70 protein-coding genes and 1 other annotated feature (2 of these 71 running past the window's edge) are annotated in these 54,771 nt (G+C 44.5%); of the genes, 49 read left to right on the top strand and 21 right to left on the bottom strand.

Going from position 1 to position 54,771, the window contains the following annotated elements:
• Positions 1–1,620, top strand: partial view of an ammonium transporter gene (locus tag AB5627_RS00645; protein ID WP_117857132.1) — the 3' portion only. It extends 153 nt beyond the left edge of the window; 1,620 of the gene's 1,773 nt are visible here — the last part of the coding sequence; the start codon falls outside the window, past its left edge; the stop codon is at positions 1,618–1,620.
• Positions 1,621–2,005: 385 nt separating this feature from the next.
• Here AB5627_RS00645 and aspS read toward each other — a convergent pair whose 3' ends face one another.
• The 7 genes from aspS to AB5627_RS00610 form a co-directional block, all read right to left on the bottom strand.
• Positions 2,006–3,784 carry an aspartate--tRNA ligase gene (gene aspS / locus AB5627_RS00640; RefSeq protein ID WP_022287020.1) on the bottom strand — a complete coding sequence of 593 codons (1,779 nt, stop codon included), beginning with the start codon at positions 3,782–3,784 and terminating at the stop codon, positions 2,006–2,008.
• 41 nt (positions 3,785–3,825) lie between these two features.
• Complete coding sequence (locus tag AB5627_RS00635) at positions 3,826–4,344, bottom strand: hypothetical protein (RefSeq protein ID WP_022287019.1); 519 nt, start codon at positions 4,342–4,344, stop codon at positions 3,826–3,828.
• Positions 4,344–4,658: a hypothetical protein gene (locus AB5627_RS00630; RefSeq protein WP_022287018.1), complete on the bottom strand. Its 315-nt coding sequence runs from the start codon at positions 4,656–4,658 to the stop codon at positions 4,344–4,346. Before AB5627_RS00630 ends, AB5627_RS00635 begins: the two co-directional genes overlap by 1 nt.
• Positions 4,659–4,661: 3 nt before the next feature.
• Positions 4,662–5,990: a histidine--tRNA ligase gene (gene hisS / locus AB5627_RS00625; RefSeq protein ID WP_333634936.1), complete on the bottom strand. Its 1,329-nt coding sequence runs from the start codon at positions 5,988–5,990 to the stop codon at positions 4,662–4,664.
• Positions 5,991–6,136: 146 nt separating this feature from the next.
• Positions 6,137–6,730, bottom strand: a complete 594-nt coding sequence (locus AB5627_RS00620; RefSeq protein ID WP_289147927.1) for a YdcF family protein — start codon at positions 6,728–6,730, stop codon at positions 6,137–6,139.
• Positions 6,731–6,877: 147 nt separating this feature from the next.
• Positions 6,878–7,085: a binding site (T-box leader), on the bottom strand.
• Between the two features lie 14 nt (positions 7,086–7,099).
• Positions 7,100–7,507 (bottom strand): methylglyoxal synthase, encoded by a 408-nt coding sequence (mgsA, locus tag AB5627_RS00615; RefSeq protein WP_022287015.1) that lies wholly within the window; start codon positions 7,505–7,507, stop codon positions 7,100–7,102.
• A 108-nt stretch (positions 7,508–7,615) separates the two neighbouring features.
• Positions 7,616–8,353 carry a P-loop NTPase gene (locus AB5627_RS00610; protein WP_022287014.1) on the bottom strand — a complete coding sequence of 246 codons (738 nt, stop codon included), beginning with the start codon at positions 8,351–8,353 and terminating at the stop codon, positions 7,616–7,618.
• Positions 8,354–8,812: 459 nt separating this feature from the next.
• Here AB5627_RS00610 and AB5627_RS00605 point away from each other — a divergent pair, with 459 nt between their 5' ends.
• The 48 genes from AB5627_RS00605 to rplQ all read left to right on the top strand — a co-directional run bounded on the left by AB5627_RS00605 (position 8,813) and on the right by rplQ (position 41,825).
• Entirely contained in the window at positions 8,813–9,268 is a 456-nt protein-coding gene (locus tag AB5627_RS00605; RefSeq protein WP_368369616.1) for a DUF4830 domain-containing protein, read from the top strand.
• 203 nt (positions 9,269–9,471) lie between these two features.
• A complete protein-coding gene (locus AB5627_RS00600; RefSeq protein ID WP_038673478.1) occupies positions 9,472–10,197 on the top strand; it encodes a pseudouridine synthase in 726 nt (241 codons plus the stop codon).
• A gap of 153 nt (positions 10,198–10,350) precedes the next feature.
• Entirely contained in the window at positions 10,351–11,493 is a 1,143-nt protein-coding gene (locus AB5627_RS00595) for an ABC transporter ATP-binding protein (protein WP_022287011.1), read from the top strand.
• Positions 11,494–11,605: 112 nt separating this feature from the next.
• Positions 11,606–12,853: an SGNH/GDSL hydrolase family protein gene (locus AB5627_RS00590; protein WP_022287010.1), complete on the top strand. Its 1,248-nt coding sequence runs from the start codon at positions 11,606–11,608 to the stop codon at positions 12,851–12,853.
• A gap of 394 nt (positions 12,854–13,247) precedes the next feature.
• Positions 13,248–14,816, top strand: a complete 1,569-nt coding sequence (cls, locus tag AB5627_RS00585) for a cardiolipin synthase (RefSeq protein ID WP_022287009.1) — start codon at positions 13,248–13,250, stop codon at positions 14,814–14,816.
• Between the two features lie 70 nt (positions 14,817–14,886).
• Positions 14,887–15,771: a YitT family protein gene (locus AB5627_RS00580; protein WP_368369615.1), complete on the top strand. Its 885-nt coding sequence runs from the start codon at positions 14,887–14,889 to the stop codon at positions 15,769–15,771.
• Between the two features lie 12 nt (positions 15,772–15,783).
• Positions 15,784–16,431 (top strand): HAD family hydrolase, encoded by a 648-nt coding sequence (locus AB5627_RS00575; protein ID WP_368369614.1) that lies wholly within the window; start codon positions 15,784–15,786, stop codon positions 16,429–16,431.
• A gap of 659 nt (positions 16,432–17,090) precedes the next feature.
• Entirely contained in the window at positions 17,091–17,240 is a 150-nt protein-coding gene (gene rpmG, locus AB5627_RS00570; protein ID WP_002848320.1) for a 50S ribosomal protein L33, read from the top strand.
• Between the two features lie 21 nt (positions 17,241–17,261).
• On the top strand, positions 17,262–17,516 hold the full coding sequence (gene secE, locus AB5627_RS00565; protein WP_022287006.1) for a preprotein translocase subunit SecE: 255 nt from the start codon (positions 17,262–17,264) through the stop codon (positions 17,514–17,516).
• A gap of 44 nt (positions 17,517–17,560) precedes the next feature.
• On the top strand, positions 17,561–18,091 hold the full coding sequence (gene nusG / locus AB5627_RS00560) for a transcription termination/antitermination protein NusG (RefSeq protein ID WP_038672647.1): 531 nt from the start codon (positions 17,561–17,563) through the stop codon (positions 18,089–18,091).
• Positions 18,092–18,230: 139 nt separating this feature from the next.
• Complete coding sequence (rplK, locus tag AB5627_RS00555; RefSeq protein ID WP_022287004.1) at positions 18,231–18,656, top strand: 50S ribosomal protein L11; 426 nt, start codon at positions 18,231–18,233, stop codon at positions 18,654–18,656.
• 104 nt (positions 18,657–18,760) lie between these two features.
• Positions 18,761–19,456 carry a 50S ribosomal protein L1 gene (gene rplA / locus AB5627_RS00550; RefSeq protein WP_022287003.1) on the top strand — a complete coding sequence of 232 codons (696 nt, stop codon included), beginning with the start codon at positions 18,761–18,763 and terminating at the stop codon, positions 19,454–19,456.
• A 229-nt stretch (positions 19,457–19,685) separates the two neighbouring features.
• Positions 19,686–21,896 carry an alpha-galactosidase gene (locus AB5627_RS00545; RefSeq protein WP_288177739.1) on the top strand — a complete coding sequence of 737 codons (2,211 nt, stop codon included), beginning with the start codon at positions 19,686–19,688 and terminating at the stop codon, positions 21,894–21,896.
• 177 nt (positions 21,897–22,073) lie between these two features.
• A complete protein-coding gene (locus AB5627_RS00540) occupies positions 22,074–24,362 on the top strand; it encodes a cellulose-binding protein (RefSeq protein ID WP_333634935.1) in 2,289 nt (762 codons plus the stop codon).
• 115 nt (positions 24,363–24,477) lie between these two features.
• Positions 24,478–24,609, top strand: a complete 132-nt coding sequence (locus AB5627_RS00535) for a hypothetical protein (protein ID WP_267301081.1) — start codon at positions 24,478–24,480, stop codon at positions 24,607–24,609.
• Position 24,610: 1 nt separating this feature from the next.
• Positions 24,611–25,261, top strand: coding sequence for a hypothetical protein (locus AB5627_RS00530; protein WP_302837660.1), 651 nt, complete (start codon positions 24,611–24,613; stop codon positions 25,259–25,261).
• Positions 25,262–26,015: 754 nt separating this feature from the next.
• Positions 26,016–26,330, top strand: a complete 315-nt coding sequence (gene rpsJ / locus AB5627_RS00525) for a 30S ribosomal protein S10 (RefSeq protein ID WP_022286999.1) — start codon at positions 26,016–26,018, stop codon at positions 26,328–26,330.
• A 94-nt stretch (positions 26,331–26,424) separates the two neighbouring features.
• Complete coding sequence (rplC, locus tag AB5627_RS00520; protein WP_022286998.1) at positions 26,425–27,060, top strand: 50S ribosomal protein L3; 636 nt, start codon at positions 26,425–26,427, stop codon at positions 27,058–27,060.
• 17 nt (positions 27,061–27,077) lie between these two features.
• The gene (gene rplD, locus AB5627_RS00515) at positions 27,078–27,701 is read left to right on the top strand and encodes a 50S ribosomal protein L4 (RefSeq protein WP_038672642.1); all 624 of its coding nucleotides are present in this window, start codon (positions 27,078–27,080) and stop codon (positions 27,699–27,701) included.
• Positions 27,701–27,991 (top strand): 50S ribosomal protein L23, encoded by a 291-nt coding sequence (rplW, locus tag AB5627_RS00510; protein ID WP_038672640.1) that lies wholly within the window; start codon positions 27,701–27,703, stop codon positions 27,989–27,991. The genes rplD and rplW overlap by 1 nt, the downstream gene beginning before the upstream one ends.
• A 193-nt stretch (positions 27,992–28,184) precedes the next feature.
• Complete coding sequence (gene rplB / locus AB5627_RS00505; protein ID WP_022286995.1) at positions 28,185–29,018, top strand: 50S ribosomal protein L2; 834 nt, start codon at positions 28,185–28,187, stop codon at positions 29,016–29,018.
• A 23-nt stretch (positions 29,019–29,041) separates the two neighbouring features.
• Positions 29,042–29,323, top strand: coding sequence for a 30S ribosomal protein S19 (gene rpsS, locus AB5627_RS00500; RefSeq protein WP_022286994.1), 282 nt, complete (start codon positions 29,042–29,044; stop codon positions 29,321–29,323).
• Positions 29,324–29,342: 19 nt separating this feature from the next.
• Positions 29,343–29,678, top strand: coding sequence for a 50S ribosomal protein L22 (gene rplV, locus AB5627_RS00495; RefSeq protein ID WP_022286993.1), 336 nt, complete (start codon positions 29,343–29,345; stop codon positions 29,676–29,678).
• Positions 29,679–29,698: 20 nt separating this feature from the next.
• Positions 29,699–30,481 carry a 30S ribosomal protein S3 gene (gene rpsC, locus AB5627_RS00490; RefSeq protein ID WP_022286992.1) on the top strand — a complete coding sequence of 261 codons (783 nt, stop codon included), beginning with the start codon at positions 29,699–29,701 and terminating at the stop codon, positions 30,479–30,481.
• Entirely contained in the window at positions 30,481–30,912 is a 432-nt protein-coding gene (gene rplP / locus AB5627_RS00485; protein WP_022286991.1) for a 50S ribosomal protein L16, read from the top strand. The genes rpsC and rplP overlap by 1 nt, the downstream gene beginning before the upstream one ends.
• On the top strand, positions 30,912–31,109 hold the full coding sequence (gene rpmC / locus AB5627_RS00480) for a 50S ribosomal protein L29 (protein ID WP_022286990.1): 198 nt from the start codon (positions 30,912–30,914) through the stop codon (positions 31,107–31,109). The genes rplP and rpmC overlap by 1 nt, the downstream gene beginning before the upstream one ends.
• 21 nt (positions 31,110–31,130) lie before the next feature.
• A complete protein-coding gene (gene rpsQ / locus AB5627_RS00475; RefSeq protein ID WP_022286989.1) occupies positions 31,131–31,391 on the top strand; it encodes a 30S ribosomal protein S17 in 261 nt (86 codons plus the stop codon).
• Positions 31,392–31,464: 73 nt separating this feature from the next.
• Entirely contained in the window at positions 31,465–31,833 is a 369-nt protein-coding gene (gene rplN / locus AB5627_RS00470) for a 50S ribosomal protein L14 (RefSeq protein ID WP_022286988.1), read from the top strand.
• A gap of 17 nt (positions 31,834–31,850) precedes the next feature.
• Positions 31,851–32,174, top strand: coding sequence for a 50S ribosomal protein L24 (rplX, locus tag AB5627_RS00465; protein WP_022286987.1), 324 nt, complete (start codon positions 31,851–31,853; stop codon positions 32,172–32,174).
• A gap of 16 nt (positions 32,175–32,190) precedes the next feature.
• Positions 32,191–32,733 (top strand): 50S ribosomal protein L5, encoded by a 543-nt coding sequence (gene rplE, locus AB5627_RS00460; protein WP_022286986.1) that lies wholly within the window; start codon positions 32,191–32,193, stop codon positions 32,731–32,733.
• 14 nt (positions 32,734–32,747) lie between these two features.
• A complete protein-coding gene (locus tag AB5627_RS00455; RefSeq protein ID WP_022286985.1) occupies positions 32,748–32,933 on the top strand; it encodes a type Z 30S ribosomal protein S14 in 186 nt (61 codons plus the stop codon).
• 16 nt (positions 32,934–32,949) lie between these two features.
• Entirely contained in the window at positions 32,950–33,348 is a 399-nt protein-coding gene (gene rpsH / locus AB5627_RS00450) for a 30S ribosomal protein S8 (RefSeq protein WP_022286984.1), read from the top strand.
• A 13-nt stretch (positions 33,349–33,361) separates the two neighbouring features.
• The gene (gene rplF, locus AB5627_RS00445) at positions 33,362–33,913 is read left to right on the top strand and encodes a 50S ribosomal protein L6 (RefSeq protein ID WP_022286983.1); all 552 of its coding nucleotides are present in this window, start codon (positions 33,362–33,364) and stop codon (positions 33,911–33,913) included.
• Between the two features lie 18 nt (positions 33,914–33,931).
• Positions 33,932–34,291: a 50S ribosomal protein L18 gene (gene rplR / locus AB5627_RS00440; protein WP_022286982.1), complete on the top strand. Its 360-nt coding sequence runs from the start codon at positions 33,932–33,934 to the stop codon at positions 34,289–34,291.
• A 15-nt stretch (positions 34,292–34,306) separates the two neighbouring features.
• On the top strand, positions 34,307–34,807 hold the full coding sequence (gene rpsE / locus AB5627_RS00435; protein ID WP_022286981.1) for a 30S ribosomal protein S5: 501 nt from the start codon (positions 34,307–34,309) through the stop codon (positions 34,805–34,807).
• 14 nt (positions 34,808–34,821) lie between these two features.
• Positions 34,822–34,998, top strand: coding sequence for a 50S ribosomal protein L30 (gene rpmD, locus AB5627_RS00430; RefSeq protein WP_022286980.1), 177 nt, complete (start codon positions 34,822–34,824; stop codon positions 34,996–34,998).
• 15 nt (positions 34,999–35,013) lie between these two features.
• Positions 35,014–35,454 carry a 50S ribosomal protein L15 gene (gene rplO, locus AB5627_RS00425; protein WP_022286979.1) on the top strand — a complete coding sequence of 147 codons (441 nt, stop codon included), beginning with the start codon at positions 35,014–35,016 and terminating at the stop codon, positions 35,452–35,454.
• A 2-nt stretch (positions 35,455–35,456) separates the two neighbouring features.
• A complete protein-coding gene (gene secY / locus AB5627_RS00420; RefSeq protein WP_022286978.1) occupies positions 35,457–36,752 on the top strand; it encodes a preprotein translocase subunit SecY in 1,296 nt (431 codons plus the stop codon).
• A gap of 38 nt (positions 36,753–36,790) precedes the next feature.
• Entirely contained in the window at positions 36,791–37,423 is a 633-nt protein-coding gene (locus tag AB5627_RS00415) for an adenylate kinase (RefSeq protein WP_022286977.1), read from the top strand.
• 16 nt (positions 37,424–37,439) lie between these two features.
• A complete protein-coding gene (gene map, locus AB5627_RS00410; RefSeq protein ID WP_022286976.1) occupies positions 37,440–38,186 on the top strand; it encodes a type I methionyl aminopeptidase in 747 nt (248 codons plus the stop codon).
• Positions 38,183–38,482, top strand: coding sequence for a KOW domain-containing RNA-binding protein (locus AB5627_RS00405; protein WP_022286975.1), 300 nt, complete (start codon positions 38,183–38,185; stop codon positions 38,480–38,482). The genes map and AB5627_RS00405 overlap by 4 nt, the downstream gene beginning before the upstream one ends.
• On the top strand, positions 38,482–38,700 hold the full coding sequence (infA, locus tag AB5627_RS00400; RefSeq protein ID WP_022286974.1) for a translation initiation factor IF-1: 219 nt from the start codon (positions 38,482–38,484) through the stop codon (positions 38,698–38,700). The genes AB5627_RS00405 and infA overlap by 1 nt, the downstream gene beginning before the upstream one ends.
• 60 nt (positions 38,701–38,760) lie before the next feature.
• Positions 38,761–38,874: a 50S ribosomal protein L36 gene (gene rpmJ / locus AB5627_RS00395; RefSeq protein ID WP_022286973.1), complete on the top strand. Its 114-nt coding sequence runs from the start codon at positions 38,761–38,763 to the stop codon at positions 38,872–38,874.
• 29 nt (positions 38,875–38,903) lie between these two features.
• Complete coding sequence (rpsM, locus tag AB5627_RS00390; protein ID WP_022286972.1) at positions 38,904–39,272, top strand: 30S ribosomal protein S13; 369 nt, start codon at positions 38,904–38,906, stop codon at positions 39,270–39,272.
• Between the two features lie 14 nt (positions 39,273–39,286).
• Entirely contained in the window at positions 39,287–39,685 is a 399-nt protein-coding gene (rpsK, locus tag AB5627_RS00385; RefSeq protein WP_022286971.1) for a 30S ribosomal protein S11, read from the top strand.
• A 92-nt stretch (positions 39,686–39,777) separates the two neighbouring features.
• The gene (rpsD, locus tag AB5627_RS00380; RefSeq protein WP_022286970.1) at positions 39,778–40,374 is read left to right on the top strand and encodes a 30S ribosomal protein S4; all 597 of its coding nucleotides are present in this window, start codon (positions 39,778–39,780) and stop codon (positions 40,372–40,374) included.
• Positions 40,375–40,505: 131 nt separating this feature from the next.
• On the top strand, positions 40,506–41,465 hold the full coding sequence (locus tag AB5627_RS00375; RefSeq protein WP_022286969.1) for a DNA-directed RNA polymerase subunit alpha: 960 nt from the start codon (positions 40,506–40,508) through the stop codon (positions 41,463–41,465).
• An 18-nt stretch (positions 41,466–41,483) separates the two neighbouring features.
• The gene (gene rplQ, locus AB5627_RS00370; protein WP_046441741.1) at positions 41,484–41,825 is read left to right on the top strand and encodes a 50S ribosomal protein L17; all 342 of its coding nucleotides are present in this window, start codon (positions 41,484–41,486) and stop codon (positions 41,823–41,825) included.
• Positions 41,826–41,956: 131 nt separating this feature from the next.
• On the opposite strand, the gene AB5627_RS00365 is transcribed toward rplQ, so the two are convergent.
• The 14 genes from AB5627_RS00365 to AB5627_RS00300 all read right to left on the bottom strand — a co-directional run.
• Positions 41,957–42,829 carry a glycoside hydrolase family 25 protein gene (locus AB5627_RS00365; protein WP_038672629.1) on the bottom strand — a complete coding sequence of 291 codons (873 nt, stop codon included), beginning with the start codon at positions 42,827–42,829 and terminating at the stop codon, positions 41,957–41,959.
• Positions 42,816–43,013, bottom strand: coding sequence for a hypothetical protein (locus tag AB5627_RS00360; protein ID WP_038672628.1), 198 nt, complete (start codon positions 43,011–43,013; stop codon positions 42,816–42,818). Before AB5627_RS00360 ends, AB5627_RS00365 begins: the two co-directional genes overlap by 14 nt.
• On the bottom strand, positions 43,010–43,243 hold the full coding sequence (locus AB5627_RS00355; protein WP_038672626.1) for a hypothetical protein: 234 nt from the start codon (positions 43,241–43,243) through the stop codon (positions 43,010–43,012). Before AB5627_RS00355 ends, AB5627_RS00360 begins: the two co-directional genes overlap by 4 nt.
• A gap of 229 nt (positions 43,244–43,472) precedes the next feature.
• Positions 43,473–43,655 (bottom strand): PspC domain-containing protein, encoded by a 183-nt coding sequence (locus tag AB5627_RS00350; RefSeq protein WP_022286964.1) that lies wholly within the window; start codon positions 43,653–43,655, stop codon positions 43,473–43,475.
• Positions 43,656–43,667: 12 nt separating this feature from the next.
• Positions 43,668–44,492, bottom strand: coding sequence for a DUF4097 family beta strand repeat-containing protein (locus tag AB5627_RS00345; protein ID WP_022286963.1), 825 nt, complete (start codon positions 44,490–44,492; stop codon positions 43,668–43,670).
• A complete protein-coding gene (locus tag AB5627_RS00340; protein ID WP_022286962.1) occupies positions 44,492–45,121 on the bottom strand; it encodes a DUF1700 domain-containing protein in 630 nt (209 codons plus the stop codon). Before AB5627_RS00340 ends, AB5627_RS00345 begins: the two co-directional genes overlap by 1 nt.
• On the bottom strand, positions 45,118–45,441 hold the full coding sequence (locus tag AB5627_RS00335; RefSeq protein WP_002851767.1) for a PadR family transcriptional regulator: 324 nt from the start codon (positions 45,439–45,441) through the stop codon (positions 45,118–45,120). Before AB5627_RS00335 ends, AB5627_RS00340 begins: the two co-directional genes overlap by 4 nt.
• 321 nt (positions 45,442–45,762) lie before the next feature.
• Complete coding sequence (locus tag AB5627_RS00330) at positions 45,763–47,160, bottom strand: 5-methylcytosine restriction system component-like protein (RefSeq protein ID WP_022286961.1); 1,398 nt, start codon at positions 47,158–47,160, stop codon at positions 45,763–45,765.
• On the bottom strand, positions 47,160–48,794 hold the full coding sequence (locus AB5627_RS00325; RefSeq protein WP_022286960.1) for an McrB family protein: 1,635 nt from the start codon (positions 48,792–48,794) through the stop codon (positions 47,160–47,162). Before AB5627_RS00325 ends, AB5627_RS00330 begins: the two co-directional genes overlap by 1 nt.
• A gap of 111 nt (positions 48,795–48,905) precedes the next feature.
• On the bottom strand, positions 48,906–50,618 hold the full coding sequence (locus AB5627_RS00320) for a glycosyl hydrolase (RefSeq protein WP_265290355.1): 1,713 nt from the start codon (positions 50,616–50,618) through the stop codon (positions 48,906–48,908).
• Between the two features lie 30 nt (positions 50,619–50,648).
• Positions 50,649–52,928, bottom strand: coding sequence for a glycoside hydrolase N-terminal domain-containing protein (locus AB5627_RS00315; protein WP_022286958.1), 2,280 nt, complete (start codon positions 52,926–52,928; stop codon positions 50,649–50,651).
• 216 nt (positions 52,929–53,144) lie between these two features.
• Positions 53,145–53,912 carry an urease accessory protein UreD gene (locus AB5627_RS00310; protein WP_022286957.1) on the bottom strand — a complete coding sequence of 256 codons (768 nt, stop codon included), beginning with the start codon at positions 53,910–53,912 and terminating at the stop codon, positions 53,145–53,147.
• A complete protein-coding gene (ureG, locus tag AB5627_RS00305; RefSeq protein WP_002851818.1) occupies positions 53,909–54,520 on the bottom strand; it encodes an urease accessory protein UreG in 612 nt (203 codons plus the stop codon). The genes AB5627_RS00310 and ureG overlap by 4 nt, the downstream gene beginning before the upstream one ends.
• A gap of 36 nt (positions 54,521–54,556) precedes the next feature.
• On the bottom strand, positions 54,557–54,771 hold the end of the coding sequence (locus AB5627_RS00300) for an urease accessory protein UreF (RefSeq protein WP_022286956.1). Its footprint extends 460 nt past the window's final position; 215 of the gene's 675 nt are visible here — the last part of the coding sequence; the start codon falls outside the window, past its right edge; the stop codon is at positions 54,557–54,559.

The raw sequence follows: 54,771 nt of genomic DNA, 5'->3' as shown, positions 1-54,771 counted from the left end.
ATAATCATGAAAAACCTGATGGACTTCTGTATCGGAACTCCGCTGTTCTGGCTCTTTGGTTTCGGTATAATGTTTGGCGACGGAAAGTTCATCGGAGCTTACAAGGGAATAGCTGATTCAACATATGCCTCAGCTGCTCCAGACGGAGTGCCTTTCTTTGCATTCCTTATCTTCCAGACAGTGTTCTGTGCAACAGCAGCAACTATCGTCTCTGGAGCTATGGCAGAAAGAACAAAGTTCATTTCTTATTGTATCTATTCAGCAATTATAAGCCTTCTGGTCTATCCTATCGAGGCTCACTGGATTTGGGGCGGTGGCTGGCTCGCAGACCTCGGCTTCCATGATTTCGCAGGTTCAACTTGCGTTCATATGGCAGGCGGCGTTGCAGCATTCGTTGGCGCAGCTATCCTTGGTCCTCGTATCGGTAAGTATGACAAGAATGGCAAGGCAAAGGCTATCCCAGGTCACTCGCTTACACTTGGCGCACTTGGCTGCTTTATCCTTTGGTTCTGCTGGTTCGGTTTCAACGGTGCGTCAACAACTTCAATGGAAGGCGACGCTATCCCGCTTGCAGGTAAAGTTTTCGTAACAACAAACCTTGCAGCAGCAGTTGCAACTATCACAACAATGATTTTTACTTGGATCAAGTACAAGAAGCCTGATGTTTCAATGACACTTAACGCTTCGCTTGCAGGTCTTGTAGCTATCACAGCTCCATGCGACACAGTTTCACCAGTATCAGCAGCTATAATCGGTATCGTTGCAGGTATCCTCGTAGTTGTAGGTGTAGAGTTTATAGATCAGGTACTCAAGATAGATGACCCAGTTGGTGCTTGCGGAGTTCATATGCTCAACGGTATGTGGGGTACTATCGCAGTGGGTCTTTTCTCAGACGGTACTTGCGGTGAAAAGGGACTCTTCACAGGCGGCGGAGCACATCTCCTTGGTATCCAGCTTCTCGGTATGGTATCAGTTATCGCTTGGGTAGCTATCACAATGACTATCGTATTCCAGATCATCAAGCACACGATCGGTCTTAGAGCTTCCGAGCAGGAAGAGATCCTTGGTCTTGACGTTACAGAGCATGGTCTTGTATCTTCTTACGCTGACTTCGCACCAGCAATGTCACAGGCAATGCTCAGCTATACAAAGGACGATGCAAAGAGCGTTGTAAAGGTAGACAAGTCAACAGAGCCTGTAGTTCCTGTTGAGAAGGCCATCAAGGTAGAATCTTATGCAACAGACGCACCGTCTGCTGACGGCACACCTAAAATGACAAAGGTCGCTATCATCTGCAAGCAGCAGAAGCTCAACGATCTTATCACAGCTTTGGAGGACATCGACGTAACAGGTGTTACAGTAACGAACGTTCTTGGCTGCGGAATGCAGAAAGGACAGCCTGAGTATTACCGTGGTGCAGTTGTTGAAACAAATCTGCTGCCAAAGGTAAAGGTCGAGGTCGTTATTTGCAAGGTACCAACAAGAGCAGTTATTGATGCTGCAAAGGCAGCCCTTTATACAGGTCATATTGGAGACGGAAAGATCTTTGTATACAACATTGAGAACGTAGTAAAGATCAGAACGAATGAAGAGGGTTATGACGCACTTCAGGACGATTAAGCCTTAAAGATGACGGGTGACTACCCAATAAAATTGCCCCCATCCCACTTATAAATTATAGCTTGGAACCCGTGGTCGGAGAAATTCGGCTGCGGGTTTCAAGTTTTTATGAGGGGGAGTATAAGTGAGGAGTGAGGAGTGAGGAATGGGCAAAGCCGACCAGAGTAAAAAACAAGCACAAAGTAAAAGTCAGCACCAAGCGTAGCGATTTTGCGGCGAAGAACTTGCCCGAATAAGATGTGGTGGTAAGAGAAAAATTGAGGGCAAGATAAATGCGGGCGACCTCAGGTCGCCCCTACATATACATTGTGCGGTCATTAGAATTTGTGCAATAAAACAAAAACAGGACAGCCCTCATGAGCTATCCTGTTTGCGTTAATGCGAATTATTCTTCTATTTCTGTGGTCTTGATGTGAAGCTCTTCAAGCTGCTTCTCGTCTACTGTGGACGGACAAGCACTCATAAGCTCGCTGGCGTTCTGTACCTTTGGGAACGCTATTACATCTCTAAGGCTGTCGGCATTGCAGATTATCATGGAAAGTCTGTCAAGTCCTATGCCCATGCCGCCATGCGGTGGTGCGGCATAACGATAGGCGTCTACGAGGAAGCCGAACTTTGCTTCTATCTCTTCGTCTGTCATGCCAAGTGCTTCAAACATTTTCTGCTGAAGCTCAAAGTCTGTTATTCTCATTGAGCCTGATGAAAGCTCTGTGCCGTTGAGGACAAGATCCCATGCCTTTGCACGGACGTTTGCAGGGTCGGTGTCAAGATAGTCAAGACACTCCTCCATTGGCATTGTGAATGGGTGGTGCGCTGCTACCCATGTGTCGTTCTCGTCGTCATACTCAAAGAATGGCATTTCTGTTATCCATACAAAATTGAACTTGCCCTCTGGGATAACGCCAAGACGCTTTCCGCAGATAAGTCTGAGTGCGCCCAAAGTTGGAAGAACTACCTTGTTCTTGTCTGCACAGATGAGGATAAGGTCGCCTTTTTCTGCTCCAACGGCTGCGTTTATCTTCTCAAGATCGCCCTCGCCAAGGAACTTCTTGAATGAGCAGTTTGGTTCGTCTGCCCAGCGGATATACGCAAGACCCTTTGCACCTATGCCCTTTGCGTGCTCAACAAGCTTGTCGATCTCTTTTCTTGTGTATGTGGCTGCTCCGCCCTTGACGTTTATTGCACGAACTGAGCCGCCTGCCTCGATAGCTGACTTGAATACCACAAAGTCAATATCCTTAACAGTATCTGTGATATCCTGTATCTCCATGCCGAAACGTGTATCTGGCTTGTCAGAGCCATAACGGCTCATAGCGTCTGCAAATGTAAGTCTTGGCAGTGGGAGAGTTACCTCTACACCGAGTATCTCTTTGAAAAGCTTTTCGATATAGCCCTCGATACAAGCCTGGATATCCTCCTGATCGACAAATGACATCTCAAGGTCTATCTGTGTGAACTCAGGCTGTCTGTCAGCTCTCAGGTCCTCGTCACGGAAACATCTTGCAAGCTGGATATACCTGTCATAACCTGATATCATAAGGAGCTGCTTGTATATCTGCGGTGACTGTGGAAGTGCATAGAACTTGCCTGCATGAACTCTTGAAGGAACGAGGTAATCTCTTGCACCCTCTGGGGTGGACTTCATCATCATAGGAGTTTCTATCTCAAGGAAACCATTGTCATAGAAATACTCTCTTGTTATCTGAGCGATCTTATGACGGGTGATGATATTCTTCTGAAGCTTTGGATTTCTAAGGTCAAGGTAGCGGTATTTGAGCTTCAGCTCATCGTTTACCTTATCTGAGTTTGTTACCTCAAACGGTGTTGTTTCAGCCTTTGAGAGAATTCTCAGGTCTGTTACGGCAACTTCTATCTTGCCTGTTTTTAGCTTTTCGTTCACGCTCTCACGAGGACGTACCATACCCTTTGCCATGAGTACATACTCGCTTTTTACAAGCTGAGCCTTTTCAAAAACGGCTCTGTCTGTTTCATCATTGAATGCAAGCTGTACAAGTCCAGTTCTGTCACGGAGGTTGATGAAGATAAGGTTGCCCATATCTCTTACTCTGTCGGCAAAGCCGCATACCACGACTTCCTGCTCTGTTTCAGGCACTTCGCCGCAGTAATGGGTCCTGCGTAAGCCCTTCATTGTATCAAGTTTCATTTTACATTACTTCCTTTTCTTTATGTTTATATGGATAATAATTATTCATCGCTTTCGTCTGTTTTGCTGACGGCAGGCGGGAAGCTGTCGAGATAGGCTCTGACGAACTTCTTCTTGTTGTCCCAGAACATGAGGAACAATCCCACGAGCCATATTGCGGCAAAGCATACTGCGCCTGTTTTCTCTCCAAGTGCCACAAGCATAAGGGTGAGGAAAAGCACAAGCACCGTCCATATGACGCCCACAACATAGGCATAGATAGGCTTTCTGAACTTGCCGTATATCCTGGAGCCGTTGGGGGTCTTTTCTACCTTGCCATAAAAGCCTGTTGAGCCTCCGTCACGCTTTTTAGCGGTGTGGTGGAAGATCTGAAAGCTTTCGGCGTCTGTGCGGTAGCCATAAAAAATGGTATCGTCACGGTGGTTTTTCATGAACTTGCTTTGGGAGAGAATGTTTATGGTCGGTTTATGCTCGATAAGGTCGCCGTCAAGCTTTCTGAGAACTCTTTTAGGCGAAAGTGAGGTTTCCACCTCATAGGTCACGGGTCTTATTGCAAGCATTATTTATCTTCCTTTTTATCGGGATAATCAGCAGGGTCAAAGACCTTGTCGTTTATCTTTATCTGTCCGCCTGTGTGGGTGTTGCAGAGCATACCATAGATAGTGCCGCATTTTGTACACCTGAACTGGTGGAAAAGCTTTTCAGCATACCACTTGTTGTCGTTATCCATTATCTTATCAAGTGGGCAGGTCTGATAGGTCATTTCAACTTCCCCTGCCAGCAGCATTCTTGCAAGAGAACCTATACAGAGCATATATTCCTGCGGAGTGTGTATTTCTACCAGAGGTATTTTCTCGCACTGTTCACATCTCATTGCTTAGTTCTCCTTTCCGATAAATTTCTCTATATCAGCGTCGATATCCTTGAACATATCCGCCATAAGTGCATTTGAAAAGTTCTCGGCAATTGTGTTGTCAAGCCTGATATCTGTCTGCTCGCCTGTTGCCATGTTTTTGAGCTTTGCAACGCCTGATTCTATCTCGTTGTCGCCAAGCACCATAACGAACTTTGCGCCTGTTTTGTTTGCATACTTCATCTGAGCGTTAAGTCCTTTGCCTATAAGGTCATATTCTACGAAACAGCCCTCTTCTCTAAGCTCGGAGGCTATGCCCATTGCCTTTTTAAGGGCGTCCTCGCCCATTGGTATGATATAAAGGTCGCAGGTCTTTGGCTCCATATAGTCACAGCCCTGAGCGTCCATTACCATGAGAAGTCTTTCAAGTCCCAGACCGAAGCCGAGGGCAGGGGTAGGCTTGCCGCCAAGCTGCTGGATAAGTCCGTCATAACGTCCGCCGCCGCAGACTGTACCCTGTGCGCCTATCTCATCGGTGATGAACTCGAAAACTGTTCTTGTATAGTAATCAAGACCTCTTACTATCTTAGGGTTGATGTCAAAGTCGATACCCATTACGGAGAGGTACTCCTGAAGCTTCTCAAAGTGTTCTTTGCAATCATCGCAGAGATAATCGAGGATAACAGGGGCGTCCTTGCCAAGCTCCTGACAGTGTTTGATTTTACAATCAAGTATTCTCATTGGATTTTTGTCAAGTCTGTCCCGACAAGTCTCGCAAAGCTGGTCTTTTCTTGCGGCAAAATACTCTTTCAGAGCCTTGCGATACTCTGCACGGCAGGTTGGACAGCCTATAGAGTTGATGTTGAGCTTGATGTTTCTGAGCCCTGCTCTGTCAAGGACGCTTTTTGCAAGTGAAATTACCTCTGCGTCTGCTCTTGGGCTTTCAGAGCCGACCATTTCACAGCCGAACTGGTGGAACTCTCTGAGTCTGCCTTTCTGTGTATTCTCGTGTCTGAAAAATGAGAGGATATAATAGACCTTCTGCGGCAGACCCTCGTTCATAATGCCGTTTTCAAGGACAGCTCTCATTGTGCCGGATGTTCCCTCCGGGCGGAGTGCGAACTTTGAGTCGCCTGCTGCGGAAACTGAATACATCTCTTTCTGAACAACGTCTGTTGTTTCGCCAACAGAACGCACGAACAGACCTGTTTCCTCAAAAGTTGGTACTCTTATTTCTTTGAAGCCGTATATTTCGGCAGCTTCGGAAACTATCTTCTCTACAGTGTGCCACTTATAGACCTTTGAGGGAACGATGTCTTCTGTGCCTTTTGGCTTTTTAACTATCAATGCCATATAATAACGATCCTTTCTGTATTTTGTCTTGAACTTTTGAATACCGATATCGTTTAAATAGCTGTGATATCGGGACGTTGTTAATAAACGGGCGAACACTGTTCACCACTACATTAAAGAGCCTTGATGCTGTTAATTACAACGTTTCAAATTTCAAAATCGTCAATAAAACCTTTTTTTATATAATAACCGAATTTAAGGCATTCGTCAAGTGCTGTTGTGCTGCCTTTTTCGGTCATTGACCAATTATTTCGCTGTGTACTGCCACGGCTGGCAGGGCAGGGGATAATTTTCTGTGTGAAAAAATGCTCCGCAAGCTTTTTTGCGCGGCGCATATGATATGCGGTAGTGACTATAATAATGCTTTTGCAGTTTGGAAAATGCTTTTTTACAAGCTCGGCTGCGTTTTGCAGATTTTCCACGGTACTGAGCGACTGTGTTTCCGTGAGTATCGCACTGCGTGGTATGCCGCATTTTTCGGCAGCTATGAGCATAGCTTTATACTCAGCCATTTCCCCCAGCGAGGTTTTCTGCACTTTTCCGCCGCAGAAAACGAGTTTGGGGGCTTTCCCCTTATGAAAAAGCTTTGCCGCAAGGGGAACACGATAGTCGCAGGCTTTGCGGCTTCCCAGAACTATTATAACGTCGGCAGTTTCGCCTTTATAGTCAAGACCCTCGAAAAGAAGCTTGTCTACTATTTCGGGGGTGATGTTTTCTTTTGTTAGCTGGCTGGCTTTCATTGTTATACCGCCTTTGCTTTTTGGTGTGCTGAGATAAGGTATTCGAGAGTAAGTGAGGAGCGAAAAAGCGGGACGTTGCATTTCTGTGAAGCAGAAATTGAGCCGCTCCCCTACGGGTGGTGGATAAAAAAATAAAGCCGTCCCCTAGTAAGGGACGACTTTTACCGTGATACCACCCTAATTATCCGAACATCTTCGTGCCGGATCACTCTAACGCTTTAACGCAGCTATACGTCCGTTCTTGAACAAACGGAAGCTCCAAGGTGTCCTTCTTCCTGCCCTTTGTGTGAACCCTCTCACCAACGGCTCTCGCTGAAACATAAGAACGGAATACTCTCCCTTTCATCGCTTTTGTATATGAAATTTCAATTATATCTTTGTAGGATTAACGATATCTCTCCAGTCAAGATCGCCTCGCTCAAGTGCGTGGATAAGCGCTTCGGCAGTGGCAATATTTGTGGCTACCGGAATGTTGTGTACATCGCAAAGTCTGAGGAGATTCATATCATTAGGTTCGTGTGGCTTCACTGAGATAGGATCTCTGAAAAACAGAAGCAGGTCTATCTCGTTGCAGGATATTCTCGCTGCGATCTGCTGGTCGCCGCCCTGTGAGCCACTGAGATAACGCTGAACGTTAAGGCCTGTTGCTTCGGCTACCATTTTTCCTGTCGTACCTGTGGCACAAAGATTGTGCTTGCTGAGTACACCGCAATAGGCGATACAGAACTGTACCATGAGTTCCTTTTTTGTGTCATGAGCAATAAGTGCAATATTCAATGGAAACCCCCCGTTTATATATTAGTATATTAATGAACAAATAAGTTTCGTGATATAAAACAGCCGCACTATGCGCAGATATCCTCACGCACACGGCTGATAATATACTCAGACCTTGATGGAGAGGGGTATATGCTCGCCCTTTATTCTTCTTGAAATAGCAGAGAATGCAAGGAAGCCCATAGAGCTTGATGAAAGCGGCGCACCCTTTCCTGTTGCAAGAGGGATAGCACTGTCCTCAGGGATAACACCCAGAAGCTGAACGCCGACTGTGTCGATGATAGCGTCAAGGTCGTCCATTTCGTCAAACTCGAATATTCTCTTGTTTGCCTTGTTGATAACAAGTCTTTGCTTCTGATTTCCTCTCTTATAGAACTCATCTGACATCATTCTTGCATCTCTTACGCATACAGGATCAGGAGTTGTAACTATAAGTATAAGGTCGGAATTAGTAACTATATCAAATACAGAACCGTTGATACCTGCAGAGGTGTCAATGATTATGTATTCAAAATACTTTCTCATTTCCTGTGTGATCTTTTCGATATCCTCAGCCTTGAGCTGAACGAACGGGTCGGACGGAGCACAGAGAACGCTCAGGTTTGAAGCAAGCTTAACAGTTGTTGTTGCCTTGTATACGTCGCAAGTACCCTCAAGAACGTCACCTAGATCGTATGTAATATTACCCTGCATACCAAGCATGATATCCATACATCTCAGACCAAAGTCAAGCTCAATTATAAGTGTACGGTTTCCCTGCTTAGCAAGGGCATAACCGAGACAGGCGCTTATAGAAGATTTGCCTGTTCCGCCTTTACCGGAAGTAACTGCAATAATTTTTGACATAAAACTCATTGCTCCTTTCATATATCAATCCTGCGGCTGACCGCAGAACGCATCAGCAATAATAACTTGCCCCTTCACAGCCGTGAAAAGGCAGATTTAAGAAAACGTTTCAGTACCCTCCGCAGGCAATGCGGAGAAGCATAGCGTTACCTAATAATATTGTACCACATATTTTGAAATTGTCAAAGACATTTGTACAAAAAAATACAAAATCGTTAATTCACATTAATTTTCACTTTTATTTTTGTCAATTTTGCACAATGCCATATCAGTGCTACAGAGTTTGTAATAATAAATCATAGCAAACCGATAAATTTATTATACAATAAGATTATTAATGCTATAAAAATTATTTTTGAAAATTATATAACAAAATAAAAAATCGGACAGGTAGTTATAATTTTTGGGACAATACATATAAATGTACAAACTTTGAAAACAGAAAGCGAGGAAAAGGGTATGTTTATCAAGACAATAAAAGTAAAAAAGCCAACATTTGCGGTGATCGGGGCGGTTCTGGCGGCGTTGGCACTGTTGGCGGTGATAATAGTGACAGTGGTGAGGATATCGTCGCCTGCGGTGTACGAGATGAAAAGCGAAGCACAAAGACAGGCGTTTTTGAAAGAAATGGGCTGGGAGGTGTCTGACGAATACGATGAATGCAAGGCGGTGACCATACCGAAAGAATTCAATGAGGTGTATGAAAAGTATAATAAGCTTCAGAAGCAGCAGGGCTTTGACTTGGAGGACTATAAAGGGAAAACCGCTGAGGTGTATACATATACTGTGAAGAATTATGGGAATAAGAAGCAGGAGGTCAGGGCTAATCTTATCGTCTGTGAGGGACAGCTCGTGGGAGGAGATGTATGCTCAGCGGAGCTGGACGGATTTATGCAGGGGCTGAGGAAAAAGTAGGCGTCTGAGCGTGGAACGTCGGCATTGTGAATAAGGGTAAACTAATGCTTCATAGGTCGAAAAAACCGATACAAATAGTAATAAAACGCCTGCGGAGCATATCTGCAGGCGTTTGCTTTTGGTCAGGTTTTTTCGCATATTTGACTTTTGGCGGTATCGTATGCTATAATCTTTATAAGAAAATTGTCAGAAAGGCTTTTGCTATGAGACTTGATAAATTTGTTTCTTCACAGCGTAATGATATTTCCCGAAGCATGGTGAGAGAGCTTTGCAGAAAAGGTCAGGTGACTGTAAACGGAAAGGTCGCCAAGGCGGCTGATGCTAAGGTCAGCGAAAACGATATTGTTGCCGTAAAGGGCGTGGAGATATGCTATAAAAAGTTTGTCTACATAATGATGAACAAGCCGCAGGGTGTGGTTTGCTCCACTCGTGACGGAGAGTCGAAAACTGTCCTTGAGCTAGTACCTCCTGAGATGTTCAGGGAGGGACTTTTCCCTGCGGGCAGGCTCGATAAGGATACTGAGGGCTTTGTGCTTCTCACTGATGACGGAGCTCTCGCTCACAGAATGTTGTCCCCTAAGACCCATGTTCCGAAAACCTATTTCGTCAGACTTCGTGACCCTTGGCAGGAAAATTATGCTCAGGCATTCGCTGAGGGCATGACTATCGACGGCGGAGAGAAATGTCTGCCTGCGGAATTTTCCGCAAGTGTGAACTGTCCCGATGAATGTACCGTTGTGCTTCATGAGGGTAAGTATCATCAGGTCAAGAGAATGTTTGAAAAGCTGGGAAATAAAGTTGTTTTTCTTAAGCGGATAAAGATCGGAGAACTGCCTTTAGATCCGGATCTGCCTCTTGGAAGCTGTTTAGAAATAATGCACAAAGATGTTGAAAGATTATTGACAGCGAAATCGTTTAAATGTAAGTAATTACCTATTCTATGTGAATTTTCGTCAATATTCATAATGAGATATAATAAAGTTTAGTAAAAAAAACTCTTGCGGGTATGTTAAAAATTTGTTATGATAAAAGCATAGCTAATTAGGATATTAGTAAAATTCAAATAGGGAGGTCCTTTTTTAATGGCAAGTGTATCATTAAGGGAAATTTATAAGAAGTATGCAGGCGGCGTTATCGCTGTTTCAGACTTCAACATTGAGATCAAGGATAAGGAGTTTATCATCCTCGTAGGTCCTTCTGGTTGTGGTAAGTCTACAACACTTAGAATGATCGCAGGTCTTGAAGAGATCAGTGAAGGTGAACTTTACATCGGCGACAGACTTGTAAACGACATCGCTCCTAAGGATAGAGATATCGCAATGGTATTCCAGAACTACGCTCTGTATCCTCACATGACAGTATTTGAGAACATGGCATTCGGTCTGAAGCTCAGAAAGGTACCAAAGGATGAGATCGCAAGAAAGGTAGAGGAAGCAGCAAGAATACTTGACATCGCTCACCTTCTTGACAGAAAGCCAAAGGCTCTCTCCGGTGGTCAGAGACAGCGTGTAGCCCTCGGTAGAGCTATCGTTCGTGAGCCACAGGTATTCCTTCTTGACGAGCCTCTTTCAAACCTCGATGCTAAACTGAGAGCACAGATGAGAACTGAGATCTCTAAGCTCCATAAGAAGCTCGGTACTACATTCATCTATGTAACTCATGACCAGACAGAGGCTATGACAATGGGTGACCGTATCGTAGTTATGAAGGACGGTTACATCCAGCAGATCGACACACCAACAAATCTTTACAACGATCCAGTAAACCAGTTCGTTGCAGGATTCATTGGTTCACCACAGATGAACTTCATCGACGCTAAGCTCCTCAAGGTAGACGGCAAGTATGTTGTTGAGTTCGGTTCTGAGGATACAAAGACAACAAGAGGCGTTAAGTATCAGGTAACAGTTCCAGAGTCTAAGGTAGATCCTGAAGTTCTTGAGCCACTGGTTGATCAGGAAGTTGTTCTTGGTGTTCGTCCAGAGTGTATCCATGACGAGCCTGCATTCCTCGCTCAGGCTACAACAGGCGTTATCAACACAACTGTTGAAGTAACTGAAATGATGGGTGCTGAAACATATCTGTACCTCAACTGCGAGGGTATCCAGCTCACAGCTAGAGTTTCACCTCGTTCTGACGTTCGTCCACAGGATGAGCTTAAGGTCGCTATCGATCCTAACAGAATCCATATCTTCGATAAGGAAACTGAGAAGGCAGTTCTTAACTAATAAGAATTTTTATCATATTGATATAACCAAAAAGTACGGCTTTGTCCGTACTTTTTGTGTTATATGCGGTGTGAAACCGATTTCGCTATCATAGATTAGAAAGGTACAAATAATGAATACAAAAAAATTGTTGGCAGTGCTTGTGAGTGTTGCTATGTGCGGAGCGGCTTTTGCAGGCTGCGGAAATAATGCGGACAGCTCAAAGGCTGAAAGCAAAGCGGAGTCTTCAAGCTCGCAGGTCGAAAAAATGCCTGAAACTGACGAGGAGTGGACGCAGGCTATGTATGACAAGGCTATGGTGTCATACGGCAACACTTCTATGATGCAGAATGTTATAAAGAAAGCACAGTCAGGCGAAAAGGTCACTGTGGCGTATCTTGGCGGCTCTATCACTGAGGGTATTTCTGCCGGTGCAGACGGCTGTTATGCTAAGCTCACTTATGATTATTTTGCACAGAAATTCGGTACGGGGGATAACGTCCAGTATGTGAACGCAGGCCTTAGCGGTACGCCGTCTAAGCTTGGAATACTCAGGCTCGACAGAGATGTGCTGGCTTATGAGCCTGACATATGCTTTATCGAATTTGCAGTAAATGACGGCACAGAGACTGACTATCAGAACGCTTACGAGTCAATAGTCAGAACGCTTTTGCAGAAGAATATCACTCCTGTTCTGCTGTTCTCGGTGACAGAAAACGACCATTCTGCTCAGGATTATATGAAGCAGATAGGCGAGTTTTATCACCTGCCGATGATATCATACTGTGACGCACTAAGATATCTTTTCGCAAACAACAGAATGACTTGGAAAGATTTCTCTGACGATCAGTCACACCCTAACGATGAGGGTCACAAGCTTGTGGCTTCAATGGTGGACTACTATTTTGACACTGTTATGGACGTTGCGCCAGAGGGCGATTATGTTATGCCCACAGACACTGTTTTCTCTCCGCGAGAGGTGGACGCTCATATGTATGAGGGCGACAGCCTTACGCCAACAAGCCTTGGAAGTTGGAAGGAAGGCTCTACTATCGCAAGCTTTACAAATGGCTGGACTTACGACAACACCGGAGATAACAGCCCTATCGTATTCGAGTTCAAGGACAAAAAATTCTTGTACATGATATACAAAGAGGTGAAGCAGGGCGAGTTCGGCAAGCTTCATGTTAAGGTAACAGCAGACGGAGAGGTGTATGACGAAAGCGATTACGATACCATAAGTCCGTCAGGCTGGGGAAATGCTCAGATACAGAATATCGCCATGATGCCTGAAGCAACTAACTATACCGTTGAGATATCAATGGCGGCAGGCGATGAGGACAAGCATGGAGAAGTGCTTGCCTTTGGCTATACTGAATAGCTGTTTGAAATTTTAGCAAAAATAATAAGGCAGATGGTTTTTTAGCGGCTGTGGGAACGGCTTGCTCTGGAAAGCCGTCTGCCTGTTTTTTTGTGTATTTATGTGGCGTTATGTTTAGAGTTGTAGGGGACGGCGCCCTCGACGTCCCTCTTCGGGGAGTTGCGAGGTTTGAGTTTCCATAAACCATGTGGGTGAACTAAACGGGCGAACACTTACATTGTTCGTGCGTTGTTTCATAAATTGTTGTCAACAATAAGATAACAAAAGTTGTGTCATTGTCACAGAAATTCGTGAAATCAGGGTGGATTAACTGCATTTTTGCGTATTGCAAAAATCAAAAATAAATGTTATAATCAGTTGTGTATCACTATTTTCAGAAAGGCAGGCGGATAATGTGGCGGAAAAGATAAGCGAAAAAATACAAAAGAAAAAACCGAAAAAACTTATAAATATGATATTCTCACAGAAAACCACTATTATCCTGCTTCTTGCATTGCAGCTTATTTTCATTTTTATCATCTTCCAAAGCTTCGCTGTGCATTATGCCTATCTGCATATCGTTTTTTCTACTGTGGCTATCGTGCTTGCTATCTATATCCTTAACAGCAGCGAGAACCCTGCCTATAAATTGGCGTGGATAGTACCCCTTGTTATTGTGCCTATCTTTACGGTGGTGCTTTATATATTACTCAAAAATCAGTTTTCAACAAGAAAGGTCAGAAACCTTTATGCTAAGAAATCCGCCAATACAAGACCTTTCCTTAAAACAAATGAACAGATAATGAGCTATCTCCATGAAAGTGAGCCTGATTTTTATAAGCTTGCAAACTATGTGGATAAGTCGGGGGGCTACCCTGTCTGCGGTAATACCGAGGTCACTTATTTTCCGCTTGGCGAAGATAAGTATAAGGCTATGCTTGAGGAGCTTCAGAAAGCTCAGGAGTTTATCTTTATGGAGTATTTTATTATCGATGACGGTGAAATGTGGCGTGAGATAGTTAAGATACTTCTTGAAAAAGCTAAGGCAGGCGTGGAGGTAAGACTTCTTTATGACGGCATGGGCTCTCAGTTCACTTTGCCTTTCAGATATAAGAAAAAGCTTACCGAACAAGGGGTAAAATGCCTTGTTTTCAATCCTTTCCGTCCTATGCTTTCTACTATACAGAATAATCGTGACCATAGAAAAATTCTCGTTATAGACGGCAACGTGGCTTTCAACGGGGGCGTTAATATTGCCGACGAGTATATAAACCGCAAGGAGCGTTTCGGTCATTGGAAAGATACCGCCGTTATGCTAAAGGGCGACGGCGTTTGGAATTTTACCATGATGTTTCTGCAAATGTGGGAGGTCATCTCAGGTGATAAAACTGAGTATAATATGTACCGCCCAACTGTAAAAAACGTTGTGAACAACGGCTATGTTATCCCCTACGGCGACTCCCCTCTCGATGACGAGAATGTGGGCGAGCTTGTCTATATGGATATGATAAACAATGCCAAGGATTATATCTATATCTCTACCCCGTATCTTGTGCCTGACAACGAAATGCTCACCGTCCTGGGCTATGCGGCAAAAAGCGGTGTTGATGTTAGGATAATCACTCCTGAGATACCTGATAAATGGTATGTGAGCGTTATAACAAGGTCTTTCTACAGAGATCTTGAAACGCTGGGTGTGAAAGTCTATGAGTATAAAGGCGGCTTTAACCACGCAAAAATGTTCCTCTCGGACGATAAGTCAGCCGTGGTGGGTACGATAAATCTCGACTACAGAAGCTTGTATCTCCATTTTGAGTGTGCAACTTATATGTACAAAACAAGTTGTATAAAGGATATAAAAGCGGACTTTGACGATATGTTTGAAAACCGCTGTCATAGGATAACACATGATGATATAAATAACCGCAGCTTCTGGTCAAGGTTCATGTCGGTCATTCTCAGGACCATTGCGCCTCTTTTGTAAAAATGTATTTTACGAGGCATCAGGGGAAAAATAAGCCTATCTTTGCTTTTGCATAGCTTGGAGGGCTTTTATGATACTTCTGAATAAATTGTTTTCGGCAGAAAAGTCTGCAAAGGGCAGAGTGGACTATCCTCTCTTGCTTCTCGGTGCGGTCATATATGGCGTGAGCGTTGGGTTGGTTTTAAGCCCTAACGAAATTGCCCCCGGAGGTGCTTCGGGGCTTGCTGTCATGTTGTCAAGATTTCTGCCTCTTGGTGTCGGCTCGCTTACAATGGCGATAAATCTTCCTTTGTTGGCGGTTAGCCTTTATGTGTTCGGCTGGCATTTTCTTTTGGGAACTGTTGTAGCTATTGCAGTTTCAGGTCTGACTGCGGATATGTGTACGCTTTTTACACCACTTACAAATGATATTTTTCTCAGCGCAATAGCAGGCGGTATTCTGTTGGGCGCAGGCTGTGGGATAGTTTTTCGTTCAGGGGGAACAACAGGCGGAACTGATATCGCCGCTAAGCTTATCAAAAGGAAAAAGCCCTACATGGCGGCAGGACAGATCTTTATGCTTGCAGACGGTGTGATATGTGTGCTCAGCGGTTTTGTTTTCGGCAGTATCGACAATGCACTGTATTCGTTCTTTACGCTGTGGGTGTTCTCAAAAACACTGGATATGATACTCTACGGCGGCGACAGAGGAAAGCTTGCGCTGATAATAAGCCCTGCCGCAGATAAGATACTCCATAGGCTTCTTAATGAGGGCAACTTGGGGTGTACGGTCATAAAAGCCCGAACGGGATACACGGGAGAGGACAGAGATCTTATACTTTGCGCAGTGAGAAAACGCAGGATAACGGATGTTCGCAGGATAGCATCGGAAACTGACGAAAAGGCTTTCGTGCTTGTGGGTGACGTGAGTGAGATAATAGGCGAGGGCTTCAGGCTCTCTGATGAATACTTCTGAAAGGACATTACAATGGACATAAAAGATTTTAAGGGACACATTTTCGACTTGGACGGCACTCTGACAAGATCAAATCACGTTTGGTCAAAGATAGACGAGGAATTTCTCGGCAAGCGTGGGATAAAAGTGCCTGAGGACTATTTCAAGCAGGTGTCTGCAATGAATTTCGAGCAGGCGGCTGTTTATACAAACGATAGATTTTCTCTGGGTGAGAACATTCAGGATATAATGAAGGAATGGTTCGATATGGCGGTGTATGAGTATACGAACGTTATCGAGCTTTGCGGAAACGCAGGGGAGTATGTACGAAAGCTTAAGGAACAGGGCAGGAAGATAGCATTGGCGACCGCTTCAACTGAGGAGCTTTATAAGCCTGTGCTAAAAAGAAACGGCATTTTGGATCAATTTGATTGCTTCGTGTCTACAGAACAGGTGAAGAGGGGAAAGGGCTTTCCTGATGTTTATGAGCTGGCGGCTGAAAAACTGGGGCTTCAATCGAAGAATTGCGTGGTTTATGAGGATATTGTTGAGGGCATAAAGGGAGCGAAAGCAGGAGGGTTCTTTGCTGTGGCTTGCTTGAATGACCATTACTCGCATGACTGGGACGAGATGAGAGAGATTGCCGATGAGGTCGTTGAAAATGGGGAGTTTCCGGTTTAATGAGGAATGAGGAATTAGGAATGAGGAATGGGCGTAGCTGACCATAGTTGTGCACAAGTATAAAGAAGAAGTCAGCACCGAGCGTAGCGAGCACTTAAACGCAGGCTCAAGCCCGGCGTTAGAGGGCTTGTGGGTTCTTAGGGCAAAGCCCTAAGCGGAGCTTGAGGCAGAGCCTCATTCGGCGACAGCCGACAAGGTGCAGATTTAATTAGAAAAAGCACGCAAAAGTCTGATATCAAATAAAGGTAATATCGGAGCAAAAATCTGCACCGCCTACCCTATCCCTAAGTAAATGTAAATCCGCAAAGAGCGTAGCGATTTTGCGGCATGGCAAATTTGCCCGAAGAAAAATAATCATCGCCGCAAGGCGATACCATAATTCCTCACTCCTCACTCCTCACTCCTCATTCCTCACTCGACAAGCGAAAAAATTTACAAAAAATTAATAAAATTCTTTGACAAATGATTGACAAAGAAGAACACAGATGTTATAATTGTAGTACCTCTTTATGAGGTCTATTTTTTTGCGCTCTTTTTTTGAGCGTGAAAAAGCATAAGTTACCTCAGGGCTGTGTGACAGCTTGCGTGAAAACGTATGAGGGAGGCAGACGTACCCTGAATGTTCTTGCGGGGTATAAATTTCGTCAGGAGGTGCCGAAATGAGAGTAAAAATTACACTTGCTTGTACTGAGTGTAAGCAGAGAAACTACAACACTAAGAAGAACAAGAAGAATGACCCTGACAGACTTGAAATGAACAAGTATTGCAAGTTCTGTAAGAAACACACTCTTCACAAAGAGACTAAGTAATATTGAAAGGAGCTATTTCTAATGGCTAAAAAAACAGATGTTACTAAGTCTTCAAAAAAGGATACCGGCAAGGATCAGAAGAAAAAGGGCGGAATAAGAAAATATTTCAGAGAGCTTAAAGCTGAAATGAAAAAGGTCGTTTGGCCTACAAGACAGCAGGTGACTAAGAATACGGGAGTTGTTCTCTCGGTAATGGTCGTTATGGCTCTGTTCCTTTTCGGCGTTGATTCAGGTCTGGGTGCAGCTATCAAGGCTATCCTTAAGATCGGCGGCTAAGCCGTCACAGCGGTTTTGACAACATCAATATGGAGGTAAGAAACATGTCAGAAGAAGCAAAGTGGTATGTTGTTCACACTTATTCAGGTTATGAGAATAAGGTAAAAAGCAATATTGAAAAGGTTGTTGAAAACCGAAACCTTCAGGATCTGATCCCTGAGGTAATGATCCCAATGGAGGAAGTTACCGAAGTAAAGGGCAATAAGATCGACAAGGGCGACAGAAAGCTTTTTCCAAGCTATGTGCTTGTAAAAATGGTGCTTACAGACGATTCATGGTATATCGTTAGAAATACCAGAGGCGTTACGGGCTTCGTTGGTCCTGCGTCAAAGCCTGTTCCGCTGACCGATAAAGAGGTCGCTGCACTGGGTGTTGACACACAGAGAAGCGCTAACGTTCAGGTCGGCTTCAAGGAAGGCGACAACGTCGTTGTAACAGCAGGCTCATTCGAGGGCTTCACAGGAGTTGTGGAGAAATTCGATATGGAAGCACAGACGGCAGACGTCAGAGTATCTATGCTGGGCAGAGAAACAACCGTTACTATGCCGCTGACACAGATAAAGTCTGAGGAATAAGGAAAAAGGCGGTAAAACCCCGCAAACATTCGTGAAAATGGAAGCAAAGCCGTCAATGACGGTTCGGATATACGGCTTCCGGAAACGTGGGAGAGCGTATGGCGCTCGCCTTACCACTTAATTATGGAGGTGCGAACAAATGGCACAGAAGGTAGTAGGCTATATTAAGCTTCAGATTCCAGCAGGAAAGGCAACTCCTGCACCACCGGTTGGTCCAGCTCTTGGTCAGCACGGTGTAAACATCATGGCGTTCACAAAGGATTTTAACGAGAGAACTAAGAACGATATCGGTCTTATCATCCCTGTTGTTATCACAGTTTACGCAGACAGATCATTCACATTCATCACCAAGACTCCTCCGGCAGCAGTTCTCATCAAGAAGGCTTGCAAGATCGAGTCAGGTTCCGGTGTTCCTAACAAGACTAAGGTCGCAACTATCACAAAAGAGCAGCTTCAGAAGATCGCTGAGCAGAAGATGCCTGACCTGAACGCAGCAAACATCGAGAGTGCTATGAGCATGATCGCTGGTACATGCCGTTCAATGGGCGTTGTAGTTGAGGACTAATCAATCGTACTGTGCATTCATGCACGGCAATGGTGGGAGGAATTTTCCGCTAACCGACTAGATATCCACTGTCGGTATTACCACTTAATGAGGAGGAAATATTAATGAAACATGGCAAGAAGTATGTTGACAGCTTCAAGGCTATCGACAAGGCTAAGCAATATGACGCTCCTGAGGCTCTGGAACTTGCAGCTAAGGGTGCTAAGGCAAAGTTCGATGAAACTATCGAGCTTCACATTCGTCTGGGCGTTGACTCAAGACACGCTGATCAGCAGGTAAGAGGTGCTGTTGTACTTCCAAACGGAACTGGTAAGACTGTAAGAGTTTGCGTATTCTGTAAGGAAGACAAGTACGAGGCTGCTAAGGCAGCAGGCGCTGACTATGTTGGCGGCATGGATCTCGTTGAGAAGATCACAAAGGAAAACTGGATGGATTTCGACGTTGTAGTTGCTTCACCTGACATGATGGGTGTTGTAGGACGTCTTGGTAAGATCCTCGGACCTAGAGGACTTATGCCAAACCCAAAGGCAGGAACTGTTACTCCAGACGTAGCTAAGGCTGTTACAGAGGCTAAGGCTGGTAAGATCGAGTATCGTCTTGATAAGACAAACATCATTCACTGCCCTATCGGTAAGGCTTCATTCGGTGTTGAGAAGCTCGAGCAGAACTTCAACACACTTATCAACGCTGTTGTAAAGGCTAAGCCAGCCGCTGCTAAGGGTCAGTATCTTAAGAGCGTAGTTGTAGCTTCTACAATGGGCCCTGGTATCAAGATCAGCACTGCTAAGTACGGCAACTAATCTGATAACAGATAAATATTGAATTTTTAAGGGACTTGTGCTAAATGCATAAGTCCCTTTTTTATATATTCCCACAATTTGAACCACTCATGTTCAAATATTTGCATTATCAAGAAAATTTAACAAAATAATTTTTAAAGTAATCGTTTTACCCTGTTGCATTATTTTTTTTATGTGTTATAATATCAATTGAGCCGTAAGGTTCAGATTTTTGCAAGGAGTGATAATTATCAATATCTTTTATAACGAAAAAGATAAGGCTTTCAAGCTGAGAGCCAATAATACAGACTATATGATGAAGGTCTGCGAGGAGGGCTACCTCGCTCACGTTTACTATGGAAATAAAGTCCCTGACGAGGATCTGACTTATCTTCTCCGCCTTGACGAAAGCCCTTTTACCCCTGCCACTAACGACCGTGACAGAGCAAGCTTTATGGATACACTGCCTTTTGAATATCCATGCTTCGGTCTTGGCGACTACAGAGAGTCTGCTTTCAAAATAATGGACGCTAACGGTATGTCGACCTGCGACCTGAGATATGTTTCTCATAAAATGTATGAGGGCAAGCCAAAGCTTGAGGGTCTGCCTGCTACTTTCGCTACTGAGGAAAGCGGTTGTTCAACTCTCGAGATAACAATGTATGATAAGTATGCTGATATCGAAGTCGTTCTTATCTACACAGCTTTCGATAAGCTTGACGTTATCACACGTTCCGCTGTTATCACAAACAAGAGCGAAAAGCCGTTCAAGATAACAAGAGCGCTTTCAGCTTGCGTTGATTTTGATACAGACAAAATGGATATGATAACCCTCAACGGCTCATGGGCTAGAGAAAGAGCTGTTGAAAGATGCAGACTTCACCATGGTAAACAGCTTGTTGATTCCTGCAGGGGCGAATCATCACATCAGAACAATCCGTTCGTTGCTCTTTGCGACAATAACGCTGACGAGGATAAGGGCGAGGTGTTCGGTTTCAACTTTGTTTACTCTGGAAACTTCTATGCTCAGGCAGAAGTTACTCAGCATAAGAAAACTCGTTTTCTTATGGGTATAAATCCTCTTGACTTCGAGTGGCTTCTGGAAAAGGGCGAAAGCTTCACCTGTCCTGAAGTAGTAATGGTGCACTCTGACGAGGGTATAGGCAAAATGTCAAGAACTTTCCATGACCTCTATAGAAACAACCTTATCAGGGGCGAGTATAAGGATAAAAGACGTCCGATACTCATTAACAACTGGGAAGCTACTTACTTTAACTTCGATACAGACAAGCTTATAGATATCGCTAAGGAAGCTTCAAAGCTTGGCATAGAAATGCTTGTTATGGACGACGGCTGGTTCGGTCATAGAGATTCTGATAACTCATCACTGGGCGATTGGTTCGTTTATGAGAAGAAGCTCAAGGGCGGTCTTAAATATCTTGTTGACGAGGTAAATAAGCTTGGCATGAAGTTCGGCATTTGGTTCGAGCCTGAAATGATATCCCCTGACTCTGAACTTTATAAGGCTCACCCAGACTGGGCTATCCAGATAAAGGGCAGACCTCTGACACTTTGCAGAGAGCAGTATGTTCTTGACTATTCAAGAAAAGAAGTCAGAGATTACGTTTACGGCATGATGAAGAAGATTCTCGACAGTGCGAATATCGAGTACATCAAGTGGGATATGAACAGACAGCTCACAGAGGTCGGCTCGGCTACCCTGCCTGCTGAAAGACAGAGAGAGCTTTGGCACAGATACGTCCTCGGTGTTTATGACCTTATGGACAGACTTACAACAGATTATCCTCATATCCTGCTGGAGAACTGCTCAGGCGGCGGAGCAAGATTTGATCCCGGTATGCTTTACTACAGTCCACAGATATGGTGCTCTGATGATACAGACGCTATCGAAAGACTGAAGATACAGCACGGCACTTCAATGTGCTATCCATGCTCAGCAATGGGTGCGCACGTTTCCGATTGCCCTAATCATACTGTTGGCAGAAACACTCCGTTCAAAACAAGAGGTCACGTTGCTATGGTGGGTACGTTCGGCTATGAGCTTGACGTAACAAGGATACCGCAGGAGGACAGGGACGCTATCCCAGCACAGATAGAGGAGTTCAACAAGTTCAACAAGCTTGTAAGAACAGGCGACCACTACAGAATAGGCAATATGTTTGAGGACAACACCTGGGACGCTTGGGAGTTCGTTGCAAAGGACAAGAGCGAAGCTCTCTTTGAATTCGTTCAGGTGCTTGGCAGACCAAACGAAAGATCAAGACGTATCAAGCTCAAAGGTCTTGAAGCTGACGCTTACTATTATGAGGAGAACGAGCCTGACAAGAAGATATCAGGTGCGGCACTTATGAATGCAGGTATCAACATCGCAAAGATGTGGAATGGTGACGGACTTTATGGCGACTTCTGCTCAAAGATACTTCATTTTATAAAGGTGTAAGAGCAAAGCGTTTATCAAAGTTGTGGTAAGTTTAGATAAATACACAAAAGACTATTGACAATTTGAAGATATTGTAGTACAATAGTTGTAAAATAAGTTCAAATTTTAAAGGCGGAGCTCTTCCGCCTTTAAATAACACAGAGATGTAAACGAATACAACTTATAAGGAGAATTTTTATGAGGTTAAAAAAGCTAATGGCAGTGGTTTGTGCCGCCGCCCTTACAGTGACAGCTTTCGCAGGCTGCTCAAAAAAGAACGATTCCTCCAGCGGCTCTGACAGCAAGGGCGACGCTAAGAAGGAGTATTACAACGCTCAGCCTGTTGACACTGGCTGGGAGTGGGGAAATGTCGAGATAGTTGACGGTGGTTTTATCCCTGACGTCATCTATAACCCTACTGAGGAGGGGCTTATCTACGCCAGAACAGATATGGGTGGCGCTTATAAGTATAATAAGGATACTCAGCGTTGGGAGTGTATAACAGATTGCTTTGGTGGCGACGATTGGAACTATAACGGAACAGAGAGCCTTGCAACTGACCCGGTTGAGCCAAACAGAGTTTATCTTGCGGCTGGTACATACTCCACAAACAACGGTGCAATATTTGCTTCTGACGATTACGGCAAGAACTGGACTATCTGCGAAATGCCTTTCGGCATGGGCGGTAACGAGGTCGGAAGAGGCTGCGGTGAAAGACTTCAGGTAGACCCTAACGATAACTCTATACTTTACTTCGGCTCAAGAGCTGACGGACTTTGGAAGTCCACAGACTATGGCGCAACATGGAACGAGGTCACTTCATTCCCTACAAAGGGCGGATATACTGAAGACGGATATTCTATCGGACTTACATTTGTGGCATTCGATAAATCAAGCTCTGAAAAGGGTCAGGCAACAAAGACAATAATCGTTGGCTCAGCAGGAACACAGGGGGATTATCTCTATCGTTCTGATGACGCAGGCGAAACCTGGACAGCTATCCCTAATCCAAAGTCTGAGGCTACAGGCGACAAGACCGAGAAGCTCAAGCCTTGTCAGGGCGAGATATCTTCTGACGGATATCTCTATTCAACATGGTCTTATAAGGTAGGACCAAACGGCGCTTCTGACGGAGCAGTTCAGAAGTATAACCTTAAAACAGGCGAGTGGACAGAGATAACTCCTGAGAGATCTTATACTTGCGGTTACAATGGTATCTCAGTAAACCCTAACGACCCTAACATGATAGTATGCACAACTCTTGACCTCTGGGCATATTTCGACAACCTTTTCGTTTCCTATGACGGAGGCGAAACTTGGAACGGCATTTGGAGCTGTGACGAGAACGGCAAGACGGTAAACAACTTTGATCTCGATATAAGCAATGCTCCTTGGCTGGATTGGCAGGGACAGCTCAAGCCGGGCTGGTGGATGACAGGCGTTGCTATCAACCCGTTCAACCCAGATGAGGTTCTTTACACAACAGGTGCAACTATCTTCGGCACATCAAATCTTTCAAAGATAAAGGACGAACCTGTTGACATAAGCGTAAAGGCAATGGGCATTGAAATGACAGCTATCTTTGACTTCGTTTCACCTCTCGATAATGGCGAGGGTACTCCTGAGCTTTATTCCACAATGGGTGACCTTTACGGCTTCCGCCATGATGATGTAACAAAAGCTCCGCAGGAGCATTATGGCGACTTCAAGGCGACCTCTATAGACTGTGCGGCACAAGATTATAAGATAGTAGTAAGAGCGACAGACGATGGCGACGGCTCGGTTTACTATTCAACAGACGCAGCCGAAACTTGGCAGGCAGTGGAAACACTTCCGGAGGGCGTTGGCAAAAAAGCAGGCGGCACAGCTAAGCTTTCCGCTGACGGCAAGACCATTTTCTATCAGAGCGGCACAACAGGCGTTGCTGCGGCAGTAACAAGCGACTTTGGCAAAACATGGACTACCTGCGAGGGACTTCCTGCCGGTGCAGTTATTGAAACAGATAAGGTAAATCCTGATAAGTTCTACGGCTCATATGACGGAACGTTCTATATGAGTACAGACGGTGGAAAGACTTTCAGTCCTATAGCAAATATGCTCGTTTCAGCAACATCAATGAAAGCTTGTCCTGATACAGAGGGCGACCTTTGGATACCTGTAGGTGCGGGCGGAGTTTACTATCTTGACTCATCAACAGGCACTCTCGCTCCTACATCTAAGGACGTTACACTGTGCGATGCTATTGGTCTTGGTAAGCCTGAAAAAGACGGCGACTATATGGCTCTTTACATGATGGGCGAAGCAAATGGCGACGGCTACGGAATCTACCAGTCCACCGACAAGGGAGTAACATGGAAGCGTATCAATGATGACACACAGAAGTGGGGCAACGTTAGAAAGATAATCAGCGGCGACCCTAAGGTATACGGCAGAGTTTATGTAGGCACTGACGGACGTGGTATCATTATGGGAAACGTTAAGCAGTAATACATTATAATATAGCGAACAGAGCGGTGCAGATAGTGCCGCTCTGTTTTTGTCTTTGCCCGAATGTCAGGCGTTTCCGCATCTTGCATAAGTGAATAAAATCGGAGGTGCAAATTTGTGCATTGTTATGATAAATCTTAAAATCATCTTAGCAAAATTACAAATGCTTGCATTTGGTGCAGATTTTTGTTATTATGTTACTGTAAGAACAGATCAGAAGATACAGACAACAGAAAGGGGCGCTTAATATGAACGATGCAAATAAAGAAACAAACGTAGCTTATGAAGAGCCGAAAAAGAAAGTGCATATAAAGCTGCTGATATTCCTTGCGCTGATAGCGGCGCTGGTCATATGTTGGGGGCTGAAAATCGTGACGTTTTATTACAAAACTCACGGCATATGGGGATACTATTTTTATAAGGGCTGTGATGCGGAGGTCGTCCACCAACTGCCAGAGGGTCTCACTGACGAGGATATCTCAAATGCGGTAATAATGCGCACATACAATAGAGGCGAAGCAAATGACTATGAGAATGCAGGCAAAAACGACTTTTTTGTGGAATCCCATTATCTTATGGGCGTGCAGAGTATCAACGATGAGACCTGCAAGGTCTATATACTGAGCAATGACGGACATTATAAAGGTGCGGGCAATATGTACAGCGGCGGTCTGGTCGTAAGAATGTTGGACTTTAAAAAGCAGGACGACAATTGGACAATGACCAAGATGTGGGAGCCAAGAGGCGGAGCAATGTATGAAGGCTCGATCAGGGAAACTATCCCCTCTGAGCTTGCTGATCTTATATTCAGCGATGAGGAAACAGAGATCAAAAAGACGATCACCGATGAAACGGAAGAGAAGGTCAAGGCGTACTATGACACTGACGAAGTGGCGTAATATAAACTTTGTATAACATGATACAGCAAAATGGGACGTCGAGGACGCTGTCCCCCTATACCATACCTCTTGTAAGGGCGACCTGTGGTCGCCCGTTCTTTTTGCGATAGCAAAATTATTGCGATAAATAGTAGCATTTTACCCTGCTAAAGCCCCGAAAAACCGACTTTTACAACGAATATGAATAAAATGTAGCGGCAAATGATACTCATAGTGAAATTTGTGCAATGTGCATATAAACACGTTGAGAAGTCAGTGAAAATTCTATATTGTAATTTGTCTGTAACCGCTTGCAAATGGGGTAAAAGTAGTGTATAATAATACTTGCGTGACTGCACAGTGTATTTAATGTACACGATGATGATATGCGATGAAGCGGAAGGTTGCTGACAGTTGGTCAGGTAATTTCCGTGGAGTATGTCCGATTTTAAACCGGGCGACTGTTAATACCGAACACAGTATGTGCTTATGCTTCTTGCGATAGCGGACAAGGTCTGCTTTAGCGTGAGTATGTGTGATGCTGTGTGCGCTGTTTTCTGAGTCCGAAAGCCTTGCGGGTTTCGGAATTTTTTATGAGAACGGCAGGGAACACACGGCAGAGTGTAAACGGGTATCAACAGAAAGCTTTTAAAGCTCGAACCTGTCAATTGCGTAAGCGATCGGCACGCCTCGATCATTTACGCAATTGACTGAGGCTTGAGTGAAAGAAAGCTGCCCCCTAAACTTTTTTAATTTGCACAAGGAGGCGATTTAAGTGGCAGTCAATGAAAAGATCAGAATCAAGATCAAGGGTTACGAGCATGCGGTTGTAGACGCAGCTGCAGCAAAGATCGTTGAGGCTGTTAAGCGTTCAGGCGCACAGGTTTCAGGTCCTATCCCACTTCCTACAGACAAAGAGGTAATCACTATCCTCAGAGCTGTACACAAGTACAAGGATAGCCGTGAGCAGTTCGAGATGAGAACTCACAAGAGACTTATCGATGTTCTGAGACCTACAAAGGAAACAACAGCAGCTCTTGAAAATCTTGAACTTCCTGCAGGCGTTAACATTGTTATGGAGATCAAGTAATCTCCAAATGAGATCGCGTGCGATCTCAAAAAACATTTAACACGCAGGTCACGTCGGACAAGTCCGACCAATAACCACATAGGAGGAAAACATAATGCAAAAGGGAATCATCGGTAAGAAAATCGGTATGACACAGATTTTCGATGAAGCAGGAAAAGTAATTCCTGTAACAGTTGTTGAAGCTGGTCCTTGCGTTGTCGTTCAGAAGAAGACAGTTGAGAATGACGGCTATGAGGCTGTTCAGCTTGGCTATGGCGACATCAGAGCGAAGAGAGTAAACAAGCCTCTTCAGGGTCACTTCAAGAAGGCTGACGTTGCAATGAAGAGAACTCTTAAGGAGTTCAGACTTGCTGACACATCAGCTCTTAATGTTGGAGATATCGTAAAGGCTGACACATTTGCTGCAGGCGACATCGTTGATGTCAGCGGTACAAGCAAGGGTCACGGATTCTCCGGTACGATCAAGCGTCACAACAACTCAAGACTTAAGGAAACTCACGGTACAGGTCCTGTACACAGACACGCAGGTTCTATGGGTGCTTGTTCATCACCTTCAAGAATCTTCAAGGGCAAGGGTATGCCTGGTCAGTACGGTAACGTAAAGGTAACTGTACAGAATCTTGAGATCGTCAAGGTAGACGCAGAAAACAATCTTATCGCAATCAAGGGCGCAATTCCTGGACCAAAGAACGGTACAGTTACAATTTGCGACTGCGTTAAGAAGGCTTAGTGGAAGGAGGAATCATAATGTCACAGATTTCAGTATTTGATATGACAGGCAAAAAGGTTGCCGACACTGAGCTTAACGATGCTATTTTCGGTATCGAGCCAAACAAGGCTATCATGCACGCTATGGTTGTAAATTATCTTGCTAACCAGAGACAGGGCACACAGTCAACTCTTACAAGAACAGAAGTAAGAGGCGGTGGTAGAAAGCCATGGAGACAGAAGGGAACAGGTCACGCAAGACAGGGTTCTATCAGAGCTCCACAGTGGGTACACGGTGGTGTTGCTCTCGGTCCTAAGCCAAGAGATTACAGCTATTCACTTAATAAAAAGGAAAGAAGACTCGGTATGAAGTCTGCACTTTCAACAAAGGTCGTTGACGAGAATCTCGTAGTTGTTGATTCAATCAAGCTCGAGAGCTACAAGACAAAGGCAGTTGTTGAGATGCTCAAGGCACTTGGTGCTGAGGGTAAGGCTCTCATCGTTACAGCAGAGTCTGACAAGACTGTTGTCAAGAGTGCAGCCAACATTCCTGGCGTTAAGACAGCTACTGTAAATACTCTCAGTGTTTACGACATTCTGAACTATGATAAGTTTATCGTTTCTTCAGAGGCTGTAAAGAAGATTGAGGAGGTTTACGCATAATGAGAACTGCTCAAGATATAATTTTAAAGCCAGTTATCACTGAAGATTCTATGGACAGACTTCAGGCTAACAGATACACTTTCAAGGTCGCTAAGGACGCTAACAAGATCGAGATCGCTAAGGCAGTTGAAGAGCTTTTCAACGTAAAGGTAGCTAAGGTAAACACGATCAGCGTTAAGGGTAAGCAGAAGAGAATGGGAAGAAGCGTAGGCTACAGACCAGACTGGAAAAAAGCGATCGTTACTCTTGAGGGTGACAAGACAATCGAATTCTTCGAGGGCTTGTTCTAAATCCTCTAAAAGAGGTGCAGCGTAAGGCTGCATTGCTCCGAAGAACTTCATGAATACCGAGAAGCCTTCGGAAAGGTCTTGCGAGGCGGCGAGGACCGCTCATCATTTCACCGCAGGACGTAAGTATGGAAGGGCGCTTGGCGTGAAAACGCTTTGACCTTTTCGCAAAACTCAGATAAGGAGTGAATTTCAAATGGCAATAAAGAGCTACAAGCCTACAACAGCCGGCAGAAGAGGTATGACAGTTACCGATTATTCCGAGCTTTCAAAGGTTGCTCCATGTAAGTCTCTGCTTGAGCCACTCAAGAAGAACTCAGGTAGAAACAGCTACGGTAGAATCACTGTTCGTCACAGAGGCGGCGGAGTAAGAAGAAAATACCGTGTAATTGATTTTAAGAGAAACAAACTCGATATGAACGCAACAGTTCTTACTATCGAGTACGATCCAAACCGTTCAGCATTCATTGCTCTTGTAGAGTATGAGGACGGCGAGAAGAGATACATCATCGCACCTTATGGTCTTAAGGTTGGTGACGTAATCAGAGCAGGCGCAGACGCAGACATCAAGCCTGGTAATGCACTTGCAATGATCAACATTCCTGTTGGTACTTTCATTCACAACATCGAGCTTTATCCTGGTAAGGGCGCACAGCTCGTTCGTTCAGCAGGAAACATGGCTCAGCTCATGGGTAAGGAAGACAACTACGCACTTGTAAGACTTCCTTCAGGCGAGATGAGAAAGGTCCCTGTAAACTGCATGGCTACAATCGGTCAGGTAGGAAACATCGACCATGAGAACGTAAATATCGGTAAGGCAGGTAGAAAGCGTCATATGGGCTGGAGACCTACCGTTAGAGGTTCTGTAATGAACCCATGCGATCACCCACACGGTGGTGGTGAGGGTCGTGCTCCAGTTGGTAGACCAACTCCAGTTACACCTTGGGGTAAGCCTACAATGGGATACAAGACCCGTGCTAAGCATCATCGCTCCGATAAGTTTATCGTAAAACGCAGAAACGGTAAGTAATGCTGAAAGGAGGCAGATGATCAATGGGTAGAAGTGTCAAGAAGGGACCATACGTACAGGAGGTCCTTTACAAGAGAGTTAAGGCAATGAACGATGCAGGCGAGAAGAAGGTGCTCAAGACATGGAGCAGAGCTTCTACAATATTCCCTGAATTCGTTGGTCACACATTCGCAGTTCACGACGGACGTAAGCACGTTCCTGTATATGTAACAGAGGACATGGTTGGTCACAAGCTGGGAGAGTTCGCTCCAACAAGAACATTCAAGGGTCATGCAGGTTCAAAGACCTCAAACAACGGTAAGTAGTGCGGAAGGAGGAATACAAATGGAAGCAAAAGCAATTCTGAGAAATGCTCGTATTGCTCCTCGTAAGGTACAGATCGTTCTCGATCTGATCAGAGGAAAAGACTATGATGTTGCAATGGCAACAGTAAAGCATACACCAAAGGCTGCAAGTGAATATCTTGAGAAGCTTCTGAAGTCCGCCGCTCACAACGCTGAGAACAACCATAACATGGATAAGAACAACCTTTACGTTGCAGAGTGCTATGTTTGTCCAGGACCGATAATGAAGAGAATCATGCCAAGAGCACAAGGCAGAGCATATAGAATCCTTAAGAGAACATCACACGTTACGATCGTTCTTAAGGAAAAGGAATAAGCTGAAAGAGGAGGTAAACTATGGGACAGAAAGTAAATCCACACGGACTTCGTGTCGGTGTGATTAAGAATTGGGACTCCCGCTGGTTTGCAGAAAAGGGTACTTTTGGCGATACACTGGTTGAGGATTACAACGTTCGTAACTTTATTCTTAAAGAGCTGAATACAAGATCAAAGAATCCAGCAGATAAGTGCGTATACGCCGGCGTTCCAAAAGTAGAGATCGAAAGATTTGCCGATAAGGACGGCGGTCAGAAGGTAAGAATCCACATCCACTGTGCAAAGCCTGGTATCGTAATAGGCAGAGGCGGCGCAGAGATTGAAAAGCTCCGTGCAAACGTTGAAAAGATGATCGGCAAGAGCGTTGCTATCAACATCGTTGAAGTAAAGCAGCCTGACATCAATGCACAGCTCGTTGCAGAAAAGATCGCACACGATCTTGAAGATAGAATCTCATTCAGAAGAGCAATGAAGCAGTCTATCGGCAGAGCAATGAAGCTCGGCGCTAAGGGTATCAAGGTTAGATGCGGCGGCCGTCTTGGCGGTGCAGAGATCGCTAGAGCAGAAACATACCACGAGGGTACAATTCCACTTCAGACGATCAGAGCTGACATCGACTATGGTACAGCTGAGGCACACACAACTTACGGTAGGATCGGCGTTAAGGTATGGATATACAGAGGCGAGGTTCTTAAGGGCGAAGTTGCTGCTTCAGACAAGAGAGAGTCAAACGACAGAAGACGCCAGAACAGAAATGGTAAGCGTGACTTCAATAAGGCTAAAAAAGAGGGAGGTAACAAGTAATGCTGCTTCCAAAGAGAGTTAAGTTCAGAAAACAGCACCGCGGCCGTATGACAGGCAAGGCTATGAGAGGTAACACAGTTTCTCACGGTGAGTATGGTCTTCAGGCTCTTCAGCCTGCTTGGATCACATCAAATCAGATCGAAGCTGCCCGTATCGCAATGACAAGATACATCAAGCGTGGCGGTCAGGTTTGGATCAAGATCTTCCCAGATAAGCCTGCAACAAGAAAGCCTCTTGGAACTCGAATGGGTAAAGGTAAGGGCGCACCTGAGTATTGGGTAGCCGTTGTTAAGCCAGGCAGAGTAATGTTCGAGATCGCAGGAGTACCTGAAGAGACAGCTAGAGAAGCAATGCGTCTTGCAATGCACAAGCTGCCTATCAAGTGTAAGTTCGTTAAAAGAGATACTCAAGAAACGGGTGGTGAGCAATAATGAAGGCTAATGAAATCAAGGATATGACAGTCGACGAGCTCAACAGCAAACTCGCTGAGCTCAAGCAGGAGCTTTTTAACCTTCGTTTCCAGCACGCTGTAAATCAGTTGGAGAATCCTAAGAGACTTCAGGCTGTGAAGAAGGATATTGCTCGTGTAAAGACATTCATTCGTAAGCAAGAGTCCAATGTTCAGTAATTTTCGAAGGGAGGATTAACTGTGAGCGAAGAGAGAAATTTGAGAAAAACCAGAGTTGGCGTTGTAGTTTCCAACAAGATGGATAAGACTATCGTAGTTGCTATCAAGGATAACGTACAGCACCCACTTTACAAGAAGATCATCAAGAGAACAGTTAAGCTTAAGGCACATGACGAAAACAATGTTTGCAATATAGGCGACAAGGTTGAAGTTATGGAAACAAGACCTCTGTCAAAGGACAAGAGATGGCGTCTTGTTAACGTTCTTGAGAAGGCTAAGTAATTAAAACGCAATAGTGCAGGTGGCAGATAACTTCTGCCGACCGCACGTTAAATTCTGAAAGGAGGAACGCACTGTGATACAAATGCAGACTTACCTGAAGGTAGCAGATAACTCCGGAGCAAAGGAGCTTATGTGCATCAGGGTACTCGGCGGAACACGCAGAAAGTATGCAAACATCGGTGACGTTGTAGTTTGTTCTGTTAAAAAGGCAACACCAGGCGGAGTTGTTAAAAAGGGCGACGTTGTTAAAGCAGTAATCGTTCGTTCAGCTAAGGGTCTTCGTCGTGCAGACGGCACATATATCCGTTTTGACGAAAACGCAGCTGTTATTATCAAAGAAGACAAGAACCCAAGAGGTACTCGTATATTTGGACCAGTAGCTAAGGAGCTCAGAGAGAAGGATTATATGAAGATCCTTTCACTTGCTCCAGAAGTTCTTTAATTGGAGGTGTCGTAACAATGAATAAGGTACACGTAAAAACAGGCGACACCGTCGTTATCCTCTCCGGTAAGGACAAGGGTAAGAAGGGCAAGGTCCTGGAAGTTTCCCCTAAGGAGGGAAAGGTAATCGTTGAGGGTCTTAACATTGCTACAAAGCACGTTAAGCCAAGACGTCAGGGCGAGCAGGGCGGCATAGTTGAGGCTGAGGCTGCAATGTACGCTTCAAAGGTACAGGCAGTTTGCCCTAAGTGCGGCAAGCCAACAAGAGTCGCTCATAAGTTCCTTGAGGACGGTACTAAAGTTAGAGTCTGCAAGAACGCAGACTGCGGCGAAGAATTTTAATTAGGAGGATATTACGATGGCTAGACTTAAAGAATATTATGTTAGCGACGTAGCTCCTGCTATGATGAAGAAATTCGAATACGCTAACGTTATGCAGATCCCAAAGCTTGATAAGGTAGTTATCAACGTGGGCTGCGGCGCAGATAAGGATAACAAGAAGGTTATCGACGCTATCATGACTGATCTGGCTGCTATCACAGGACAGAAGCCGATCGTTTGTAAGGCAAAGAAGTCCGTTGCTAACTTCAAGCTCAGAGACGGACAGATCATCGGTGTTAAGGTAACACTGAGAGCTGAGAAAATGTATGAATTCGTTGACAGACTTTTCAACGTAGCATTTCCTCGTGTAAGAGATTTCAGAGGTATCAACCCTAACTCTTTCGACGGCAGAGGCAACTACTCTACTGGTCTTAAGGAGCAGCTGATCTTCCCTGAGATCGAATACGATAAGATAGATAAGGTTCGTGGTATGGATATCAACTTTATCACAACTGCAAAAACTGATGAAGAGGCAAAGGAGCTGCTTTCACTTATGGGTGCTCCATTTGCTGATAAGTAAGAGGAGGATAAAAAATGGCTAAGAAGGCTATGATCAACAAACAGCAGGCTACGCCTAAATATTCCACTCGTGCTTACAACAGATGTAAGATCTGCGGAAGACCTCACGCTTATCTGAGAAAGTTCGGCGTTTGCCGTATCTGTTTCAGAGAGTTGGCTCACGAGGGTAAGATTCCGGGAGTTAAGAAGGCTAGTTGGTAAAAGGAGGTTAACACGCATGCAAATTACTGATACAATAGCGGATCTTCTTACAAGAATCCGTAACGCAAGTACTGCGAAGCACGCAACAGTTGACGTTCCTGCATCTAATATGAAGAAGTCGATCACACAGATCCTCGTAGACGAAGGATACGTTAAGGACTTCAAGATCATTGAAGACGGTAAGCAGGGTATCATTAGAATTACTCTTAAATATGACGAGAACAGAAATCCAGTCATCACAGGACTCAGAAGAGTATCAAAGCCTGGTCTGAGAATTTACGCAAGCTGCGAGGATATGCCAAAGGTTATAAAGGGTCTTGGCATTGCTATCGTATCTACTTCAAAGGGCGTTATCACAGACAAGAAGGCTAGAGAGCTGAATGTCGGCGGAGAAGTTCTCGCATTCATCTGGTAAGGAGGACTAAGTTATGTCAAGAATAGGTATTAAGCCAATTAGTGTTCCTGCAGGTGTAGAGGTTACTGTTGCAGACGGAAACGTAGTTACAGTAAAGGGTCCTAAGGGTTCACTCACAAAAGAGTTCCACAAGGATATGATAATAAAGTGTGCAGACGGCGTGATCACAGTAGAGCGTCCTTCAGAGGATAAGCTCCACAAGTCACTGCACGGTCTGACAAGAACACTCGTACACAACATGGTAGAGGGTGTTACAGAGGGTTTCGCAAAGAAGCTTGAGATCGTTGGTGTAGGTTACAGAGCACAGAAGCAGGGTAAGAACCTTGTTATGAACCTTGGTTTTTCTCATCAGGTAATCGTACCTGAAACAGATACTATCAAGATCGATGTACCTGACGCAAACCACATCGTAATTTCAGGTTGCGACAAGCAGGAAGTAGGTCAGTTTGCTTGTGAGATCCGTGAGAAGCGTCCACCAGAGCCTTATAAGGGTAAGGGTATTCGTTACGAAGGCGAGTATGTTATCCGTAAGGAAGGTAAGGCTGGTAAGGGCAGCAAGAAGTAATAAAAGGAGAGAATTACTATGGTTAAAAAGCTTGACAAGGCTAAGGCAAGAGCAAAAAGACATCAGAGAGTCCGCAACAAGATCAACGGAACAGCTGATTGTCCTCGCCTCAACGTATTCCGCTCCTCTAAGCATATTTATGCACAGGTTATCGACGACGTAAACGGCGTAACACTTTGCAGCGCTTCCTCAATGTCCAAGGACTTTGAAGGCAACGGCGGCAACAAGGAAGGCGCTCGTAAGGTCGGCGAAATGATCGCTCAGGCGGCTAAGGCAAAGGGCATCGAGAATGTCGTATTCGACAGAGGCGGCTACCTTTACCACGGACGTGTTCAGGAGTTGGCAGACGGAGCCCGTGAAGGCGGACTTAAGTTCTAAAGAGGAGGGTAAACATTGGCTTTAATAGATGCTTCAAACATGGAACTTACTGAAAAGGTCGTTGCAATTAACAGAGTATCAAAGACTGTTAAGGGCGGCCGTATAATGAAGTTCTCAGTCCTCGTAGTAGTAGGCGACGGAAACGGAGTAGTAGGTTTCGGAATCGGTAAATCAGGAGAAGTTCCTGACGCAATCAGAAAGGCAATCCAGGACGCCAAGAAGAACCTTATCAGAATTTCACTTAAGGGAACAACGATCCCACACGAAATTATCGGTAAGTTCGGTGCAGGCGAGGTTCTTCTCAAGCCTGCAGCACCAGGTACTGGAGTTATCGCAGGCGGCACAGTAAGAGCCGTTGTAGAAGCTGCCGGAATTAAGGATATCAGAGCTAAACAGCTCCGTTCAAACAATCCTTACAACGCAGTAAGAGCTACAATAAGCGGTCTTGCTAACATCAGAAGCGCTGAAACAGTAGCAGCTCTCAGAGGCAAGACAGTTAAAGAAATTACAGGCTAAGGAGGATAACAGTTATGGCAATAAACATCGAACTGATAAAGAGCCTTAACGGAAGAAGCGATAAGCAGGTCGCTACCGCTAATTCACTGGGTCTCAGAAAAATCGGGGATAAGACTTGTCAGCCTGACAATCCTCAGACAAAGGGAAAGGTAAAGGTTATCTCCCATCTTATTAAAGTAACTGAAGCATAAGGAGGTGCAATCTGAATGAAACTGCACGAATTATCACCTGTTGCAGGCTCCGTAAAGGAGAGCAAGCGCAAGGGCAGAGGTCACGGTTCTGGTAACGGAAAGACCGCAGGCAAGGGACACAAGGGTCAGAAGGCTCGTTCCGGCGGCGGAATAAGACCGGGCTTTGAAGGCGGACAGACAATGCTCGCAAGAAGAATCCCTAAGCGTGGATTCAACAATATTTTCGCAACAAAGTATGCTATCGTAAATGTATCTGATCTTGATAGATTTGTTGACGGCACAGTTGTTGATACTGAGCTTCTTAAAGCTTCAGGCATCATCAAGAAGGAACTTGACGGCGTCAAGATCCTCGGAAACGGCGAATTAACTAAAAACCTTACCGTTAAGGCTGCAAAGTTCTCAGCAGCTGCTAAGGAAAAGATTGAAAAGGCAGGCGGGAAGGTTGAGGTGATGTAATTGTGATAGAGACATTTCGTAATGCCTGGAGAGTTCCGGAATTAAGAAAAAAACTTCTATTTACTTTTTTCATCATCATCATCTACAGAGTCGGCGGTACAGTTCCTGTACCTTACCTTGACTCAGTCGCATTGTCAGCATGGTTTGAACAGAGTGCTTCGTCAGGTGACTTTTTTAGCTATCTGAACGTTCTGTCAGGAGGTAACTTTTCAAAAGCTACTCTCTTGGCGCTCTCCGTTTCACCTTATATCAATGCACAAATTATCATTCAGCTTCTGACCTACGCTCTCCCACCGCTGGAAAGACTCCAGAAGGAAGGCCCTGAGGGTAGAAAGAAACTTAACAAGATAACAAAATATGCGTCACTTGCTATTGCTATCTTCCAGGCGTGGGCTTATTACCTCACCATGAAGAAAGCGGGTGCTTGTGTTTACACAGAGGGCTTTAGCAAGATATTCGCAGAGATAGTTATTATCGCTTGCTTTACAGCAGGTGCGTCACTGACGATCTGGCTTGGTGACGAGATAAACGAGAAGGGTATCGGAAACGGTATCTCAATGCTCCTGTTCGCAGGTATCATTGCAAGAGGTCCTTCAGCAGTTATCGGTCTGTTCGATTACATGAAGACAGGCGAGGCTAAGAACATCATTCTCGTAATTGCTATCCTTGTTGTGTTCGTTCTGATGATAGGCTTTATCATCTTTATGAACGAGGCTGAAAGAAGAATACCGATACAGTACGCTAAGAGAGTAGTCGGCAGAAAACAGTACGGCGGTCAGAATACTTTTATTCCGATCAAGATCGCAATGAGCGGCGTTATGCCTATCATCTTTGCAATGGCTTTCATGTCACTGCCTTCAACACTCAAAATGTTCATTGAACCTAAGAGCGGAAGCTTCTACGATCACTTCCTTCACTGGTTCGAGTACACTCATCCGTTCTACGCTTGTCTGTACTTTGTGCTGATAATCGGCTTTAACTATTTCTATGTTTCAATGCAGTATAACCCACTTGAGATCGCAAACAACCTCAGACAGAACAACGGCGGTATCCCTGGTATCAGACCTGGTAGACCAACTTCCGATTATCTTAAGAAGGTTCTGTCAAAGATAACATTGGTAGGAGCTGTGTTCCTCGGAATAATCGCTATCTTCCCTATTATCTTCACTTCGATCACAAAGATGAATATTGCAATGGGTGGTACTTCGATACTCATCGTTGTATCAGTTGCTCTTGAAACTGCAAGAACTATGGAATCTCAAATGATGATGCGTCATCATAAGGGCTTCCTTGAATAAACCATAGGCTTTACGTTTGAGATAAAAAGGAGTTAAAAATGAATATCATTCTTTTAGGTGCTCCCGGTGCGGGAAAAGGAACTCAGGCTGAGGTTATCTGCAAGGCTCTGAACATTCCTACTATTTCTACAGGCAATATGCTCAGAGCGGCTGTTAAGGCTGGCACTGAGTACGGTCTCAAGGCTAAGGCTGCTATGGACGCAGGCGACCTTGTATCAGACGATATCGTAATTGGTATCCTTAAGGACAGGATCGCTGAGCCTGACGCTCAGAACGGTTTCATTCTGGACGGTTTCCCAAGAACAGTTCCTCAGGCTGAGGCTCTTGACGCTATGGGCGTTAAGATAGACAAGGTCATAGAGATATATGTTCCTGACGAGACTATCCAGCAGAGACTTTCAGGCAGAAGAGTTTGCCTCGACTGTGGCGCTACTTACCACACAGCTTTCAAGCCTTCAAAGGTAGAGGGCGTGTGCGATGTTTGCGGAAAGCCGATCGTTATCCGTAAGGACGACGAGCCTGCAACAGTTATCAGCAGACTTCAGACATATCACAAATCAACCGCTCCTCTTAAAGATTACTACGGTAAGCAGGGTAAGCTCGTTACTGTTGAGGGACAGGATAAGGTAGAGGACACTTCAAAGCTTGTTCTCGAAGCTGTTAAGGCATAGATCCGAGGCGTTTTTAATGATATGCGTTAAATCCAATAAAGAGATCGAGAAAATGCAGAAGGCGGGCGCAATAACCGCCGGAGCATTGATCGCTGCGGGCGAGGCTATCAGACCGGGTATGACTACCTACGAACTTGATAAAGTCGTTCACAGATATATCACTTCTCATGGTGCAAAGCCAAGCTTCCTTGGCTACGGCGGATTTCCAGGCTCAGCCTGCATTTCCGTCAACGATGAGATAATCCACGGTATCCCCGGTCCACGCAAGCTTTGCGAGGGCGACATAGTTTCAGTAGACGTTGGTGCTTACATTGACGGCTATCACGGAGATTCCTGCAAGACCTTTGCTGTAGGCAAGATTTCCCCTGAGGCAGAGGCTCTGATGAAGTCCACCGAAGAAAGTCTGTATCTTGCAATAGATATGGTAAAGCCGGGCGTTAGACTTGGCGACTTGGGTGCGGCCATTCAGAAATACAATGAGGACAACGGCTATTCCGTTGTAAGACAGTTCGTTGGTCACGGTGTGGGCAAAAACCTGCACGAAGATCCAGAAGTTCCAAACTATGGCAAGGCTGGTCACGGCATCAGACTTGTGGCAGGTATGGTAATAGCCATAGAGCCTATGATAAACATGGGTACGGCTGATATCAAGACAATGCCTGACGGTTGGACTGTCAAGACAAAAGACGGAAAGTGGGCGGCTCATTTTGAGCATACAATCGCAGTTACTCCTGACGGGGCAGTTATCCTGACCAAAGTATGACGGAGAAAAGCGTTGTAGATATACCGATCGGTTCAGTGGTGCTTGCGAACGCAGGCCGTGATAAGGGCAGATATTTTGTTGCGGTAGCTGCCAGCGGCGGTTTTGTGTATATCGCAGACGGCAAGGAGCGTAAGCTTGAAAAGCCAAAGCGTAAAAACATAAAACACATTTCACCTGCGGGCGTCAACATCAGCACTGATGAACTGACAAACAGGAAATTAAGACGGCTGATACAAGGTTTTGACCCAAACCGTGTTACAGCAGACCAAAACCTTTTAGATGGGGAGGTTTTTTAATGTCAAAGGAAGACGTTATCGAACTTGAGGGAACGGTAATTGAGGCTAAGCCAAATGCAACGTTTCTGGTAGAACTTTCAAACGGTCATAAAATCCTTGCTCATATTTCGGGTAAGCTGCGTATGAATTATATTCGTATCGTACCCGGAGATAAGGTAACGGTCGAAATGTCACCGTATGACTTGACAAAGGGAAGAATCACATGGAGAGCTAAGTAAGCTTTCCCGTAAGTTTAAGAATTTTTAATTCTTGTCGCTAAATTCAAAGGAGGTATTTCAATGAAAGTAAGACCTTCAGTTAAGCCTATCTGCGAGAAGTGCAAGGTAATCAAGAGAAAAGGCAAGGTTATGGTAATCTGCCAGAATCCTAAGCACAAACAACGTCAGGGCTAACAAACCAATAATGGAGGTGCAGCTAAATAATGGCTCGTATTGCTGGTATCGACCTGCCAAAGGATAAGAGAATTGAAATTGCTCTTACTTATATCTATGGTATAGGTCAGAAAACTGCTACTAAGATTCTTAATGAAACAGGCGTAAATCCTGACACAAGAGTTAAGGATATGTCTGAGGACGATGTAGCTAAATTGCGTGAATATATTGACCATAACATCACTGTTGAGGGTGACCTCAGAAGAAATGTTGCGCTCAATATCAAGAGATTGACAGAAATCGGTTGTTATCGTGGTCTTCGTCACAGAAGAGGTCTCCCAGTTAGAGGTCAGAGAACAAAGACCAACGCAAGAACTCGTAAGGGTCCTGTAAAGACAATCGCTAATAAGAAGAAGTAAGGAGGGTGTGAACAATGGCTCAGGCTAAGAAGAAGACTACTATTCGTCGTCGTCGTGAAAGAAAGAACATTGAACAGGGACAGGTTCATATCCAGTCTACTTTTAACAACACTATCGTAACTATTACAGATATGCAGGGCAATGCTATTTCTTGGGCATCTGCCGGCGGACTCGGCTTCAGAGGTTCTAAGAAGTCTACTCCATTCGCTGCTCAGACAGCTGCTGAAACTGCTGCAAGAGCTGCTAAGGAGCATGGCCTTAAGACCGTTGAAGTTTTTGTAAAGGGACCTGGTGCTGGCCGTGAGGCTGCAATCAGAGCTTTGCAGTCTGAGGATCTTGAAGTTAGACTTATCAAGGATGTAACTCCGATCCCTCACAATGGATGCCGTCCTCCAAAGAGAAGACGTGTATAGTTTATAAGACAATTTGAGTTTGTAGTTTACTCAAAGTCGGGTAAGCAATTCGGCTAAGACCCGATAACATTTAGAAAACGGAGGTATTTACCATGGCAGTAAATAGAGAACCAATACTCAAGAGATGTAAATCTCTCGGAATCAGCCCAGCAGTTATGGGTATCGCTAAGGAAACAAAGCGTGATCCTAACGCTAACAAGAGAAAGAAAGTTTCAGAATACGGTATGCAGCTTAAGGAAAAGCAGAAGCTCAAGTTCATCTATGGCGTTCTTGAGAAGCAGTTCCGTCACCTGTTCGAGCTTGCTGAGAAAATGGAGGGTCAGGCCGGTGCTAATCTCATTACTCTTCTCGAGTCAAGACTTGACAATGTTGTATACAGAATGGGTCTTTCAATGACAAGAAGAGAGGCTCGTCAGCTCGTTGTTCACGGTCATTATCTTGTTAACGGCAAGAGAGTTGACATTCCTTCTTACAGAATCAAGGAAGGCGATGTTATCTCACTTAAGGAAAACAGCAAGAAGAGCGAGAAGTTCAAGCAGATCATTGAGGCTAACGCTTCAAAGGCAGCTCCTACATGGCTTGATGTAAACAAGGACAACCAGACAGCTAAGGTTCTTCGTATGCCTGTTAAGGAAGACCTTGACTATGACATCGAGGAGCACCTCATCGTCGAGTTGTATTCTAAATAATGTATTGATAGTGGTTCTTACGGTATGCACTCTTCAAGAGTGCGTATCGGAGAAATACTTGATATGTTTTTGGAAGTGTATGTGTTATTGATCATATAAAACAATCGAGTTTGAAAACAGGAGGGTCTTAAATGCTTGAAAAAATAGAAAAGCCTGAAATCGAAACAGCCGAGCTAAAGAGCAACGGAACATACGGCAAGTTTATTCTCGAGCCTCTGGAGCGTGGCTATGGTATTACGCTCGGAAATAGTCTGAGACGTGTACTGCTCTCCTCTTTGCCAGGCGTCGCCGTTACATCGGTAAAGATCGACGGTGTACACCACGAACTATCAACAATTCCCGGAGTTAAGGAAGATGTTACTGAGATCATTCTTAACCTCAAGGGTTTAACTGCAAAGCTTTACGGCGAGGGTCCTAAGACTATCTACATTGAGGCCGAGGGCGAGTGCGTTGTCACTGCCGGCGACATCAAGACAGATTCTGAGGTGGACATTCTTGTTCCTGATATGCACATTGCAACTTTGGGACCGGGCGCAAAGCTTTATATGGAAATTGTCATCGACAGAGGTCGTGGATATGTTTCTGCGGAAAAGAACAAGGCGCTTATGCCTAACGCCCCTATTGGTGTTATTGCAGTAGACAGTATTTATACGCCTGTATTAAAGGTGAACTTCACGGTTGACAACACCCGTGTTGGACAGATCACCGATTTTGATAAGCTGACATTGGAGGTTTGGACCGACGGTACTATCTCCGCTAAGGAAGCTGTATCAATGGCAGCCAAACTCCTCAACGAGCATCTGAATCTCTTTGTTGATCTCTCAGAAGAGACTAACGTTGTAGAGATGATGGTTGAAAAGGATGAAAAGGGCAAGGAAAAGATCCTTGAGATGACCATTGAGGAACTTGACTTATCTGTGCGTTCATTTAACTGTCTGAAGCGTGCAGGAATTAACACGGTTAACGATTTGATTGAAAAGTCTGCTGAAGAAATGATGAAGGTAAGAAACCTTGGTAAGAAGTCATTCGACGAGGTCAAGGAAAAGCTTCATTCATTGGGTTACGACCTTAATTCAGAGGACGATAATTAAAGTAAGGAGTGAAAATCTATGCCAGGCACAAGAAAGCTGGGAAGAACTAGCGACCAGAGAAAAGCAATGCTCAGAGCTATGGTTACTTATCTTCTCGAAAACGGTAAGATTGAAACCACTGTAACAAGAGCTAAGGAAGTTGCTGCTATGACTGAGAAAATGATTACTCTCGGCAAGGCAGGCGACCTTCACTCAAAGCGTCAGGTACTTTCTTATATAACTAAGGAAGACGTAGCTAAGAAGCTGTTTGACAACATTGCACCTTCATATGAGGGCAGAAACGGCGGCTATACAAAGATCATCAAGATCGGACCACGTCGTGGCGACGCTGCTGAAATGGCTATCATTCAGTTGGTTTAATAAATTTTGCATAGCATTCAAGGCTGTATCCGTAAGGGTACAGCCTTTTTTATGTGCTTATATTTGGGCATTGGTATCAAGATATGCGGGCGAACGTTGTTCGCCCCTACAAGTGTGGCTATGGTTTGTGGTTATTTTAGAAGTTCATTGCCAATGAGGTCAATGAATTTCTTGCCTGCTATGCCGTTTTGTGAATAGCTGTGGTTTTTGAGTATATTGTTCATGGCTTTCTGAGTACCTGCACCGAAAATATCGTTTTTATCAAGGTTGATATTGTGCATACCCTTTTTCTTTGCAAGCATAAGAAGATATTTCAGTGCAAGGACACCATTGCCTTTATCGCCTTTTTTGTAGCCTGTGGTATCGAGATCTATTGCGTTGGAAGGGTAAAGGTTAAGGCACTTTTTCTTCATTATGGCAGGGTAGTCTTTGTAGGCGTAGTTGCAATCGCAGCGGTCGGAAACACCATTTACAGTTCCTTTGCTTGTATACTGCCACATTCCATAGTTTGATATGGCAGGCTTTGCAACGTCAAAGTGTGCCACCCAAATGTCGTAGCGGCTTTTTACGGAGTCTGATACCTTGCGCTTGAAAAAGTTTGCGTAGCTGTAGACAGCCGCATAGTAGCCGTTGCTTTCGAGATAGTCGCAGAAAGCTTCTATAATTTTGTTTACGGCAGCGTTTGGAAGTTCGCTTTGGGAAGCGTCCTCGATATCAAAGGCGAGGGGATATTCAAACATTTTGCCTTTGACCGCTTCAAGAAAAGTTTTCGCTTCCGCAAGTGCATCGGCTTCTGTGAGGGCGTAGGAATACCAGTATGTGCCGATATTAAGACCAGCCTTTCTGGCGGCGGCATAGTTCTTCTCGAAATTTTCGTCTTTTTGACTGATGTACTTGCCGTAGCCTGCGTTTATCATCACAAAGCTGTAACCCTGTGACTTCACCTTTTCAAAATCAATTTTTCCCTGCCAATGGGAAACGTCTATGCCCTTAGCTTTTTCCATTGCCGTCACCTCCAGATTTTTTTGCCGTCTGTACGCCAAAGTAAAATGATATCACCACGGTGAAAACTGTGATGAACTGCTCTCCGCTGACTATCCCTTTCAGCGTGAGGATACAGAACACGCTTGTCATAAGCAGTGTGACAAGCGATTTTACGTCAATGAGCTTTGCGAGTTTTTCTTTCATGAATATCTCTCCCTTTCCATGTCTGTTATCTTTTGTTCCGCTGCCGCCATTCTTGAGATGAGTGCGTTATGCTCGGAAACTGTTTGTTCCAGCCTATCTATTCTATATATAATAAGCCGTTCGGTGGCTTCCTGTGATTTTTTGTTTTCTTTAGCTCCCGAACGAGCTATTATAAGCTGGCAGGCTATGCTGGCGGCCGCCGCTATGAACGCCGCTATTACTGCTTCCATGTTTATCACCTCCTACTTATCCCGAAAAAGAGGTGTTTTGTTGCATAAAAAATGCAACAATTGCAGAATTGTTGCCAAATTAAAATATAAATCATTTGTTTGCACAGTTTTGGTGCGGCAATTTTGTGCATTTGTCACATACTTTCATGAACAGAAAAGATATTTGTTAAGACGTAAAAAAACACGGCTGAGTTTACATTCAGCCGTGGTTTTTGTTTTTAGTACGGTCTTATTTCTCAGGCAGAAGCATTGCAGCCGCAATATATGCGATAACTCCTGCACCGCCTGCACAGCCTATAAGCACTGCACAGATACGGACTATGTTCACGTCGATGTTGAAATACTCCGCTAGTCCTGCGCAAACGCCTGAAATTATCCTGCCTTCTCTTAATTTGTAAAGTGGCTTTGCCATTTCTATCACTCCTTATCTGAAATTAAGCGAAATTTCGCCTATACCATTGTCAATGTCAAGTTTTATTTTGTAGAGTAGCTCGTTCTCTTCTGTTGTGCTATTTATTTTCACTTTGCTGTTTGATTTTATTTTATAATCGTTTTTATAGCCGTCGATATCAAAATTTATACTTCCTATGCCGCCGTCTATCTCAGCGTCGCCGAGAAGCTTTCCTGAAAAGTCTGTTTCGCCTACTCCACAGTCAAAGTCGGAATCGTTGAAAGTGCAGTCTTTGAAAACTGTTTTTCCTACCCCAAGGTCAAAGTCGGCTTCATTTTTGCAGGTGACGTTAATGACCTCTGAGCTTCCTGCACCGAAATCTATGTCGAGGTTTTCACAGGTCAGATCTGAAAGCTTCATTTGTCCTGCGCCTGCGTCTATTTTTACAGTGTCAAACGCTTTTTCAGGAAGCTCTATAGTCAGCGTAGGCTGACTTCCGTCAAAGGAGATATATCCGCCTTTAAGGTGCAAAAGGCTGTCGGCGGTCTTGACCTGAAGCTTGCTGTTTGATGACGAAAAATTTATCTTCTCTGGAAGATTTTCTCCCGTGACGTGGATATTTTCGTCACTGCTCATTTTGATGTTGAGATCCCCTGCGGAGAAGTCGATCTCCATATTATCTATAGCGGCAACGTCAAAAGTTTCGTTGTAGGAATAACGCTTGCCAAGGCTTTTGGTGTTTGTGACCTTGATAAGCACCACGCCAACAATGAAAAGCACTATGCCGATAATAAATATCGTCAAAAAAAATGGGAAACGTCTGCGTTTTACGTCGCCTGTATTATCATATTTTGCCATTACGCCACCGCCTTTGAGCTTACAAATCTATGGACAAAGTTTGTGAATTTGTTGAAGAGGCTTACACAGCCACGCCATATGCACCTTATAACAGGCATTACAATCATGCCTCCAAGTCCGATACAAATAAGTCCTGCACCGATCAGGGCAATGCCTGCGGGATAGACCGTGAAAAGTGTTACTATACCGCCTATTGTAAGGGAGAAGCCTGTTGCGAAAACTGCAATTATTATGCTTAAAAGTGCGCAAAGTATCGCCAGGGCTATTGCGGCAAAGGCACACATAAGGCTGAACCATATTGGGCTTGTGATGATGATAACAAGAAGCTTTGAGAGAGAATTGCCGTTCTGTGGCACATTATTGTCAGTATCACGAGCCTGTGATGGGTCAGCGGCGGCTTCCATTTGAAATACCGAGTCGCCCTGTGGGTGTATGCCGCTGTCCTGCAAAATTTTGTTGGCAAGTTCTTCGGGCGAGCCGAGGTTTGCGGCAGTTTCAGCTTCATGGGCTGCACCTGCATCAAGGAATATCTCCTCATAAAACCCCATTGCGTCATTTATTTCATCTTCGGCAAGTCCGCCGTCTTCAAGCAATCTGCGTAGTTGGGTAAGATACTCAAGTCTGTTCATGTGTTTTCTCCACCTTTTTCTAATAATATACGGTCTACCATATTTTTATGCTTCTTCCACTCTCTGCGGTATTCTTCAAGAGCTTTTTCTCCCTTTGGGGTAACATGATAATAACGTCTGTTCCTGCCCATATATTCCTTATCGTAGGTTTCAAGCAGCTCGTTTTTTTGAAGCCGTTTCAGTACAGGGTACAATGTGGATTCTGAAACGTCCACCGCACTGCGTATGAACTGCGTTATCTCATATCCATAGGTATCCTCTCTGTCTACCACCGACAGTACCATGGAATCAAGCAGTCCTGCACTTATTGGAAAGCCCATTTACTCTCTCCTCTCTTTAGTCAGCTCAGTTATTATATAGATCTATAATACTATATCGCTGAATATATTATACGTCATATAATATTATTTGTCAAGGGGTAAAATCAATTTTTTTGTTATCATCACTTTATGTGAGTTAGTTTAGAATAATTGTTTGTTGAAAATTCCTAGACAGCCTTGAAGAAGCGTCAGCCCTCAGGGATATTTCCCATATGCCTGCAAGAGTAAAGTGTGCAATGCTTGGCTGGCGGACGCTTTCTGAGGCGCTGAAAGATAAATAGGGTATAAAAATGCCGCTGAGAAAGCTCTCAGCGGTTTTTTTTAAGCTTCGTTTTTAATGCTTTCCCTGATTTTATCGCAGACCTTTTTCAAGTTCTCGATGAAAGTGCTGTGCCACTCCTCATAGGTGGTATCATCACTGCTTTCTGGAACTATTACTGCGTGCATATAAAAATATTTTTTGCCGATAATACAACACTGTTTGAATATCGTTTCAATATCTTTATGTGCGGGGAAAATGACTCCTGTGCGATCAGTCTCAAATATTACCATGTCACGAAGGCATTTGTTAAAGTCGTTGTCATCAAAATCTTTATAATTAGGCGGACTTTTCATACACTCTCCCCAACTAGGTTTGAACTTTGCATCAAGTATCATAAAAGGCTTTTTGTCTTTCTTGAACACAAAGTCAGGTTTTGAGGTGAGCCTTCCGTTCTTGGAAGGGTCTAGAACTTCGTGAGGATCTGAAAGCTCACAAAGATATTTGTGTTTCTCCTGCGATTTTACCACGCCAAGATCATATCGGGCAAACTGATTTTTGAGATAATTTTCCCAAAGGGTCGGGATATAAAGCAGGATAGTATCAGCTTCGCTGTCTTGATCAGGGTCAAAGAGGGTGAGATACTCGTCATGGAAAACTTTCAGGCATACCTGTCGGAGCTTTTCATACTCGGTGTAATATGGGTGTGCGATAGGCTGTAAATTCTGCGGAAGAATGGTCTTTACGTTGGTGGAATAGAGATCCATTGACGAGTGGAGAATGTTAAGATAGCTTGTTATCTCACTGCTGTCAAGAAGCGCCGTCATGACGGAGTTGTTGCTAAAGCGTTCTTTCAGGCGTTTGTGTGCGGCATAGATAAGGCGGTTAAGAGGGTTGTCTATGGTGTTTTCACGATAAGAATAGGCTATCCTGCCGTTTTGCATACCCATGTTTAGCCTTATGTGCCGTGCGATATCGATACTGCCCTTTAGGCGGCTGTTATTGCCCTCAAAGCGGCAATATTTTCTGTATACGCCTTTTCTTGAAGCTTCCGTAACGGCGTTTTTGAAAAGATAGACAAGAAGAAAATCGAAGAAATTATCGTCATTTATTCTGAGGTCATTCTCTTTTATATACTCATCTTCAAATGTATCGAGGAGCATGGTTTCCAGAAAATATGGCTTTGAGTCTTTGTCAAAGCGTGATTTTATTTGCAGTGTGATGTCATATTCTTTTTCAGCGTATCTATAGATACGGTTTCTCACTACGCCGACACTTCCGCCGATATAGTTCTTTCCATTGAAAGTTCTACATAGGTGGTGAATTTTTCCCTCATAGGTGTAATTATAGCTGGAGATAAAATCCCGCACCACGTCTTTGTAGTTAATGCCTTCGACTATTTCTATTTCATCAAACTTTGAATAGTCATAGACTGTTGCGGTTATTTTTATAGCTGACATTATTCTTCGTCCTCGGCAGTGGTTTGTGGCTCGTTGGTGTCTTTATCACCGCTTTGGTCATTCATCAAAGCTTTATGACAATCGTTTATGAATTTATCTACGCCGTTCTTGCCACGGAGATATTCCCTAAGTATAGACTCTATATTGCGCTTCCAAATATCATCAAGATTTTCGCCCATGCTCTTGGCTTTATCATAGTCCTTAAAATATGCAGGTCCGATATGATAATCTTCATTAAGACCAAATCTCTTGCCGCTCTCGCCTGAAATGACTTCGTTCATTCTTATGGCTCTCTGTGCAAGGTCTTTGCTGACTTTTTCGTCGTTAAGCATAGACCTGAGCGAGGTTTCCATAAAGTCATTTGCTTTTATAGGTATCCAATCAAAACGGCGGCGGAGTGCAAAGTCAAAGGTCTCAACATTTCGGTCGATATCGTTCATTGTGCCTATTATCACAACATTTTCAGGCACATAGAAGCCGTCATTAAAAATATCATTGTCCAGCTTTTCTATACCGTTTTCTGTTTCTCCATATGTAGGCAGATTGTGATACTGTGTCTGAACTTTATGTTCACTGCCACGCTTTTCAAAGCAATACATAAGCTCGCCAAAAACCTTAGAAAGCTCGGCTCTGTTTATTTCATCTATGACAAAATAGTAGATTGGTGCTTCTATTTCTTCGTCCATTGCGCTTTGTTCAGCCTCAGCCGCTTCACGGCAAAGCGCCTTGAAAGTGCCGTCCATGCGGACAAATACCATTTGATCTGCACGCTCTATAGGGCGCAGACCCTCCACAAAGTCGGTGTAGTCATATGAGCCGTGGAACTGAACGAATTTGAAGTACCTGCTGGAATAACTACATATTGAATCTAGCTGTTCACTATTTTGTTCGTTGACATACTTCTCAACAGAATATGTCTTTCCTGTTCCTGGTGCACCTGTGAAGATTATGTTTTTCTTGCGGGAGGTTTTGATACAATGACCTATGTATTGTGTAACTTCGTTTGGGTCATAGGGTTTTACTTGAGGCTGTTGGATTGGGGCTTGGGCTGGGAGTGCAGGTGTCGGTTGACTTATGAAATATGGGATAATATTATTAATTTTTAGCCTGAGTGGAGCTGGATTTTGTGAAGTTGGGTTATCACAATATTTATGCAGTGTTGGATAAGTTGTCGGGTCAAATAAAGAAGTTGTGCAAGCTTGGCTAAGTTGAGATAATGTAGTATGGGAAGGTAAATCTCGGCAAAATGTTGAAAATTCCTGCCTCATTAGTGCTTTATCATTTTTTAATGATTTGACTTCGGCTGCATCATCATATTTTTTTATTTGGTTTGAAGATAGCCCCATAGATGCTTCAAATGCAATGCCCCAAGGATTTCCACTTTTTGAGTTTGGAAAGAAAGTCATATTGTAGTTAACAATTTCCTTGTTGTCATTTACAGATCTTTTATAACCACCAAGAATAATAGAAATAAAAAAATCAAATTCTTGGTTAAGAATCTTACCATTGTTCTTAGTGTTATTTCTTGCTTCTTTCATTTGCAAGGCAAATTCGTCATGCTCAATATCGTCTGCATTAATATTTGCAAAAGCGTCCCTTATTTCCTGAAACGTAGTATCCATTGTAATTTTCATATAATTTCCTCCGCCTAAAATCTTATTACTTCCCCATTGTAACAAAATTCTTCAAAATTGTCAATAAAAAGTTAAAACCCGACAGGCTTTTTTTGCCGTGTCGGGTCGATATTATTCTGCTTTAGAAGTATTTTCTTTCTTCGCTTTGCTGTCAGCCTTTGAGCTATCATTCTTTTTGCTCTCAGCGGATTTTTCTTCCGTGTCCTTTATGGAGCTTGCAAGGTGGGTGAAGTCGGGGAGCTTATCCCTTGTTAGAGTGAGATTGTTGTTATACATCTTGATAAGCTCGGCGGCGGTGTTGTTTTCTTCAGCAAGCTTGCCGTCATCGGTCATAAGATAATTTCCACCCCATTGACCTATGAACGCCCACATGGCTTTTTCGTCTGCAATGCTCTGTATGTCAGGGAAGCTTCCACATTCGCTCATTGCGATAGGCTTGTTCTTTGATATGCTTTGCAGGAAAAGCATTATGTTCACCTGTGCGTCCTTATTGCCGTCGTCATAAACATCGCAGGAAAGCACGTCGCAGTATTCGTCGCCCACATACCAATCGGCATTCTGTGCTGACCATACCCATATGAGATTGTTCAGCTTGTGGTATTTCGTCTGACGCTCGTACATAAGCTTCCAAAGCCATTTGTAGGCTTCCTTGTCATTGCCCCACCAGAAATCGCCGTTGCTGGCCTCGTGGAGCGGTCGCCAAAGCACTGCTATTCCCTCATCACGGAGGGTGGAGAGTTTCTCAGATACGGTGTCGATATCCTGAACGACAGCAACACATTCTTTGCTTACCTTGCCGTCCTTTTGAAGCTTTTTGATATCCTCAAGGCTGAGTTCTGCGATATTTTCCTTTGTAACTGCCTTTTTGATGTCAAAATCCGTCTGGTCGGCATAATATTCACGCTTGTCGTCAGGGGCAGCCCAGTGCCACATATAGCCCACTATGCCGTCCTTTGAAGCCCAATCCATGGCGATGTTCATCTCGGTGTCGGTGGTGATGCTGTCCTTTTCAGTGGCAAGCATAAGGTCGCCAAAACGTATTGCAGGGTATTTTCCTGTGGTTTTGTATATCATGTCTGTTTCAGCAGATGTGCCGATGGTGTCATGCTGACCCAAAAGCACCTGCTTGCCGTAGCTTTCGCAAAGATACTGATAAAGCGCTTTTGCGTTGTAGTCGGAGTCTTTGTTTGAAAGAGCAGGCTTTGATATAGTAAGGTCAAGTTTTGATATATCCTCGCTTGCGGTGAGGGTCAGGCAGTCAACGTCAAGTCCGCCGTCCACAGGGATAACGGATATTGCCGTCTTGCCTTTTTCTATGTAGATGTTCTTGAAAGTCACCTTTTCAAACTTGCCCGAGCCGCTGGCTGAGAAATCCTGAAGCTTTTTGCCGTTCACAGCTATGCCGTTCACGCACGGCACATCGGAAGCCACTGTTATGGTAAGGTTATAATACTGTGAGTCGGTAAGCTCGATCTCTCTTGACCAATCTTCCTCAGCGGAAATGTTCGTCACATAACCCTTGCCCTTGTAGCCCTTGCGGTCGCTTTTTACTTTCGCCTTGCCTGAAACTGAGCCTGTTTCGGCTTCAACGCTTTTTGAAAACTTCACATAAGGTATGGCGTTTGCCACTATCTTTGTTTCTTCATAGCTTTTTAAAGCCTGCTCGTCAGCCTTGCTGTCATCGTTTGTCTGTTTCTTTGTTGTGGTTACAACAGATGTTTTTTCGGGGGCGGTCATGCTCTCGTTTCTGCCTATCTGCACTCCGCAGCCTGACAGCGTGCAAATTGCTGCAACAGCCGCTGCCATTATCCGATAATGTCTCATTTCAATATCCTCTCAAATTTTGTCTTTTGCTCAGAATGTGAGCGTGTATGTTTTACCTGTTTCCGTGTCAAACTCTGCTGCGCCGTCTGTGTACAAGGTCTGTACCTCGCTGCTTGCAGTGTGTACCTTTACACTGTCACACACTATCCTGCACTTCTTTCCGCACCTTGAGTGAATGTGGCAGGCTGTTATCTTTGAGTCTTTCCACTCAAGGTCGATAACAAAGCCGCCTCTTGCACAAAGTCCTTTGAAGCTGCCCTCCGACCATTCTTTCGGCAGCGCAGGCAGGAGAATTATCTCGCCGTTCTCGCTTTGCAAAAGTGCCTCCGTGATACCGGCTGTGCCACCGAAGTTTCCGTCTATCTGGAAAGGCGGGTGCATATCGAACATATTCTCGCTTGTGGAATTTGAAAGAAGTGCTATAACATTTTCGTACACTTTTTCGCCGTCAAAAAGTCTTGCCCAGTGGTTTATTATCCATGCCCTTGACCAGCCTGTGTGTCCGCCACCGTGTGAAAGACGTCTTTCAAGGGTAGTCCTTGCGGCTTTGGCAAGCTCAGGGGTCTTTCGCATTGTTATGATGTCAGCAGGATAGAGTGCGAAAAGCTGTGAGATGTGCCTGTGACCAGGCTCTACCTCGTCATAGTCCTCTGCCCATTCCATTATCTGACCGTATTTGCCTATCTCAGGTGCAGGAAGTCTGTCTCTGGCTTCAAGGACTTTCTTTCTGAAACCTCCGTCAGTTTCAAGTATTTTTGAAGCTTCCGCAACGGCAGTGAAAAGCTCATAGATTATCTGGCTGTCCATAGACGGACCTATGCAGATAGAGCCTTTTGAGCCTGAAGCTGTGAGATAGGTATTCTCAGGGGAAACTGACGGGCAGGTAACAAGTCTGCCTTTTTTGTCCTCGATAAGGAAGTCGAGGAAAAATTCTGCCGCTTCTTTCAGGGTGTCATATTTCTCGCTGAGAAACTCTCTGTCCTGAACATAGAGATAATGCTCCCATATGTGCAGGCAGAGCCATGCCGCACCCATTGGCCATTGTGTTCCGGGTATCCACAAGTCCTGCGGTGCGGTGTCGCCCCATATGTCGGTGTTATGGTGACAGACAAAGCCACGGCAGCCATACATATTCCTTGCGGTCTTTCTGCCGTTTGGACGGAGCTTCTCGATATGGTCGATAAGAGGCATATGAAGCTCTGAGAGATTACAGTTCTCTGCACACCAATAGTTCATTTCGGTATTGATATTGATAGTGAATTTACAGCCCCAAGCAGGCCACATATCCTTGTTCCAAATGCCTTGGAGATTTGTAGGCAGGGTCTTTTCTCGGCTGGCTGCAATAAGAAGATATCTGCCGAAATTGTGATACATTTCAATAAGCTTGTTGTCGGGATCGCCCTCTTTCACAAGTGCAAGTCTTTCGTCTGTAGGCAGGGTGGAATTACCTGAGCTGTTGTCGCAAAGGGAGATATTCGCACGGTCATAGTATGACTTGTAGTCTGCGATATGGTCAGCTTTAAGCTGTGCATAGGTTTTTTCCTCGGCTCTTTCAACGTCAAAGACAGCCTGTCCCTTGTAATCTTCACAGCGGTAGCTTGTCTGTGCGCCAAGGAGGATAGTCACCTCGTCGCAGTCCTCACAGGTTATGAAGCTTCCATATGGGTAGACCTTTCCGCCCTTGTGGAGTACCTTTATATAAGCGGCAAAGTTTATGCCGTCCTCTGAGCCACATCCACCGTAAAAGAGGATATCGTTGTCATGAACGGGCGAGTTATCATCAAAATAATCATCTCTGCCGTCAATGCGTACACGGACGCTTATCGCTTTTTTCTCGGAAGCCGTTATGTGCATAACAAGCACCTGATCGGGCTGTGAGATAAACACTTCTCTTGTGTAGTCAACGCCGTTTATGGCATATTCTGTGGTGCAGACAGCGGTGTTAAGGTCAAGGCTTCTGCTCTTGAAGTCACATTCGCTCTCTTTATAATGTATAACGTTCATGTCGCCAAGTGGCATATAGTGCCTTTGATTTACAGGCGTGCCACAGAAAGCGCCATAGATTATTTTTTCAGCCTCGTTTATTTTCTCCTCAAAAAGCAGTTTTCTCACTTTTTCGAGATTAGGCAGTGCGGACTTATTATTTCTTTCACGGAAGCCGCCCGACCAGACGGAGTCCTCATTGAGCTGAATCCTCTCTTCAAGTGGCTGAGAGAACACCATTGCGCCTATCCTGCCGTTTCCAAGGGGCAGTGCTTTGTTCCAATCGTCTGCAGGGGTCTTATACCAAAGAAGTGCGGAAGTATCCATAGCTAATCCTTTCGTTATCTGTATATATCTGTATTTTAATATGGTTGTAGGTTACAATCCCTTATATTATAGCATATTTTGTTTTGGTTGACAAGGGGGAGATCGTGGCTCTTGTGAGATGTGAGAAATAATAAAACCAGTGTAAGCCTACAGCAGGCTTTCACTGGTTTTGTTTATCATTTATGAAAAGTTTAACAATATTTTATCCGCTGCTTTTTATGTGCAAATTTTTTCTGCAATGTTCTGAAAAGCGTCAAAGATCTCTTCTCCCGAACGTCCCAAGGCTCTTATGGCTATGCCATGTTCCGTGTGAGTGGCGCAAAGCTGTGCGCTGTCAGGGTCGCCTGTGTAGTCGGCTTGGTAAATGCTTTCCAGCATTGTCTTGTCAGGGGTGTAGATATACATAAATCCCGTGTGGGTGAAGCTCTCGAAAAAGCCTTTTTGCCGTATGGGCAGTGCGGCGGGGTCGATAAGAGTGTTGTCGATAAAATCCGCCCTGCCGTCAATTGCTATCTCGGTGCGTGAGCGAAAGCGCTTCAAGCCGAACTCCTCACCCATTGCAGTTCTGCCACAGCAGTATATCTCAGAGAAAATAAGCTCAGAGCTTTCTGTGATGTTCACCTTGCCCATGGAGATATGCTCACAGCCTGTGAAGGTCATAATAGGGTGGGGCATATAGCAAAGCCTTGCGTTTTTGCGCACAACAAGCTTTATGCTCTGTTTTGATACGCCGCCGTTTGTGTTGAAAAGCTTTTGATAGCCCTGATCTGTGAAAATGACCTTGCAGTTTTCCCCCACAAAAAGCTTTATCTCGTTTTCGTCACCTGCCAATACTCCTGCTGAGCCGCACATTGAGATATATTTCGCCCAGCCTTTATGGTCATAAAATGGTGAATACACCTTGAAAGGGGGAGCAAAATATAAGTCCTCAGTAACGGTTTTTTGTCCGTCAAAGGCTGTTGACAGGCTTAGTCTGCCGTTCATTTCAAATCCTCAAAAAGCACTGATTTTTTTATCCAGTCTATGACCTGAGAAACGCCCTCACGGCTCATGAGATTTGTGAAAAGAAACGGTCTGTCGCCCCTCATGCGCTTTGAGTCGGAAGCCATTACTTCAAGGGAAGCTCCAACAAGTGGCGCAAGGTCTGTCTTGTTGATAACAAGCAGGTCGGAACGTGTCACGCCAGGGCCGCCTTTTCTTGGTATCTTTTCACCCTGTGCAACGTCGATAACATAGATAGAAGCGTCTGCAAGGTCAGGGGAGAATGTGGCGGAAAGATTGTCGCCGCCGCTTTCAATGAAAACGATCTGCGTGTCAGGGTGCTTTTTCACCATTTCGTCAACGGCTTCCAGGTTCATTGAGCAGTCTTCTCTTATGGCAGTGTGAGGACAGCCGCCTGTTTCAACGCCAACTATCCTGTCAGCAGGCAGGCATGAGTTTTTTGTAAGAAATTCTGCGTCCTCTTTGGTGTAGATATCGTTTGTTACAACGCATATGGAATATTCTTTTGACATTTCTCTTGTAAGGCGTTCGATAAGTGCGGTTTTTCCCGATCCCACAGGTCCGCCTACGCCTATTTTTACATAGCTCATTTTTGGTACTCCTTATTATATTATATAAATCATAGCTTATGACATATACTGTCTTGAATACAGCCGTTCGTGCTGCATTGCACGCAGGTCAAAGCCTGCACCGCTTATGCCGATATCGTTTATATCAGTGAAAAGGGCTTCTTCTGAAGCGGAGGATATAAGTTCAAAGCTCTCTCCGAGAATTTTCTGCCCTGCAAGCTGACTAAGAGGTACAAGCTTCACGCAGTTTGTGACTATGGCGGAGCATATGG

The organism is Ruminococcus sp. RTP21198st1_G1_RTP21198_201120, from assembly GCF_040924265.1.
Classification (GTDB): Bacteria; Bacillota; Clostridia; order Oscillospirales; family Ruminococcaceae; genus Hominimerdicola; species Hominimerdicola aceti.
The sequence above is the reverse complement of the archived record's forward strand: the minus strand, read 5'-3'. Positions and strand labels throughout refer to the sequence as shown.

What these genes read in the sequence shown, in the direction of transcription:
- ureG (WP_002851818.1), bottom strand. Translation starts at nt 54,520, where the DNA reads ATGAGCTATGTAAAAATAGGCGTAGGCGGACCTGTGGGATCGGGAAAA.
- rpmC (WP_022286990.1), top strand. Translation starts at nt 30,912, where the DNA reads ATGAAGGCTAATGAAATCAAGGATATGACAGTCGACGAGCTCAACAGC.
- AB5627_RS00405 (WP_022286975.1), top strand. Translation starts at nt 38,183, where the DNA reads ATGACGGAGAAAAGCGTTGTAGATATACCGATCGGTTCAGTGGTGCTT.
- rpmD (WP_022286980.1), top strand. Translation starts at nt 34,822, where the DNA reads ATGGCAATAAACATCGAACTGATAAAGAGCCTTAACGGAAGAAGCGAT.
- hisS (WP_333634936.1), bottom strand. Translation starts at nt 5,990, where the DNA reads ATGGCATTGATAGTTAAAAAGCCAAAAGGCACAGAAGACATCGTTCCC.
- secE (WP_022287006.1), top strand. Translation starts at nt 17,262, where the DNA reads ATGGCTAAAAAAACAGATGTTACTAAGTCTTCAAAAAAGGATACCGGC.
- AB5627_RS00610 (WP_022287014.1), bottom strand. Translation starts at nt 8,353, where the DNA reads ATGTCAAAAATTATTGCAGTTACTTCCGGTAAAGGCGGAACAGGCAAA.
- AB5627_RS00345 (WP_022286963.1), bottom strand. Translation starts at nt 44,492, where the DNA reads ATGGCAAAATATGATAATACAGGCGACGTAAAACGCAGACGTTTCCCA.
- rplV (WP_022286993.1), top strand. Translation starts at nt 29,343, where the DNA reads ATGGAAGCAAAAGCAATTCTGAGAAATGCTCGTATTGCTCCTCGTAAG.
- AB5627_RS00580 (WP_368369615.1), top strand. Translation starts at nt 14,887, where the DNA reads ATGATACTTCTGAATAAATTGTTTTCGGCAGAAAAGTCTGCAAAGGGC.
- rplK (WP_022287004.1), top strand. Translation starts at nt 18,231, where the DNA reads ATGGCACAGAAGGTAGTAGGCTATATTAAGCTTCAGATTCCAGCAGGA.
- rplF (WP_022286983.1), top strand. Translation starts at nt 33,362, where the DNA reads ATGTCAAGAATAGGTATTAAGCCAATTAGTGTTCCTGCAGGTGTAGAG.
- AB5627_RS00630 (WP_022287018.1), bottom strand. Translation starts at nt 4,658, where the DNA reads ATGAGATGTGAACAGTGCGAGAAAATACCTCTGGTAGAAATACACACT.
- AB5627_RS00325 (WP_022286960.1), bottom strand. Translation starts at nt 48,794, where the DNA reads ATGAAAATTACAATGGATACTACGTTTCAGGAAATAAGGGACGCTTTT.
- AB5627_RS00360 (WP_038672628.1), bottom strand. Translation starts at nt 43,013, where the DNA reads ATGAAAGAAAAACTCGCAAAGCTCATTGACGTAAAATCGCTTGTCACA.
- AB5627_RS00355 (WP_038672626.1), bottom strand. Translation starts at nt 43,243, where the DNA reads ATGGAAGCAGTAATAGCGGCGTTCATAGCGGCGGCCGCCAGCATAGCC.
- nusG (WP_038672647.1), top strand. Translation starts at nt 17,561, where the DNA reads ATGTCAGAAGAAGCAAAGTGGTATGTTGTTCACACTTATTCAGGTTAT.
- rplA (WP_022287003.1), top strand. Translation starts at nt 18,761, where the DNA reads ATGAAACATGGCAAGAAGTATGTTGACAGCTTCAAGGCTATCGACAAG.
- rpsD (WP_022286970.1), top strand. Translation starts at nt 39,778, where the DNA reads ATGGCAGTAAATAGAGAACCAATACTCAAGAGATGTAAATCTCTCGGA.
- AB5627_RS00330 (WP_022286961.1), bottom strand. Translation starts at nt 47,160, where the DNA reads ATGTCAGCTATAAAAATAACCGCAACAGTCTATGACTATTCAAAGTTT.
- rplE (WP_022286986.1), top strand. Translation starts at nt 32,191, where the DNA reads ATGGCTAGACTTAAAGAATATTATGTTAGCGACGTAGCTCCTGCTATG.
- rpmJ (WP_022286973.1), top strand. Translation starts at nt 38,761, where the DNA reads ATGAAAGTAAGACCTTCAGTTAAGCCTATCTGCGAGAAGTGCAAGGTA.
- rplX (WP_022286987.1), top strand. Translation starts at nt 31,851, where the DNA reads ATGAATAAGGTACACGTAAAAACAGGCGACACCGTCGTTATCCTCTCC.
- AB5627_RS00575 (WP_368369614.1), top strand. Translation starts at nt 15,784, where the DNA reads ATGGACATAAAAGATTTTAAGGGACACATTTTCGACTTGGACGGCACT.
- AB5627_RS00530 (WP_302837660.1), top strand. Translation starts at nt 24,611, where the DNA reads ATGAACGATGCAAATAAAGAAACAAACGTAGCTTATGAAGAGCCGAAA.
- AB5627_RS00595 (WP_022287011.1), top strand. Translation starts at nt 10,351, where the DNA reads ATGGCAAGTGTATCATTAAGGGAAATTTATAAGAAGTATGCAGGCGGC.
- rplQ (WP_046441741.1), top strand. Translation starts at nt 41,484, where the DNA reads ATGCCAGGCACAAGAAAGCTGGGAAGAACTAGCGACCAGAGAAAAGCA.
- rplD (WP_038672642.1), top strand. Translation starts at nt 27,078, where the DNA reads ATGTCACAGATTTCAGTATTTGATATGACAGGCAAAAAGGTTGCCGAC.
- rplR (WP_022286982.1), top strand. Translation starts at nt 33,932, where the DNA reads ATGGTTAAAAAGCTTGACAAGGCTAAGGCAAGAGCAAAAAGACATCAG.
- AB5627_RS00590 (WP_022287010.1), top strand. Translation starts at nt 11,606, where the DNA reads ATGAATACAAAAAAATTGTTGGCAGTGCTTGTGAGTGTTGCTATGTGC.
- map (WP_022286976.1), top strand. Translation starts at nt 37,440, where the DNA reads ATGATATGCGTTAAATCCAATAAAGAGATCGAGAAAATGCAGAAGGCG.
- rplW (WP_038672640.1), top strand. Translation starts at nt 27,701, where the DNA reads ATGAGAACTGCTCAAGATATAATTTTAAAGCCAGTTATCACTGAAGAT.
- rpmG (WP_002848320.1), top strand. Translation starts at nt 17,091, where the DNA reads ATGAGAGTAAAAATTACACTTGCTTGTACTGAGTGTAAGCAGAGAAAC.
- AB5627_RS00620 (WP_289147927.1), bottom strand. Translation starts at nt 6,730, where the DNA reads ATGAAAGCCAGCCAGCTAACAAAAGAAAACATCACCCCCGAAATAGTA.
- AB5627_RS00605 (WP_368369616.1), top strand. Translation starts at nt 8,813, where the DNA reads ATGTTTATCAAGACAATAAAAGTAAAAAAGCCAACATTTGCGGTGATC.
- AB5627_RS00600 (WP_038673478.1), top strand. Translation starts at nt 9,472, where the DNA reads ATGAGACTTGATAAATTTGTTTCTTCACAGCGTAATGATATTTCCCGA.
- AB5627_RS00365 (WP_038672629.1), bottom strand. Translation starts at nt 42,829, where the DNA reads ATGGAAAAAGCTAAGGGCATAGACGTTTCCCATTGGCAGGGAAAAATT.
- rpsH (WP_022286984.1), top strand. Translation starts at nt 32,950, where the DNA reads ATGCAAATTACTGATACAATAGCGGATCTTCTTACAAGAATCCGTAAC.
- AB5627_RS00415 (WP_022286977.1), top strand. Translation starts at nt 36,791, where the DNA reads ATGAATATCATTCTTTTAGGTGCTCCCGGTGCGGGAAAAGGAACTCAG.
- AB5627_RS00320 (WP_265290355.1), bottom strand. Translation starts at nt 50,618, where the DNA reads ATGAGACATTATCGGATAATGGCAGCGGCTGTTGCAGCAATTTGCACG.
- AB5627_RS00455 (WP_022286985.1), top strand. Translation starts at nt 32,748, where the DNA reads ATGGCTAAGAAGGCTATGATCAACAAACAGCAGGCTACGCCTAAATAT.
- AB5627_RS00315 (WP_022286958.1), bottom strand. Translation starts at nt 52,928, where the DNA reads ATGGATACTTCCGCACTTCTTTGGTATAAGACCCCTGCAGACGATTGG.
- AB5627_RS00310 (WP_022286957.1), bottom strand. Translation starts at nt 53,912, where the DNA reads ATGAACGGCAGACTAAGCCTGTCAACAGCCTTTGACGGACAAAAAACC.
- rpsC (WP_022286992.1), top strand. Translation starts at nt 29,699, where the DNA reads ATGGGACAGAAAGTAAATCCACACGGACTTCGTGTCGGTGTGATTAAG.
- rpsK (WP_022286971.1), top strand. Translation starts at nt 39,287, where the DNA reads ATGGCTCAGGCTAAGAAGAAGACTACTATTCGTCGTCGTCGTGAAAGA.
- AB5627_RS00350 (WP_022286964.1), bottom strand. Translation starts at nt 43,655, where the DNA reads ATGGCAAAGCCACTTTACAAATTAAGAGAAGGCAGGATAATTTCAGGC.
- AB5627_RS00375 (WP_022286969.1), top strand. Translation starts at nt 40,506, where the DNA reads ATGCTTGAAAAAATAGAAAAGCCTGAAATCGAAACAGCCGAGCTAAAG.
- AB5627_RS00635 (WP_022287019.1), bottom strand. Translation starts at nt 4,344, where the DNA reads ATGCTTGCAATAAGACCCGTGACCTATGAGGTGGAAACCTCACTTTCG.
- aspS (WP_022287020.1), bottom strand. Translation starts at nt 3,784, where the DNA reads ATGAAACTTGATACAATGAAGGGCTTACGCAGGACCCATTACTGCGGC.
- AB5627_RS00340 (WP_022286962.1), bottom strand. Translation starts at nt 45,121, where the DNA reads ATGAACAGACTTGAGTATCTTACCCAACTACGCAGATTGCTTGAAGAC.
- rplP (WP_022286991.1), top strand. Translation starts at nt 30,481, where the DNA reads ATGCTGCTTCCAAAGAGAGTTAAGTTCAGAAAACAGCACCGCGGCCGT.
- rplB (WP_022286995.1), top strand. Translation starts at nt 28,185, where the DNA reads ATGGCAATAAAGAGCTACAAGCCTACAACAGCCGGCAGAAGAGGTATG.
- rpsS (WP_022286994.1), top strand. Translation starts at nt 29,042, where the DNA reads ATGGGTAGAAGTGTCAAGAAGGGACCATACGTACAGGAGGTCCTTTAC.
- rplO (WP_022286979.1), top strand. Translation starts at nt 35,014, where the DNA reads ATGAAACTGCACGAATTATCACCTGTTGCAGGCTCCGTAAAGGAGAGC.
- rpsM (WP_022286972.1), top strand. Translation starts at nt 38,904, where the DNA reads ATGGCTCGTATTGCTGGTATCGACCTGCCAAAGGATAAGAGAATTGAA.
- infA (WP_022286974.1), top strand. Translation starts at nt 38,482, where the DNA reads ATGTCAAAGGAAGACGTTATCGAACTTGAGGGAACGGTAATTGAGGCT.
- AB5627_RS00540 (WP_333634935.1), top strand. Translation starts at nt 22,074, where the DNA reads ATGAGGTTAAAAAAGCTAATGGCAGTGGTTTGTGCCGCCGCCCTTACA.
- AB5627_RS00335 (WP_002851767.1), bottom strand. Translation starts at nt 45,441, where the DNA reads ATGGGCTTTCCAATAAGTGCAGGACTGCTTGATTCCATGGTACTGTCG.
- rplC (WP_022286998.1), top strand. Translation starts at nt 26,425, where the DNA reads ATGCAAAAGGGAATCATCGGTAAGAAAATCGGTATGACACAGATTTTC.